Origin of the sequence: Pseudofrankia coriaricola (assembly GCF_001854805.1) — a bacterium.
In the GTDB taxonomy this organism is placed as follows: Bacteria; Actinomycetota; Actinomycetes; order Frankiales; family Frankiaceae; genus Pseudofrankia.
This window is the reverse complement of sequence record NZ_MBLO01000221.1, coordinates 1-57,671: the sequence shown is the minus strand read 5'-3', so window position 1 is coordinate 57,671 and position 57,671 is coordinate 1. Positions and strand designations below refer to the sequence as shown.

Here is a 57,671-nt window from a genome sequence, read left to right as displayed (position 1 = left end):
GCGAGGTAGACCGACGCCTCGACATCCGGGGGCAGCGACTCGACGATGGCCGCCACGGCGGGCAGCGCGCTCGAGTCCGCGACGATCAGATGGCGGGTCACCCCCTGCGCGGCGTAGAAATCACGCCGCATCCCGACGAGGCCGAAGGCGTCGCCCGGGCAAACGCGGTCCAGCCAGGACCGGACCAGCCCGCCGGCGTGGAGCATGGTGTCGAACTCGAGGCTGCGCGCCGCCGGGTCAAAACGACGGACGGTGAACGCCCGGTACTGCGGTGCGCGGCCCGCGGACCGCCAGCGAGGCAGGCCGTACGCGTCCCATTCGACGTCGTCGGCCGTCGAGGGACCGTCCGGAGGAAGCATGGCCTTGAACGCGTCAGCGGCCATGACCTCGCGGTACGCGTCGAGACCGTCGCCGTGGACCGTGACCCTGGCGAAACCGGGAGACAGCGCGACCACCGACTCGACCCGGACGACACAGGCGATCCGCGAGGATCCGTCCCGAGTGATGCGCCGGATCTCCTGTCGGATCCCCGCCACGATGCCCCACCCCCTACCCAACCGGATAATAAGGGAAGCCTAACCTAAGTTGTCCGCCGCGCGGAAGTCCTGGTCCGCGCATCGTCGAGCCGGTCGGCGGCCCGACGGTGACGGTTGGTATACGCCGCACGAGCTGCCCACGGACGCCGGCGTGCTGGCCGCGCGGACGCGCCCGTTCGTCCGCTTGTTCCGGACGCTGTCCGTTGCCGTCAGCTGATAGCGGCGGAGAACGCCCGATAACCCTCGACGTCCGGCTTCATCGCCGCCGCGACGAGCTCCCAGAGGACTTCGTCGGTGCCTCCGCCGACGCGGGCGAGCTTCATGTCACGCCACCAGCGCGCCAACGGCGTCTCGTCGGTGAGGAACGCCGAGCCACCGAAGATATGCATGCATTCACCGATGACCTCCTCGCCAAGGCGGGCCGCTGACACCTTCATCGCCGCCGCGGTGCGGAGGTCCAGCTGCCCGCCGGCGGCGATCCCGGTCAGCGCGTACCGAAGCATGTCCACCCGCGCCTGCAGGTCCGCCACCCGCAGCCGCAACGCCTGGTGGTCGATCAGCTTCTTGCCGAACTGGGTACGCTCCTGCATTCTGGCCAGCGTGATGCCCAGCACCTGATCGCAGGATGCGGCGACCTGCCCGGCGACGGAAAGACGCTCGTGGGCCAGCCCCCAGCTCACCACTGCCAGGCCCGTCCCGGCCCGAGCGATCAGATGGTCGGCCGGCACCCAGGTGTCGATCTCCACGGCCGACGTCTCGAGCGGCCCGGCGCTCACCGTGGCGTAGGGCGGCATGATGGTGACCTTGCCGGTGGGTACCAGCACGAGGGCGACGCTGCCGTGCCGGCTCGATGGATCATGGTTCACGCTGCGGGCGACGACCAGGATGTAGTCGGCGAGTGGTGACAGCGAGACGAACTTCTTGCGGCCCTTCACCCGCAACCCGTCACCCTCGGTGCACACCTCCGTTTCGACGATCTGCAGGTCGGATCCACCGGACGACTCGGAGGCGGCCAGGCAGAGCACTGCTTCACCGCGGATCGCCTGTTCTGCCACCGACTTCAGCATCGCGGATCGGCCGAAGCGGCGCATGATCGAGATCGCCGAGTCGTGCAGGCTGACGCCGACACTGACCCCTGCCGATCCCAGCCGGCCGAGTGTGTAGGACAACTCGTTGAGCTTGGCGAGGTCGGGAGTGGTGCGATCACCCCATTTCTCGGCGAAGACCCCGGCGGCCCCCATCCGTCGCAGCAACAGGCGCGGGAACCGCCGGGTGGCCTCCGCCTCGGCCACCCACTCTCGCACCTGGTCGTCGAATACGGACTTCAGCAGGTCCCGGTAGCCTTCGACCGACGCGTCAACGGTCATTCCAACATCCCGACTCGAGTAGTTTCCTGGTCTCCAGGCGGCGCAGCTTGCCGGAGGTGGTCAGCGGCAGCGCACTGGGTCTCACGAACACCACGTCGGCCGGGACGACACCGCACTCGGAGGCCACCGCGGCGATCACCTCGCGGCGGGCGGACTCGGGGTCGCCGCCGCGGAACTCGGCTACGATCACCAACCCGGGGCGGGCTGACGCCCCGTCAAGCGCCACCGCCACCACACGGCCGCCGCGGACACCGCGCACACTCGCCACGCACCGCTCGATCTCCACGGGAAACAGGTTGCGACCAGCGACGACGACGATTTCCTTGGCCCGGCCACAGATCACCGGACGGTCGCCGACGAGGTAGCCAAGGTCGCCGGTGGGAAACCATTCACCGTCGCCGAGCGGCGCGTGCCCCAGATAGCCCGTCATCATCGACGTGCCGCGGATCTCGACGTGTCCTACATCCCGATTGTCGATCCGGGGGATGTCGACACCATTCGCCTCGACGATGCGGACCTGCATCCCGCCCAGCGGCCCGCCGAGTATCGCGTATCGACGGCGGACGGGGTGACCACCATCCTCGGGTGAGGTGACGGTCACCTCGTCGTACTGCGCGCCCTCGCCGGGCGCGGGCATGGTGACCGCGCATGTCGATTCGGCCATGCCGTAGGCCGGCGCGGCCGCGTCGCGGTCGAGCCCGAACTTGGCCGCCACGTCGAGGAAGGCGTCGAACGCGTCCGCGTCAATCGGTTCGCCACCGCTGATCACGTATCGCAGGTGCGACAGGTCGGCGTTCTCGACCCGGCGCCCGTACCTACCCACGATGTCGTAGGCGAAGTTGGGCGCCGCGGTGATGGTGGCCCGGGACTCGGTGAGCCACTGCAGCCACTTGAAAGGTGCCGTCACGAAGGCGGAACTGGGCGCGATCCACAGTGGAGTACCGGTGGCCATGGCGACGATCACGACGATCAGCCCCATGTCGTGGTACATGGGCAGCCAGCTCAGTTCGACGTCGTGGGTGGGACGCAGTTCGAGACGCGCGACCAGCTCCGCGATGTTGCTGCGGACGGCCGCGGCCGACATGACCGCCGTCTTGGGTTCGCCGGTCGAGCCGGCGGTGCCCTGCAGCACGGCCGCGGCGTCGGGACCGACGTGACGCCCGACGAAGCCAGTGATGTCGGCGTCTCGCCCGTACTGTTCGACCCGCGCGATCCGCAGCCGCCCGTCGACCTTCGACAGCGGCGTGAGCTGCTTGCCGGAACCGAGCACGGTGCCCACACCGATGCCGACGAACCGTGCGTAGGTGCTTTGGGCCCAACGCTGCTCGTCGGCGCCCCGGATCGGACCGGGGAGAATGGACACCGCGACCCCGGCCAACCAGGCGCCCTGAATGGCCGCGATCAGATCCACGGTCGGGGCCCCGATCAGGCCGACGGCGCTCGGTTCGCGGCCTTCGCTCTCGGTGAGGATCTGCGTGGCGATCTGTTCGGCGCGGGCATGGACCTCTCGCCACGGGCGGGTTTCCCATGCGCCGGACGCCGCGTCGAGCACCGACAGCGTCCCGTCTCCGGCGCGCATCGCTCGGCTGACCGTCGTGGCCAGATCACTCGACCTGGCGATCTCGTCCAGATTGCCGTTCGCCTGCGCCACGCTCGCCTGCGCCACGCTTAGACTCGCTTCGCGAGGACGGCGTCCTCCAGGTCGGCCACCGTCTCGCAGTTCAGCATCTCCTCCTCGGACAACACCACGCCGAACGTGTCCTCGATCGCTACCATCCCCACGGCGAAGGCGACCGAGTCGAGGCCGACCTCGTCGATAAGGTGCGACTCCCGGGTGATGCGCGAGGTGTCCACCTGCAGGTCGATCCGCAGGATCTGCTCCATCTCCGGACTCAACGCATCGGACATTCCGGCTCCTTGTCGTTCGTTGCGAAATTGCCGTTCATCGAGTCTGGTATTCGCTGGCCCGTGTGCTGACTGCCGCAGGTGGGTGTCCGGCTGTTTCCAGAACGTCGCGCAGGGACGCGTCTCCCAGAAACCGAGACACCGGAATCCCCCCGGATAGCTGACCCAGATCTCTCTGGCGAGGCGGCCGGCGGCACGGGCCGTGCCGGCGAGCTCTAGCGTTACGAAGGTGAGGCTAACCTAACTTTCTCGCGAAGGCTAGCCCGAGCCCCCGTATTTGCGCGTAACCTCGCCCCTTCCGACCATGATCGGAAATCCGGCTCACACGGCCCGGCCTGCGCCGATGCGCGACCAGGAGATTTCGGTCATGATGGGAAGCTCAGGCTGGCCGCAGCGTTGCGTCCGCCGGCCGAAAACACGTGTCGCGTCGTTTCACCCCGCTGCCGCAAGCCGCCATCCCCGTGCACGGTCTCGCTGTCGACAGAACTGTGCGTAGCGCCCTTCGCGCCTGATGAGCTCGGTGTGGGTGCCACGGTCGACAATCTGGCCATCCTCGACCACCAGGATCTGGTCGGCGTGCGCGACGGTGGACAGTTTGTGCGCGACGACCACCACGGTCTTGCCCTCGATGAGTTCTCGAATCCCACGGACCACGACTGCCTCGTTGTACGGGTCCAGCGCACTGGTCGCCTCGTCGAGCAGCACGATCGGGGCGTTCTTGAGCAGCGCCCGCGCGATCGAGATCCGTTGCCGTTCGCCACCCGAAACGTTCGCCCCGCGCTCACCGACCACGGTCGACCAGCCGTCGGGCAGCCGCTCGACGATCTCGTCTACCGCGGCGATCCGCGCGGCCTCGCGGACCTCGGCGTCGGTGGCGTCCGGCCGGCCGATCCGGATGTTGTCCTCGATCGTCTGGTTGAACAGGTAGACGTCCTGGAACACCGGCGAGATCTGCGCCATGAGGGTCTCCAACGACATCTCGCGCACATCCTGACCGCCGATCCGGATGACCCCGGTGTCGACGTCGTAGAACCGGGCGGCCAGGCGGAGCATCGTCGTCTTGCCCGAGCCACTGGGCCCCACGATGGCTGTCGTCGTGCCGGCCGGAACGACGAAGGACTGGTCGCGGGCCACCCGGGTACCCGGCTCGTAGCCGAACCCGACGTTGTCGAAGGTGATCGAGTTGTCCGCGGGTCGCGCGTCGATCTCCGGGTCGCGGAGCTCCTCGGCTTCCAGCAGATCGTGCACTCGATCCACCGCGGCGGAGGCGACCCGGACGGCGGTCCCGACGTGGGCGAGGTGGGTCGGCGGATCGATGAAACGCGCGGTCACCACGATGAGCGCGATCGCCGACGCCGCGGAGACATCGCCCGCCGTGGCCCAGGAGACCACCAGGTAGACCAGGATGAGGAAGACCAGCTGCACGACCAGCGTGAAGGCCACAAGGCCCGGCACGGCCGCCGCGGTCAGCGCCTTCGAAGCGCGTCGCTGCTTGACCAGGGCGATGTCCAGAGCGCGGGTGCCGCTGCCGACCGCGCCGAACGCGCGAAGCGCCGACTGGGCGACGGCGAACTCCAGCACACGTGCGTTGGCCTCGGCCGCGGCGCGATGCATCCGGTCGTCCGCGCCGCGGTAGGAGCGCCCGGCGAGGGCATTGACCACGGCCATCACCGGCAGCCCGAGGAGCATGGCCGCACCGAGGCGCCAGTCGACGAACAGCAGTCCAACCGCGATGCCCAGGGGGACCGCGATGCTGGTGATCAGAACGGCGAGCAGGTGGGCGAAGATGCCGAGGACCTCGCGGACCTCGCCCACCACGACCCGCGCGACGGCGGCGGAGTCGCGACCGGTGAACCAGCCCAGCGGAAGCGTGCTCAGGTGGTCGCCGAGGCGGGTGGAGACACCGCGCAGCATGCCGACACCGATGCGCAGGCCCTGCATGAACTGCAGGTAGGCACCGATCGCGGCGATGGCGACCGCGCCCGCCATCACCGCCAGCCAGATCGACGCCGTGCCCCAATCGCGGTCCAGGAACCCCTCGAGCAGCGGGACCAGCACCACGTACGCCGCGGCCTGGGCGACGCTGTAGACGCCGAGCGCGCTCAGATACGCCGGCAACGGCCGGCGGGCGTCAGCAGGCACCAGGGCCATGGCCTTGCGGATCATCTCAGACCAGCTCCTCGTGCGTGCCCCGCTCGGCGAGGAGCGCCATCGCCTCCTCGTTCGCCTGCCACAGCCGCTGGTACAGCCCGCCGGACTGTCGCAATGTCGTGTGGTCACCGCGTTCGACGATCCGCCCGTCGGACAGGACCAGGATCTGGTCGACCTCGGTGATGGTGTGCAGCCGATGGGCGATCACCAGCACCGTGCGGTCGGCGATCAGCGAGGCGAGGGCATCCTGGACGGCCGCCTCGGCCTCCGGGTCGGCGTAGGCAGTGGCCTCGTCCAGTACCAGCACCCGGCTGTCGGCGAGCAGCGTGCGGGCGACCGACAGACGTTGTGCCTCGCCACCGGAGAGGATCGCGTCCACCCCGATCTCCGAGTCGTACCCTCGGGGGAGCGCCACGATGCGGTCGTGGATCTGTGCGGTGCGGGCCGCGTCCTCGAGCTCGGCCGGTGTGGCAGCAGGCCGTGCCAGTCGAAGGTTGTCGGCCACCGTGCCGCGGATGAGGTGCACCTCCTGCAGGACGAACCCGACAGTGCGGTAGAGCTCCTCCAGGGGCAGCTCCCGGACGTCGCGCCCGTCGATCAGGATCGCGCCGTCGGTCACGTCGTAGAACCGGGCGAGCAGGCGCGCCAAGGTGGACTTGCCCGACCCGCTCGGGCCGACCAGGGCGGTCACGGTACCCGGGGCGAGCTCGACGTTCACATCGCGCAGCACCGGCTGGCCCTTCCGGTATCCGAAACCGACGTCGCGGAACTGGACATGCCCCGGACCGGGTGCCACCGCTTCGCGCCCATCCTCGTCACGCTCCACCGGCGTGGCGAGTTCGGGCAGGCGCTGCAGCTCGCGTAGGCGGGTCGCCGCGGAGGCCCCTTCACGTAGCGCCTGGGCGCCATACGCCAACCCGAGCAGGCTCGCGCCGAGCCCGACGCCGACGAGCAGGAACGGAACCAGATCCATCGGCTCGACCCAGCCGGCAGCGGCCATCCCGACCGCCGCGGCCGTGACCACAAGGGTCAGGAACACCGGCGCCAGCAGGATGTCCGCCGAAGACTGGATGCGGGTCATCGGCAGCTTCCAGGCGCTCAGCGCATCGGCGTACCGGTCGACGGCATCCTGAAAGCCCTTGTGCGCCTTGCGGGTCTGGCCGAAGGCACGGACCACCGAGATGCCGTCGACGAACTCGACCGTGGTGACCTCCACGGCCTGTTCACCGCGGTTGAACAGGCCCAGGCGCGCGTTGTGGGCCGGACTCATCATGGCGTTCAGCGCGAACAGGTAGGCGATCACCGGGACCAGGAGAACCAGGGTCAGCTTCCAGTCGACGACGAACAGGTAGACGACGGTGACCAGGGGCGTCACCGTCGCGTTCACGTACTCGAGGCGCGCATGGGCGATGAGATAGTGCAGCGCCTCGACGTCGTCGGCCAGCAGCCGCTTGACCCGCACGGAACTGCGTTCGGTGAACCACCCCAGGGGCACCCGGGAAAGCTTGGCGGCCAACTGCCGGCGCAGCGACAGCTGGAAGCCCGCGTCGATCTGGTGCGCCCAGACCAGTCCGATCACCTGCAGTAGCCCACGAAACGCCAGGACGAGAAAGGCCGCGACCACCAGACCGGTCACCGTGCCGGTGTCCACCGGCTCCCGCGAGAGCCGCCGACACGCCTCGACGATCAGGACGAGGGGCACCACCGCGCAGACCGCCGCCACGGCGACCAGCAGTCCAGCCAGGGAGATCGAACGGCTGACCGGCGCCAGCAGCTGCTTGGCCGCCGCCTTGTCCCGTCGGGCCTGTTGCTTGAGGGCCGCCCGGTCCGGCGGCGGATTCGCGGACGGCGGCGACAGCGCCCATCCGCCGGAGGACGGCCGCACCGCCGCCGACGCAGTCCGAGGCCGCGCCCCGGCTTCGACCTCGGCGCTCAGCGAACTCCGCGCCATCACCAGCCCCCCATTTCTCGGCCAGTGCCCTGACCGTGTCACGTGCCGTCTCGCCGTGGCGGATCCCCGCGAAGCGGGGCGGTCGCGTCACGCGTCAGCCGGGCGGCCGCGAGGACGGCTCCTGGAGCAGCAGGACGGGACGGCACGCGGCCCCATCCATCGACACTCAACCCAAAATTAGCTTAACCTAACCTAACTTGCCCGCTCGCCCGCCTGCTCGGGACCGACGTTCGCCTGGTCGTCGGCGTCGCGCCGACGAGCGTCGGGGGTCTTCGCCGCCGTAGGTCTGGCATCGTGGGCCCGGCCTCGCCGAGGAACGCCGGCGAGGCCGTTCAGTCCGTCGTCGTCGCGAGGGCTCGACGCTGGTCCCGCCCGGTGCTCTCGTGTTCGGCGCGATGCTTCCTGCTGCCGCCGTCCCCGCGAACGGACCGCCCGGCAACCCCGGCGTTCGGGGCACGAGTTGGGGCAACCCCCACATCTTCCAGACGCAAGTTAGGTCAGGTTACCCTAAGCGCCATGAGCAAAGGCTTCAACGGTCTGGTCCTCAAGGCGTTCGGTGGTAGCGACTACCGGCTCACGGTGACCTCCAGCCGGCAGATCACCGACTCCTACCTCCGGCTGGGCTTCACCGGTGGCGGCCTGCTCGCCGATCACCCCATCCATCCCACGCAGTGGATCCGCCTGTGGTTCGCAGACGACACCGGGGCCCTGCAACAGCGCGGTTACACGCTGGTGGACCCGGACGCCGACAACGACACCTTCGACATCGAGTTCGCGATCCACGAGGGACCCGCGGCCCGATGGGCGCGACAGGCCCAGCCCGGTACCGAGATCGAGGCGACCGTGATGGGCTCGAAGTTCAGACTCCCTGATCCGCTCCCGTCGGAGTTCATCATCTTCGGCGACACCGCGTCGCTGCCGGCAATCAACTCACTGCTCGACGCGATCGGCGACACGCCGGCCCGAGTCTGGCTGGAGTGGCAACACGAATCCGACAAGGACATCCCGGTGCGTGCGAGCGACACGGCCACCGTCACCTGGCTCGAACGGATCAACGACGGCCAGCTCCTGCGCGAGGCCGCCGAACAGATCACCTGTCCACCCGACGCCTTCGCGTGGATCGGCTGCGACGGCCTGACCACACGATCGATCACGCAGACAATCCGCGGCCAGCACGCGCTGCCGAAGCACTCCGTCAAGGCGCAGGCGTACTGGAAGTAACGCAATGCACGTCCCCGGATGGTGGCCGTTCCGCATCCTGGTTGGCCATCTCCTCGGCGGGACCGCGTGGGCGACCTGGCTCAGCCATCCGGACGGCCCGCTCCGCCCGTCCCACCGCGCCCGCCCGCCCGCGGACAGCCGGATGGCGGCCAGGCCCAGCCCGGGTCGCCCCATGACGCGTCCAGGCCCGGCGCGGGTCGCCAGACGCGTTCACGAGGTCAGGAATCGTCGGCGGGATTCGCGGCCTGGCCGGGCCGGATGAGGCCACATTCGTATACGTAGACGACGGCCTGCACGCGGTCTCGCAGCCGCAGCTTGGCCAGGACGCGGGCGACGTGTGTCTTGACGGTGCCCTCGCCGATGTACAGCGTTCCTGCTATCTCCTGGTTGGACAGCCCTCGGGCGACCAGTCCGAGAACTTCCCGCTCGCGGCCGGTCAGCGTCGCCAGCTCGGGCGGGACCTGCGCGTCGGGTGGGGGGCCGGAGAGAAAACGTTCGATGAGTCGACGGGTGGTCTCCGGCCCGAGCAGCGCGTCGCCGCCGGCCACGACCCGGACCGCTTCCACCAGCCGGATCGGCGGGTCGGTCTTGAGCAGGAAACCGGCGGCTCCGGCGCGCAGCGCCGCGTACACATATTCGTCGAGCCCGTAGGTGGTGAGCATGACGATCCTGCCGCGGGCTCCGGCGCGGACCAGCCGGCGGGTCGTTTCGATGCCGTCCAGGACCGGCATCCGGATGTCCATGATGACGACGTCGGGATCGAGCGCGGCGGTCAGCGTGATGGCTTCCCGACCGTCGGCCGCCTCGCCGACGACCTCGATGTCGTCATGGCATTCCAGAATCGTACGCAGGCCGGTACGGACGACGGCCTGGTCGTCGACGAGAAGCACCCGGGTCATCGGGCGGTGGGGAACGACGCTCGCACCGTCCAGCCCCCGGACTCGCCGCGGCCGGCCTCGAACCGCCCGCCGAAGACCGCCACCCGTTCCTTCAGCCCGGTGAGGCCGTGCCTGCCGCCCGTGCCCTGCCGGCCGTCGGCGCCGTCGTCGGAGACCTCGACCTCCAGGTCGTGCGGCCGATATCGCAACACGACGTCCACCTGGGCTTTCCCGGCGTGCTTGAGCGCGTTGGTCAGGCTCTCCTGAACGACCCGGTACGCCGACAGCTCGACCGCGGCGGGCAGCCTGTCGGGCGGCCCCTCGGTCACGACCCGGACCGGCAGCCCGAGCGCCCGGGTGGTCGCGACCAGCCGGTCGAGGTCGGCCAGCGTGGGCTGGGGGTCCAGCGGGGCCCGCGTGTCGTCGCGGATGAGGCCGACGAGCGTCCCCATCTCCCCGATCGCCTCCTGCCCGGTAGCGCGAATCAACGCCAGTGCCGCCCGTGCCTTGGCGGGATCACGTTCGAGGACCTGCTCGACGACGCCGGCCTGGAGCACCACGATGCCCAGGCTGTGGGAGATGATGTCGTGCAGCTCGCGGGCGATCCGGCGGCGTTCCGCGGCGACCGCCGTGGCAGCACGCTGCTCCTGCTCCCGTTCCAGCGCCTGCGCCCGCTGTTCCAGCAGGCGGCCGCGCCCGCGCAGCGCCCGGACGGTCAGCCCGACGGCAAACGGCAGTCCAAGCGCCACCGCGGTAAACACCATGTCCGGGTACGCGTCGCCGGAAGGCTGACGCAGGCCCATCGCGGCGGCGAAGCACACCATGACGGCGCCGGCATACGGCGGATTCGTGCCGTGCACCCCGACCGAATAGGCCGCGACGAGCGCGACAAGCAGCGACCAGCCATTCTCGTAATGGCCGAAGACCACGAGGATGGCCGTCAACGGGGCCATGATCCCGGTAAATGCCAGCAGCGGCCGGCGCCGTCGCAAGGCCAGACATGCGGCCGAGATCAGCGCCAGGACCGCGATTGCCGGACGGGACGCGTCCGGCGGCCAGTCTGGTCCCTTGAGCGCGTCGAACAGGCCATTGCCGGCCACCGCGGCGGCCAGGACGACGTCCGCCGCGGGCGCCCGCACGAAACGGCGGACGGTTCGAACGACCCAGGCTCCCCGCATACCCGCACCTTAGCGAGATCGACCAGGCAGGACGTCTGCCTTGCGGCAGACCCCGCCTCCCCCGCCCGGGCGCACAAGACCCGCCTTGATGCTGACGACGGCGAACCAATCCTTTCCTAGCGTGCACGGTGTCGCCTGGCCAACCCAGGCGGCGCGTGGTCCGCCGAATCCGGCCAGGTTTTCGACCGGCCAGGGATTTCAACCGTCCTGAGTTTTCGACCGGCCGGGGGTTTCGGCCGGCCGAGCGCCGGCTTCGCGATGACCGACCGGCCTGGGCCACACCCGGCCATCCGGCTGCTCCAGCCCACCCGCACGCGTCGAAAGGTAGTCACATCATGGAACTGTTCGCCCGCGCCGGCTCGTGGGCCACGATCGTCGGCGGCGTATTGCTCGCGATCGGCGCGTTTCTCCACCTTCTGCCGCCCGACTACGCCTCGAACGAGTTTTCCCAGGAGGTCACGACCGGCGCCTTCGCGCTGACCGCCGCGCTGCGCCTGCTCGGGATCGTGCTCCTCACCTGGGGCGTCGTCGCGCTCTACGCGCGACAGGCTGACCGGCTCCGGGCCTTCGGCCTCGTCGCCGTCGCGCTGACGATGGCCGCCCTCGTCCTCAACGGTGGCATCGTGTTCGCTGATCTGTTCATCGCGCCCTCCATCGCCGAGCAGGCGCCCGCGATCCTCGACGGCAACGCAGGTGGCCGGCTCGGGCTCGGCTTCCTGCTGGCCTGGGTCAGCAACCTGGCCTTCCTACTACTCGGGATCGCCACCCTGCGCGCGAAGGTCCTCGCTCGCTGGGCCGGCTGGGCACTGGTCGTCGTCGGCCTGTGCCCCGCGCTTCCGCTTTCCGGCACGGAGACGGTCATCGGACTCGGCCTGGCCGCCGCCGGGCTCGCCACCCTGCGGCCTCGGACCGCGCCCGTGGCGGCGGCCGTCCCCACAGCCTGACGGGCCTTGCCCGGCGACCTCCCTCGGCTGGTGAGGCGCGGCACGCATGGTCCACCGGCGCTTGCTGGTGTCCGCCCGGGGGGACGGACACCGGCAGGCGCCTCGGCGTCTAGGCCGACGCCTGGGCGCTGACCGGCTGGTCGCCGGCGGCCCGGTCGCGGGGGCGGGACGGCAGTAGCGTGAAGGCGGCCAGCGCGGCGACGCCGATGAGGATGCCGGCGATGAGGAAGGCGCGGTCGTAGCCGGTGGTGACGGCGGCCGGGCTGGCCGGGTCGGCCTGGTGGCGGGTGACGGTGGCCGCGACGGTGACGAGCACCGCCAGGCCGATGCTTCCCCCGCACTGCCGGGCCGCGTTCAGCAGGCCCGAGGCCAGCCCGGCCTCCTCGCGCGCGACGCCGGTGGTGCCGGCGGCCGTGTTAGTGACCATGCACAGCCCGAGGCCCACCGAGGTGACCAGGGAGGGGCCGAGCAGGTCCGCGGCGAAGCTGCCGTCCGGGCTGACCCAGCCGAACCAGCCCATCCCGACCGCGCCCAGCGCCAGCCCGCTGACCAGCAGCGGGCGCGGACCGACCCGGGACATCAGGCGCCCGGCCACGATCGTGCCGGCGATCACGCCCAGGGCGAAGGGCACGAACGCCAGCCCCGTCCGCAGCGGGCTGTATTCGAGCACGCCCTGCAGGTACAGCGAGGCGAAGTAGAACGCGCCGAACTGGCCGCAGGCGACGAGAAAGATGACGACACAGGCCACCGACAGCGACCGGGTCCGCAGGATCCCCAACCGGACCAGCGGCGCGGCGACCCGACGCTCGACGAGCACGAACGCCACCGCGAGCACCGCCGCGACCCCGAGCGTGCCGAGCGTCCGCGACGAGCCCCACGCGTAGGTGTCTGTGCGCACCACCCCGTAGACCAGCACCACCATCGCGGCCGTGGCCAGCACCGCGCCGGCGACGTCCAGGCGGGGCCGACGGGCCGTGCGCAGGTTGCCGATGCAGGTCGCGGCGAGCGGGATGGCGACCGCGGCGATCGGGACGTTGACGAACAGGACCCACCGCCAGTTCAGGTACTCGGTGAGCACGCCGCCCAGCAGGACGCCGACCGCGCTGCCGGCGCCCGCCACGGCGCCCCAGACCGCGAGCGCCCGGTGCCGCGCCGCCCCCTCGGCGAAGGTGGTGGTGATGACGGTGAGGCTGACCGGCAGCAGCACCGCGCCGGCCACACCCTGCGCGGCCCGCGCCGCGATCAGTTCCCCCGGGTTCTGGGCGAGCCCGCCGAGCAGTGACGTGATCCCGAACAGGCCCAGCCCGGCGACGGCCGCGCGGCGCTGGCCGGCCAGGTCGGCGAGCCGGCCGCCGAGCAGCAGCAGCCCGCCGAAGGTGAGCGTGTAGGCGTTCACCACCCATTGCAGGCCGCTCTCACTGAACCCCAGGTCGGCGCGGATGGACGGCAGCGCGACGTTCACCACCGAGATGTCGAGCACCACCATCAGCTGACAGAGGCAGACGACCGCGAGCACGAGCCCGGCCCGCGCGGGTACGGGCGCGGGCGCGGCCTCGCTGGCGCCGGGCCCGGACTCGGGCTCAACGGCGTGCTGGCTCGCCACGGCGGTGTCGGGTGGCTCCGAGATGGACATGGCGCCTCTCTTCGGGCGGAGTGCGGCGGAAGAAAACCGGTCTCAGGTCTATTGGACAGCGTCCAGTTAGGCTAACCTAACCTGAAACTTGTTGATCGACAAGGGCGGGCGTTCACCCGGGCACCCGCGAGACGAAGGGGGAAACCGATGGCCGAGACGCCACCGGCGACGGCCGGGCCGCGGGCCGCTGCCGCCGGGCGGGCCGACGCCGACGCCGACGCGGCCGCCGAGACCGAGGCCCCGACAGGGCCGTCGACACCGTCCGGCGGGCAGGACCCTCCGCCCGCGGCTCTGGGCACCCTGCTCGGACCGGTACGCGGGCGGCTGGTCGTCGCGGCGGTGTGCCAGGCCGCCGGCTCCGTGGCGGCGGTCGTTCCGTACGTGTGCATCGGCGAGCTGGCCAGCACCCTGCTGCGCGCCCCGGTCGACCACGGCCGGGCGTGGACGATCGTGCTCGTGGCGGTCGCCGCGTTCGTGGCGCGCTTCGCGCTGGTCGGCGCGGCCGGGGCGATCAGCCACCACGCCGACAACGACCTGACGTTCGACCTGCGCACGCGCCTGGCGCGACGGCTGGGACGGGCCCAGCTGGGCTGGTTCGACCAGCGCTCCAGCGGCGTCGTGAAGACGGCGGTGCAGGACCAGGTGTCGGCCCTGCACACGCTCGTGGCCCACGCCGCGAACGACTTCGTCGGCGCCGCCGTCACGCCGCTGGTGGTGCTCGGCTACCTGTTCTGGGCGGACTGGCGGCTCGCGCTGGTCACGCTGGTGCCGCTGGTGTTCTTCGCGTTCTCCTACGGGCGGATGACGAAGGGCTACGGCGAGCAGATGGCCACCTACGTCGCGGCGCTCGGGCGGATCAACGCCGCCGCGGTGGAGTTCGTACGCGGCATCGCCGTGGTGAAGGCCTTCGGGCAGGCGCGGCGGGCGCACGCCCGGTTCCTGCGCGAGACAGACGCGTTCGCCGACGCCTTCGAGGGCTGGACGAAGCCCATGCTGCGGCCGTTCGCGATCACGATGGCCGCGGTCTCCGGGCCGACGATGCTGCTGGTGATCCTCGGTGCCGGCATCGGGTTCACCCAGGCCGGCTGGTGCGCGCCCGCCGACGTGGTGCCCTTCGTCGTTCTGGGCATCGGGCTCGCCGGGCCGCTGCTGAACCTGGAGCACTCCGCCACGGCGCTGCAGCTTGCCCGCGGCGCCGCCACCGCCATCGCCTCCCTGTTGGCGACCCCGGTCGTCACCGAGCCGGAACGGCCGCGCGAGCCGGCGGGACACCGGGTCGAGCTGCGGGACGTGTCGTTCGGTTACGACGACCGCGTCCGCGTCCTCGACGGCGTCGACGCGGTGCTCGAGCCGGGCACGGTGACGGCGCTCGTCGGCCCGTCCGGCGCGGGCAAGTCGACGCTGGCCAGCCTGCTGCCCCGCTTCGCCGACCCGGACCGCGGCGCCGTCCTGCTGGGCGGCGTGGACGTGCGGGACGTCGGCACCGAGCGGCTGTACCGGCAGGTCGGGTTCGTGACGCAGGACGTCGGGCTGCTGCGGGTCAGCGTGCGCGACAACATCGCGCTGGCCCGGCCGGGAACGACCCGCGAACGGGTCGTCGAGGCCGCCATCGCGGCCCAGGTCCACGACGTGATCAGCGTGCTGCCCCGCGGCTACGACTCGGTGATAGGCGAGGACGCCCATCTCTCGGGCGGCGAGGCACAGCGGGTCACGATCGCCCGTGCCCTGGTGGCCGACACCCCCGTCCTCGTCCTCGACGAGGCGACCTCGTGGGCGGACCCGGAGTCGGAGGCCGCGATCCAGGACGCGCTGTCCGCCGTGGCCGCCGGGCGCACGGTGCTGGTGATCGCGCACCGCCTGGCCAGCATCACCGCCGCCGACCAGATCCTGGTCCTCGACACGGGACGGGTCGTCGAGCGCGGCCGGCACCCGGAGCTGGTCGCGGCCGGCGGCCGCTACGCCCAGCTGTGGGCGGCCCAGACGACAGGCACCACGACGACGGACACGCCGAACGACGGCGGCAGGACCGACACGGACAGGACCGACACGGACAGGACCGACACGGAGGTGGCGCGGTGATCCGGCAGCTGGGCAGGGTGCTCGGTTCCGAGCACCGCGGCGACTACCTGCGCTACCTCGCCGCCCTCGTCCTCTACAACGTGCTGCAGGGCGTGGCCTACGTGCTGCTGGTGCCGGTGCTGCGCGACCTGCTACGCGGCGACACCGGCGGCGCCGCGCGCTGGTTCGCGGTGCTCGCCTCGGTGGTGGTGGTCGGCTGGCTGGCGTCCTACGTCCAGCAGCAGCTGGGGTTCCGGCTCGGGCACCTGCTCGCGCGCACCCTGCACCACCGGCTGGGCGACCACCTGACCGACCTGCCGATCGGCTGGTTCAGCGGCAACCGCGTCGGCGCCATCGGGCAGCTGACCTGCAAGGGCATCGTCGACATCATGGGACTGCCCGCGCACATGTTCCAGCCGATCGTCTCGGCCGCGGTCACCCCGCTCACCGTCGTCGCCGGCGTCCTGATCCTCGACTGGCGGCTCGGGCTGGGCGCGCTGGCCGCCGTCCCGCTGGTGTTCGCGGTGTTCTCGTGGGCCGCGCGGCGCGCCGCCAGCGTCGACGAGCAGCTGCACGCCACCGGCGTCGAGGCCGCCGACCGCGTCGTCGAGTTCGCCCGCCTGCAGCCGGTGCTGCGCGGCGCCGGGCGGTCCGGCGACGGCTACGCCCAGCTCGACGACGCGCTGCGCGCGCAGCACGCCGCCGGTCGCCGCCAGCTCGGCCGCACCCTGCCAGCGCTTGGCGCGAACGCCCTCACCGTCCAGCTCGTGTTCACCGCGCTCATCCTGCTCGGCACGGCCCTCGCCCTACGTGACAGCGACCGGACGGCCGAGCTGGTCGCCCTGCTGGTGCTGCTGGCCCGGTTCGCCGAGCCGCTGGCCGCCGCGGCCGAGTACGGCGCCACGCTGCGCGCGGCCAGGGCAAGCCTCACCCGCATCGACGAGGTCCTGGCGACCGCTCCCCTGCCCGAGCCCGACCGCCCCACCCCGGTCGACGGGCACCGCGTCGATGTCGACGACGTCAGCTTCGGGTATGACCACGACCGCCCGGTCCTGTCCGGGATCAGCTTCACCGCCGAGGCCGGCACCACGACGGCCATCGTGGGATCGTCCGGGGCCGGCAAGACCACCCTGCTGTGGCTGCTCGCCCGCTTCCTCGACGTCGACGCCGGCGGCATCGGCGTCGGCGGCGTCGACCTGCGGGCGCTGACCGCGGAGCAGCGCGGCGCCCTGGTCGCGCCGGTCTTCCAGGACGTCTACCTCTTCGAGGGCAGCATCGCCGACAACATCCGGCTGGCCCGCCCCGACGCCACCGACGCCGAGCTGCGCGAGGCGGCCCGGCTCGCCCGCGTCGACGAGATCGTCGACCGGCTGCCGGACGGCTGGGAGACCCAGGTCGGCGAGGGCGGCGCCTCGCTGTCCGGAGGGGAGCGCCAGCGGGTCTCGATCGCCCGCGCCCTGCTCAAGGACGCCCCGATCGTGCTGCTCGACGAGGCCACCGCCGCCGTCGACCCGGAGAACGAGGCCGCGATCACCTCCGCGTTGGCCGCCCTCACGCTGGCCCGCACGGTGTTCGTCGTCGCCCACCGGCTCACCACCGTCGCCCACGCCGACCAGATCCTCGTCCTGGACGGCGGCCGCATCGCCGAGCGCGGCACCCACGCCGAGCTGCTGGCGAACGACGGCCGCTACGCCGCGTTCTGGCGGCAACGCCAGCGCGCGGCGGGTTGGCACCTCGGCACCCGTGTCGCCGCCGGAGCGGCCACCGGCGGGGACTGAGCCGTCGCCACAACCGAGCCGACGGCCGGGACCGACCGGCCCGGCGGTCGGTCTCCCCGCGGCCGGTCTCCAGCAGTCGGTGCCGACGGTCGGTCCATCGGCCGGCCCCCGCGGCCGGTCTCGGGTCCGGCCTCGGCCGGGTGTGGGAACGTGACATCTGTGGCGGAGCGCGGTCGAGGAACGGACGTCGGTACCAGGGTCAGGCTCACCCCGGACCGGGTGATCGACGCCGCGCTGGAACTGACCCGGGAGCGCGGCCTGGACGGCTGGAGCATCCGCGACCTCGCCCACGCCCTCGAGGTCTGGCCGAACACGATCGCCTACCACGTCGGCGACCGGGAGGCGATTCTGGACGCCGTCGTGGAGCGGGTCGTGGCGATGATGCCGAACCCGCCCGCCGACCTCGGCTGGCAGGACTGGTTCCGCGCGTTCCTCTACCCCAGCCGGGGCATCGTCGGCCGCTACGTCGGGGTCGCCCGCCGGCTGTGCCGGGACGGTGCCACCGTCCCGTCCGCCCTACCGATCATGGATCGGGGCATCGGTCTGCTTGCCGCCGCGGGGTTCGGCGACCGTGCGCCGCTCGCCTACGCCACGCTGCTCAACAGCGCCATCCTGCTCGTCGCCCTCGACGACGACCGCGCTCTCGCCGGGCACGGTCGTGCCGCCGCCGCGACCACTCTCCAGACCATGGCCGCGCCGCCGGGCGCCGGCGCGGGCTGGGCCACGATGCAGCCCTGGCTGCGGTCCTGGGCGCAGGATCCGGACGCCAGCCGCGCCACGCTCTACCGGTACACCATCGAATGCCTGCTCTCCGGCCTCGAGGCCGACCTGCGCGCGGGCGCGGGACAGGCGAGTGGCACGGACCCACGAGAAGGCTCGGCGGACTCCGTCATGACGGAGTCACCCGGATCGTGACGTAGGCCGCGACACCGCCCCCGGGCGAGCGCGGGAGCAGCCGGCGCCCACAGCGGCGAGCAGAGCCGCGCCCACGGCGACGAACGGGACGGGCCTGGTGGCGCGCGACGAGGACGGGGCCTCGTCGCGCGCCTCTGGGCACAGCCGCTGTCAGTCCGCGATCGGGGTGTTGCCGAGGACCTTGTACGCGGCGGGCTGGCCCTTGTCGTCGAGGGTGGTGGTCAGGCCGCCGAGGACGCAGACGGCCGGGTTGGCCGGGTCCGCCTTGCCGTTGCAGCGGAACTTCAGTCCGGCGCCGCCGGGCAGCTCGGTCTCCTTCATCGCCTTGATCGTCGAGGTGACGGTCGCCGGCGTGATGTCCCCGGAGATGCCGTCGAGCGCCGTCTGGAGGCCGGCCGTCAGCATGAACGCGATCATGCTGTCCTGGACGCTGGTGTCGATGTCCGTGCCGTAGGTGTCGACGACCTTCTGGTAAAGGCGCATCGACGGGCTGTCCGGGCCGACCGGCGCCGTGGCGCTGACAACCATGCCCTTCAGCGTGGCTCCCGGGACCGACTTGCGGGTCGCGTCGGTGACGCACTGGGAGATGGCGCTGATCGTGCCGGTGAAGCCGACGGCCTTGAGGCCGTTCATGGCGCTGATGCAGAACGAGTCGTTCCCGATGATGAAGACCTCGTCCGAGCCGTTCGAGACGACCTGCTGCATCTGGGGCGTCATGTCAGCGGTGCCCGGCGCCACGCGGATCAGGTCGTAGCCGATGCCGGCCTTCGCGAACAGCGGCGGCGCGACCTCCTGCGCGGAGTGGAGCGCGGCCGGGACGTCGATCACGATGGCGGTGACCTTCTTGTTGCCCTCGTCCTTCGCGACCTGGATCGGCAGGTCGATCACGGGGAAGGTCGGGTTGCCCAGCGAGAACGTCGTCTGGCTCGACAGCAGCGCCGGGTCACTCGAACCGTAGAGCATGACGGGGATCTTCGCCTCGCCCAGCGGCTTCCAGGCGTCATCGACGACACCGGACGTGCCGATGAGGACGGCGACGACACCCTTCTCGATCATCTGGTTGCCGCAGTCGGCGGCCTTGGACGGGTCGCCCTGGGTCTCGCAGATCGTCAGCTCGATGGGCCGGCCGCCGATCCCGGCCTTGTGCTCGTTGAGGTACTTGACGGTCGCCTCGGCCACCTGGTCCGCGGGCCGTGCGTCCAGTACCGGGGTGGCGCCCTCCCCGATCAGACCGATCTTGACGGGCGCGCCGGTCGCCTTGTCGACCGGACCGAGGGGGTCCGCGGCACCCGCGGAGCCATTTGCCGTCGGCGTCGCGGGGGCCCCCGCGTCGTCGGAGCCGCCACCGCAGGCCGACATGAAGGCCAGGCCCGCGGCGAGGACGGTGATGCCGGCGAGCCGTAACCGTAAGCGGCCCCCGGGGCGGGCGGCCGCCGGCTCGGCCGCGGCGGTCGAGCGCGGCCGTCCAGATGTCGGCTGACCGGTCGGTCCATTGATGAGCATCATGGTTCCCCTGCCTTTGCTGATGGGCGCTGCGCGGATACAAAAAACACGCCGCCCCGTCAAAGCGGCGCAGCGGTCATGCAGGCCGGGACCATAGGTCGTCAGGCTGGAACGCCGGCGACGGATTCCCGGGTCTACTGGCCGGGGTCGAGGTGGTCCGGCAGGTGGTCATCCGCGGGTGCGGGGCCGCGCGGTCCGCCACGCATTAGGACGCGCGCAAGGGGAGCGTGGCGAAGATGTGGTTCCGCCACAGCCGCCGGGAGGTTTCCTCCGGGTAGGCGGTGACGGTCGGATTGGCGTCGAAGATCTGCGTGAGTCGTCGCTCGGGGTCGTAGGTGGGCCAGCCCGGGTCGCCGGTGGTGGCGAAGGCGGTCCAGGCGCCACGAATGCGGGCCGCGAGCGTCCTGGCTTCATCGGACGGCTCGGGACCGAGGAGCAGCGGGCCGAGGTGTGCGTCGAAGGTGCCGAACACCAGCGGGCCGTCGAGGCCGTGGCAGGCGCCCAGGGCACCCCCGCTGCCTGGCGCGGCCCAGGCCAGTTCGTAGAGGTGGGCACGGCCGCCGGCGGCGGTCTGCGCGTCGGCGAGGTGGAGAGCGGGCATGCGGAACAGCCAGTCCGACTGGACGAGCTCGTGCAGGTTCTCGGCCGATGCCTCCGGGAAGGCCGCGCGATATGCGCGCTCGCCGTCGGGCTGCGGGCCAAAGGTGCGTAGCGCCAGTGAGGCGTCCTCGTCCTCGATACGGCCACGCTGCCCGCCGAGAACGGTGAACAGCCGATACTCGTCGCGGTTGTGCCCGATGATCAGAGCGACCTCCCGCGCCGCGCCGGCCCGCAGCGCCTGCCACGGTGCGGTGGGCAGCACGTCGCCGTCGACGACCGGGGCGTAGGGCGTGACGGTGTGGGCGACCGCTCCCCACCGGTCCTCGCGCTCGCGCATCTTGGTCGTCACCACGGCGCCCGCGTCCACCAGCCTGTAGGGGTCCACGGCGGAAAGATCCTCGATGGTCGCTCGCCGTCCCGCCTCCGTCGCGATCGCGGCGGCGATGTCGATGCCCAGCGCGTCGGAGAAGAAGACGCCGGACGGGCTCTGCAGGATCGCCCGCTGAAACAGGCCGTCGGACCGTGGCATCGCCAGCAGGGCGGCGATGGACCCGGCGCCCGCCGACTCACCGAACACCGTGACCCGGTCAGGGTCACCGCCGAATGCCGTGATGCTGTCGCGCACCCATTCCAGCGCTGACACCTGGTCGAGCAGCCCGCGGTTGGCCGGTGCCCCGGCGATCCGCGCGAACCCTTCGAAGCCCACGCGATAGTTGAAGGAGACCACGACGACATCGCCCTCCTGGGCGATGTGGCTGGCGTCGTAGCCGGGGCTTCCCGCCTGACCGAGCTTGAACGCCCCACCATAGATCCACACCAGTACCGGGCGGCGGGCCGCCGGATCCGGGTCCGGCGACCAGACGTTGACTGTCAGCCAGTCCTCGCCCGCCGACGTGTCCACGGCACCGCTTCTCCCGGGAATCCCCGCGTCCTGCGGAGGCGGCGGGCCGAAGACAAACGCCTCCCGCGCCCCTTCCCATGCGTGCGCTGGGACTGGTGCCGCAAACCGCTCGTCGCCGACGGGTGGCCGCGCGAACGGGATGCCGCGGAAGACGGCTAACCCGTCCTCCCAACGGCCGCGTACCCTCCCGCGAGCGGTACGTACTTCGGGCTCGCCGGAGCGCCGGGACGCGTCGGTCCTGCCTGCGGTCATCGGATGGTCCTCTCCCGTGGTTGGCCGGATGCGAGAACGCCCGGCTCGCGGCTGGGGGCGTGCACCGTGAGAAGCGCGTTGACGAGGAAGGTCACCATCCGCGTGATCCGGTCGGCGAACTCCTCCGGGTCGAGAGGATCCTCACCGCCGATCAGCCAGGCGCAGACGAGAGCGTGCCCACCGCCGGCGAGACCCGTCGCGAGATCATCCATCGTCCGCGCGTCGAGTGTCCCGCCCAACGCCTCCTGGAAGAGCTGCCGGTTGAAAGGCACGAGGAGGCCCGTCAGCACCTTGCCCAGGGCGAACGCGGTCGAGCCCGTCATCAGCGCCCGGTAGAACCCGCGGTGCTCCGCGAAGTGGCTGGCCACCGCCAGCGACCGGGCACGGCCGGGGACCGCGGCGGCCGGATCCCCCAGCCCCGGCATCAGGTCCCGTCGAGCAAGATCCAGCGCGGCCTCGAGAAGGAGCGCGTCACGGTCGCCGAAATGCTGGTACAGCACCTGCCGGCTCACGTCCGCCGCGTCCGCGAGATCGGAGATTGGCACGGCCGCCGTGCCGCGCTCTCCCACCAGGTCAACCGCCGCCCGGAGCAGCGCGGAACGCGACCGGCGCGACCGGCGGTCCCGCACGGGAACCGCCGGCGGCAGGCTGAACGTCACACGCGTGATAATGGACACATGTGCCGTAACTGGCAAGTGTCCGGCCACCGAGACCGGCCGACCCGCCGATCATGAGATCGGCAGTGCTCTGTCGGCGGGCGTCCGCCAGCGTCCGCCGGTGCTGGCCATGGGCCAGACGATGGCCTGGGCATCCACGCTCGTCCGCCGCCGCCGCCCGCCCGCCGGCCGGGCACAAACGGGTGATCAGCGGCGTTAGATCCGCTAGGTATGCCACCGTCGGGAGGACGAGATGCCAGAGACCTACAGCAAGGACGAGGCAGCCATCTCGCGGCTTACGCCGGAGCAGTACCGGGTGACCCAGGAGAGCGGCACCGAGCCCGCGTTCACCGGTGAGTACTGCGACAACAAGGAGCCGGGGATCTACGTCGACATCGTTTCCGGTGAGCCTTTGTTCGCGTCGGTGCACAAGTTCGAGAGCGGCACCGGCTGGCCGAGTTTCACGGTGCCGATCGAGCCGGGCAACGTGGTCGAGAAGAGCGACACCAGCTACGGGATGCGGCGGACCGAGGTCCGGTCGGCCCACGGCGACAGCCACCTCGGCCACCTGTTCGACGACGGCCCGGCGGCCGCCGGCGGCCTGCGGTACTGCCTGAACTCGGCGGCCCTCCGCTTCGTCCCGGCCGACGAGCTGGACAGTGCGGGCTACGGCGCCTACCGGCACCTTTTTGAGGACATAGAGGGGAAGACCGAGTAAATGAGCACCGCGACAGAGAAGGCCATCCTGGCTGGCGGCTGTTTCTGGGGGGTCGAGGATCTCGTCCGCAAGCTCCCCGGCGTGCTGGACACCGAGGTGGGTTACACCGGCGGCGACGTGCCCAACGCGACGTATCGCAACCATGGCACCCATGCCGAGGCGCTGGAGATCACCTTTGACCCGGCCAGGATCTCCTACCGGGACCTGCTGGAGTTCTTCTTCCAGATCCACGACCCGTCGACGAAGAACCGGCAGGGCAACGACATCGGCCTCAGCTACCGGTCGGCGATCTTCTACACCGACGAGGAGCAGAAGCGGGTCGCCGAGGACACCATCGCGGACGTCGACGCCTCCGGCCTCTGGCCGGGGAAGGTCGTCACCGAGGTCGTTCCGGCCGGTCCGTTCTGGCAGGCGGAGCCGGAGCACCAGGACTACCTGCAGAACTACCCGGAGGGCTACACCTGTCACTACGTGCGGCCGGGATGGAAGCTCCCCCACCGGGCGGAGTCCGCGGCGCACTGACCATCCCTGACCGAGGGGACGCCCCACGCGGGCGTCCCCGCCTGGCCACCCGACTCCTTCGAACTGGAAGCAGAACGAGGTCGGCTTTGCCGCCGAAGTGGCGGGCGATGAGGGCGGCGTCGGCCCCGGCCTGCTCGGCGAGGAACGCGTCGAACGCCGCACCGTCACCGCGGCGGGCCACACCTCGGCCGTCGACCATCCCGGGCCCGTTCGAGGGCCACGCCCAGATGAGGCGCTGACCGTGCCGATCCGCCTTCGTCGGAAGGGTCAGGATGACGGCGCGGGTCGTTCGCCAGAGCGTCGATTTCCGGCGCATGGCGCGACACCGGACTGCGCGGCCGCGAGGTATTCGAGCACCGCGTCGCGGTTGCGCGTCAGGCAGTCGATCCGCTGCTGGATACGCGCGACCTCGTGGTGAAGCAGTTCGAGCGTCCGCGGGTTGAGGTTTTCCGGCAGCAGGTAGATGTGTTCGGGCTGGTCCAGGCACGGCAGGATGGCGCGGATGATCTCGGTGGTAAGGCCGCAGTCGAGCAGACCTCGAATCTGGCGCACGCGGTCGACCGTCGACTCGGGATAGGCGCGGTACCCGTTGTCGGCCCGCTCCGGGCTCAGCAGGCCCTGCTCCTCGTAGTACCGAAGCATCCGGGCGGGCACGCCGGTGCGCCGCGACAGCTCACCGATTTTCATCGTGCCGTGACCACCTCGGACGCGTTACCTGAGTGACCGGGACCACAGTTGCCATCACATTGATGTGAACGTCTGAGCATCGTCGCATGTCCAGATTTCAGACGCGCCAGACGTTCCCGGCCGGCGAGGCATCCCCGCCAGGGCCCGCGTCCCCGGCGGGTGAACCCACGTCCTCACCGGCGGCGCTTCCGTGGTCCGGGCTGCTGACGCTCACGACGGCGGCGTTCACCGCGGTGCTGACTGAGCAACTGCCCACGGGGCTGCTTCTCCGGATGAGTGCGGACCTGGACGTCTCGCGAGCCAGCGTCGGGTTCCTGGTCAGCGGCTACGCGGTCGCGTCCTGCCTGGCCGCCGTGCCGCTCACCGCGCTCCTGCGCCGCTACCACCGCCGTCCGGTGCTGGTGGGCGTACTCATCGTCCTCGGGCTGTGCAACGCTGTCGCCGCCCTGTCCGACAGTTATCCGCTGACGTTCGCCGTTCGGTTGCTGGCCGGCGCGGCGGGCGGGGTGGGCTGGTCGATGTTCGCCGGCTACGCCGCTCGGATGGTTCCGGTCGAACGCCAGGGCCGGGCGATCGCGATCGCCCTCGCCGGGATCACGGTCGCGTTCGCGGCGGGCGTTCCGGCGGGCACCGCCCTGGCCGCCGCCGTCGGTTGGCGCGCCGGCTTCGCCACGCTGGCCGCGCTGGCGCTGATCCTGGCGGCCTGGGTGATCCAGCGCCTCCCGGACTTCCCAGGCGAACCGGGCACGGCACGTCTCCCCGTGCGGCGGGTCATCGTCAGGCCGGGCCTGCGTTCCGTGTTCGCCATGACCCTCTTCCTGTTGCTGGGCCACCAGGCCATGTACACCTACACGGCCCCGTTCGTCGAAAGATCACGATTCGGGAACGCCGGCCTTGTGCTGTTCGTGTTCGGCGGCACGACCGTCGTGGGGGTTTGGGTCGCCGGCCTGGTGGTGGACCGGCACCCCCGGACGACCCTGCGGGCGGCGCTCGGCCTCGTCGCGGTCGCGATGCTCGCGCTCGGGCTGTTCGGGCGCGTGCCGCCGGTTCTGCTCGTCTCGTTCGTCGCCTGGGGCGCGGCATACGGCGCGATACCGACACTGCTGCAGGCCGCCGTGGTCGGCGCCTGCGGTCCCGACCAGGCCGACGTCGCCACGTCCATACAGACCACCGTGTTCAACCTCGGCATCGCGGGCGGTTCGCTGGCTGGCGGTGTCGCGCTTGAACGCGCCGGGGTGGGAAGTCTGCCATGGCTCGCGCTCGTCCTGGTCATCGCGGCCGCGGCGACCGCGCCGGCCGTGCGCGAATCATGACCGGCCGCCCAGCCACGTCCGGCAGGCCGGACGGACCGTGCGCGGACGCGTACCGGCTCATCTGGCGGCCGGCGCGGTCAGCCGCGTCCTGACTTCCGCCAAGTTAGTGCACAGTCGCGGCGCTTGGTGGAACTGACGATCACGCTCCGTAGCTTGGGTAGGGGTCGGAACCGCGGGATCCTTGCTTGCCAGCTGATCGAGGTCTGCGGCGAGAGATCCCGGCGGGATGGCGGAGAGGCGGGTTGGCAAGCGAGAGTGTTCGGATTGGGCAGCCTGGCCGTGCCCAGGGCTCCCGATTAGTGCACAAAAACGGCGCTCCCGATCGATGAACCCGCAGATCAGCGACCTGTCGGTGCGATCAAGCCGTGATCTTGGCGGAAGTCAGGAGCCACGTCCGGCAGGCCGGACGGACCGGGCGCGGACGCGTACCGGCTCATCTGGCGGCCGGCGCGGTCAGCCGCGTCGGCCGCCGGACCCGCCTCGCGCCCGCGCGGCGTCCCGGGCCGAGCAGAACTTCGCGGCGGACATGCGCCGGGGAGGATATTCGGGGCCCGTCACCGTCGGCCGGGATCTGATGAAGTTCTCAATCGGCGAGATCGCGCCATAAGAGCGCATTTGCGCCACTCCGCGGAAGCGCGTTCAAGCCCAACTCCGCTGAAATCATCCGGCCGATTGTCGGCCTGACGGCGGCGAAGTACTCGCGGTACGCGAAGCCGGTCCTCGAATGGTCCGACTATAGGCGCCGAGCGCCGAGCTCGTCGTTGACCTGACATCCCGACTCTTACCTGATCATGATCGCTTCATGATCAGGTGGGATGTTTGGGGTCCTGACCCTGGACATCCACCAGATCATGAATCGGTTCTTGATCTGATGTGGGTTCAGAAGTCCGTGGCTGGCTATCTGCCGGCAACCGGAGAGCCCGACCGGGGCTCGGGTTGGATGCCGTGTCCTGCCGCTGTGATGGCTCGCTCGCAATGGTGTGTCCATGGTCAATGTCCCTTCGGGGCGCGCGCTGTGCCGTCCGTCGCACCGCGGGGCATGGCATCGTCGCACTCGGCCAGCGCACCCCGCCGCGTCGGGTGGTCCGGCATGCTTCGCGAGTGGACACTCTCGCGGTCCGGGTGGCTCGACCCGATGACTACGGCGCCATCGCGGCGGTCGCGGATGACTGGTGGGGCCGGCCTGTCAGCAGGGCACTACCCCGACTCTTCCTCGACCACTTCCATGGTTCGAGCCGGGTCGTCGAAGACGACCATGGTCTGGCGGCCTTCCTTATCGCCTTCCGCTCGCCGTCGCGGCCGGACGTCGGCTACATCCATTTCGTCGGCGTACGACCTGACCACCGCGGCACCGGACTCGCCCGGTCCCTCTACCAGGACTTCTTCCGGCGCGCATTGACGGAAGGCTGCCGGGAGGTCGAGGCGATCACCGCGCCGAGCAACGCCGGATCGATCGCCTTCCACCGCAGCCTCGGCTTCACCGTCAATGGCCCGGTCCCGGATTACGACGGCCCCGGAAGGCCCATGATGACGTTTCGACGCGCCTTGGCGAACTCGACCTGACACCATCGCGCGGAGGGCTACTGCTGTGGGAATCTCCGCAACGAAATGGCGAACTGTATAGCGGATGGTGGGATGGGCCACAGGATTCTGCGGTGAGAGCTGGTGGCCGGTTCTCACCCCGTATCTGTGGTGACGCGCCGGCCCGATCGTGCTGGTCGGTGACTGAGTATCGCCGCGCGCCGACCGCTCTAGCCTTGCTCCTCGGATCCCTGCGGGGGAAGGTCGACTTCGAGGGCCTCCACACTCAGGGCATAGTCGTCGGGCTCGCGCGCGAGCTGGTCAGCGGCCTCATAGAGGATCGGTAGCAGAATGAGGTCCTTCGTGCGGCCCGCGGTCTCCTTGGAGCGGATGATGTCCTCGAGGCTGGCGACGTAGATGCTGAGGCCGTAGCCGGCGAGGTCATAGCGCCGCGCGCTGCGCATGATCGCGTCGAAGGGTCCCACGCCCGGCAGCTCGATGAGGACGTCGAGCGGGCCGTGGGGGGTCTGGTACATCGCGAAATACTCCGCGAAGAACTCCTCGCGACGGACCACAGGATGCGGCAGGTAGTCCGTGGAGTCTGCGTGCTTCTTCATGGTCACCTCGCTGGACAGGGCTCTGGCCAGCCGGTCCAGGTTCGCCGGGTCCGGGTCGGGCACTATGTCCAGGTCACCGGTGACGTAGGGAGTCCCCTGCAGGCGGGCGCCGACTCCTCCGACGATCGCGTAGCGGACCTCATGCTCGGCGAGCATGCCGAGCATCCCCGAGAGCCGTAGTCGCGGAGCCGGCTGGCCCCTGCGCGTCACTCGGTGACCATGCGGGCACTGGCGAAGACCGCGAGTTCATCCATGAGCATCTCCAAGCGCTCAGTGGGTGGCATCGCGAGGATCGCCTTGACCTGGCCGAGGATCGCCGGATCCGACTGGTAGGTCGCGCGGCTGATCGTCGTCATCAGCTTCTGCGCGCGCACACGCGCGAGTTCGGCTCGACGCCGCAGGTAGGCCGAGCGCGCGGCGGGATCGGTCGGCGGATCGAACAGGTCATCCATGTTCACGGCAGACCTCCCCGCGCACAGCCCCAAACGGCCGGGGACCACACTACGCACCGGTCACCGAGCCTCGGATCCGAAATCGCAGGTCAAGCCTAGCAGCCATCGTCTCGTCTGGATCTCCGGCGACCTGCCGGCCGAAGACCGAGTCCAGGTAGGCGGCGGCCACCATGGTGATCATCCGCCCGGCACGCTGGACACCTTCGCCCATCCGGAACCACGAGCTCGCGCCCGGGACAAAGCCAGGCCGGGATTCACACGCGGTACCCGGCATCCTCTGACTGCCCGAACGCCATCTCGACACAGTCAAGATCAACATTTGGTGGCGGGCGGAGAGGCCACTTTTAGGCCTCTGCGAAACCCCAGAACCGCAGCAGGTCCTCGCGCCACGCCCGGCGACCAGGCGCACAGTCAGTCAAGCGCCTCAGCAAAACGGCGAACTGCACACCAGACGGTGATGCGCGCCACGCGCCGGCTGGCTGCTCGCGAGCCTTCGCCGTGAGGACCTGCTCCGGTCGCCGCGCAACGCCGCGCCGGCGCCGGTGGCTGATCGTCGTTTGTACCCTCCGGTGATCCTGCTGGTTTATTCGGTCAGGCGGCTGCCAGTCGGGCGAAGTGGCTCGTGCGTGTGCGTTCGAGGGGCTGGTCGTTCCAGTAGTCGTCGAGGCGGAGGAAGTTGATCGCGATGGCGGTGTAGACGTGTTGGAGGTGGGTCTTGGCGAGGCCGCGGTAGCGGGAGCGACGCAGGCCGGTCGTGGCGGTGGCCTGGTGGATGGTGCCCTCGACTCCCGCGCGCAGGGCGTAGTCGGTCTTCCAGTCCGGGTCGTTCTGGAGGGTGCGGGCGGCCTGCTGTGCCTGGTAGATCTCGCGGGGCCGGATGGTCAGGCGCCGCCCCCCTGAGGAGGTGGTGCACTGGTCACGGGCGTGGCAGGGCCGGCAGGTCAGGACGGGGAAGCCGATCACGATCACATCCTGGCCCCTGTTGCGGGCGGGGCTCCACGAGGAACTGGTCTGTCCCTTCGGGCAGGTGGCCGTCCGGCGGTCGAAGTCGATGGTGAACCGGGAGCGGTCGTAGCCTGCCCCGGCTCTGGCCTGGGCGGAGCTGTCCTCGAGCAGGGGGGTGACCAGGGTGATCCCGTGGGCGCCGTGCGCGGCGAGTATCTGGTCTGGCGACGAGTAGCCGGAGTCGACGTAGTGGCGCTCAGGGGTCAGCCGACGGGCGGCGAGCTGGCCGTGTATGGGCTCGATCATGGCGATGTCGGACACGGTCGCGTCGGTGGTCACCACGTTCGTGATGAGGTTCGGGGTGCTCAGGCCGTCACCGGCGGGTTGGCAGGTCTCGGTCAGGTGGACCTTGTAGCCGTCCCAGACGGTGGCGTGCTTGGCGCCACTGCGGGTGTCGAGGTCGTAGGGAGAGGTCAGCCGGGTTCTGCCGGGCGGGAGACCATCCCTGTCCTCCCGCCGCCTGACCACCTCCCGCCCGTCCTCGCCCACGGCCCGGGTGTAGTGCTGCACCAGGATCTGGCGCAGCACGTCGAGGGCGGGCAGCTCGGCCAGCCAGCCCGGCGTGCCAGGCCCGTACACCGCCGTCAGCAGCGCGAACCCGTCCTGTCCGTAGGTCTGCGCAAGTTCCTCCCGTTCGGCCTTCGACGACGGCATCGCCCAGCTGTCGACCCGGCGGGCGTAGCGCCGCCCCCAACCCGCCACGTCGACCGCCCCGGCCAGCCAGCCCGGCGCCGCCACAGCCAGCGCCTCCAGAGCGGCCCGGACCGACTCCCCGGCCAGCTCCGTCCGGTTGAGGCCGCGCACCGCGGCCAGCACATGCGTCGAGTCGGTGCGCGCCCGGCCCCCCGACCCGACCAGCCCCCGCCCGGCCAGCGCGTCCAGCAGCAGGTCCAGCGCCTTCTCCTCCAGCCCGTGCTCGACCAGCCGGGACCGGAACTCCACCAGCACCGACGGGTCGAACCCCTCGTCGTCGAGTTCGAGGCCCAGCGCGTACTTCCAGTCCATCCCGAACCGCACCCGCGCCGCCGCACCCCGGTCGGTCAGGTTCTCCACCATCTGCAACACCGTCACCAACGCCAGCCGCCCCGGCGACCAGCCCGGCCGACCCCGCACCCCGAAGGCCCCCGCGAACTCGCCGTCCGCGAACAGCTCTCCCCGCTCGTCACGGACCCGCATCGCCACCGGATACGCCCCTCGCCGCGCCGCCGCCCGCGCTGCACGCACAGTCGCCTCCGGAATCTCAGGCCACGACTCCGACCGCATCGACACCACAACCCCCCACCACAGCCGGGAACAGGGACAGAGACAACAGACCAGCTGCCCCACCACCCTCCACCCCTAAGATCAACAGAGAGCCGCCACAGTCGATCAAGTAACCCAACCCGAATAAACCAGCAGGATCTCCGGTGGCTGTCTGCCGGGCAGGATCGCAGCCACCGGAGGGCATGAATGGCGATCAAGCCCGCGTCGACGGCCGGCGTGGTCACAGGATTGCGTAGGTCCGGCCAGTCGCCGCAGCGAAACGGCCGACTACATGACGGCCCGGACGGAGTTCCGGACCAGCCGCTTGCGCGGACTCGGCGTCCGGTCCCGATTACACTAATCTTTACCGGCGCCCCGGCTCGCCTACGACCAGGGGGCCCACGCGTGTTCCGGCGTCGGCGGCGAGCAACGTTCCCGCGTCACGCCCACCGTTAGGCCCCGCCCGTCCCACCAGCATAACCTTGGAGGCCGCATGAGACGCGTTAAGGTATCAGCGTTGGCGACCGGCGCCCTGCTCGTCGGCCTTATTGTTGTTGCCTGGGCGGCGCACAACCTGGCGACCGGCAGTACCGACTGCGGCGGCCAGCAGATGTCCGACGGTGACCGGTGCGTCAACTGGAGCCAGGGAACACGAAACTCCGCCGACGAACAGCGCCGCGTGAATCGGTTCGGCGACGGGTTTATAATCGGCCTCGTCGGCGCTCCTCTGATCGTCGGCGGCGCCATCGGATTTTTAAACGGGCTCTCGGTCGACCCGGCCTATTCGGCATGGCGGCGGCTGGCGCGCCGGGAGGGCTGGGACTTCATCGAACCGGTCGACAGCGAGCGATACGGCAGGCGCGGTATCCTCAGGGGGAAGATTGGCGCCGTGCAGTTCAAGGTCTTCGACGAGGTCCGGGAACAAGATAAGTTGATCTTCAAGCTCAGAAAAAGAAGGACCGTCTGGGTCGTATACCTTCCCGAGTCGACCGCGCCCGCGTTCGCGGAATGGTACAAGAAATCCGACTACCGGATCGCACCGGAGCTACTCCCTGCGGGGATGGCAGTCTCTGCCACCGGACTGCAGAGTTGTGACGACCACAGAAAGTCGAGGACGCCGGCCAGACTGGTCCAGCGAGTCCAGGCGATGGCCACCATCGTCAACCGGTTCGTGGCGGAGACGGCCACGCCGCCCAAACACCAGTCTGAGGGCTCGCGATGAGCGGCCCCGTGTTTGGCGAGCATGCCAGGCCAAGTGTCCCCGAGAGCTGTAGCCATGGTGCAGCCTGGGCTGTGTTTGTCACTCCGTGACCAGGCTGCGTTGGCGAAGACCGCGAGCTCATCCATGAGCATCTCGAGGCGCTCGGTGGGTGGCATCGCGAAGATCCACAGTCGGGGCCTGTAGCTGCCGGGTCAGAAAAGATCACAGACACCCACGAGGCCATGCCTGCCTTCAGGCCGCGCACCCAAGGCAGAAGTCGCGGGCTCGGCTAATCACCGCCCTGACTGGCCAGGTGCAGCGTACCGAGCGCGACCTTGCCCAGGCCCGCCGAGACCGTGACGACGCCATCCGTGAAGTCAGGGCATCCGGCGGCCGCACCCTCCCGGAGATCGCCAAGGCCGCCGGCCTCTCACTCGCGAGCGTCAAGATCGTCCTGCGCGGGACATACTGACCGGCGGACCCTTACGTGCCTGGCGCCACATGCCTCTTGGGCGAGAACCTGAGTAATTTCGTTTCCTCGCTCTAGCTCCGAACATCCCACCGGATCATCGGCGGCCTCCAGCGACTTCCCGCCACCCCACACGGTTGGGGCCGGCCGGACGGGTCACCGACGGCCAACGGCGATCTTCGAGATGCTGGCCGGGCGAACGCTATCGTGGACGACGGTAGCCTCCTCAGCCAGGGGATCAGCCCAGTAGCGGTTCGAGCCGGGCGCGGTCGGTGTCGTCGAGGGAGCGCAGCGGCTCGCCCTTGGCGGGGCGCCATACGACCGGTCCGGAACGCCAGGCCTCCCGACGGAGGCGGCGCTTGTCGATCTTCATGCTGGCCAGTTTCGGCAGCTCGCCGGTCACCCGGACGAAGGCCGGCACCCACTTGGGCCCAAGGTCAGGCTGCTCGGCGAGGAACGCGTCGAACGCCGCCGGGTCGAAGCCGGCGCCGTCCCGCAGCTCCAGCGCCGCCATCACCCGGTCCCCTACCGGGTCGTCGGGCACTGCGTAGACCGCGACCGAACGGACCTCGGGATGGCGGGCGAGAATCGCCTCCACCGGCGCCGCGGCGAAGTTCTCACCGTCGACGCGCAGCCACTCGTTCGACCGCCCGGCGAAGTACAGCCAGCCGTCCGCGTCGCGGTAGGCGAGGTCACCGGACCAGTAGGCACCGTCCCGGAACCGGGCCCGGGTCGCGTCCTCGTTGTTGTAATAGCCCTCGAACCCCGACACGGGCGAGGTCTCGACGATCTCACCGACCGCCTCGTCCAGATTCGCCGGTCGACCGGCCGCGTCAAGGACCACCGCCGGGCATTCCGCGCCCGTCTCCGGGTCGAGGACCTTGACCGTCTGGTCGGCGGTGCCGAGAGCGTTCTCGGGCATCGAGGGGTCGCGCCGGATGATGATGATGCCCTCGGTGGAGCCGTAGCTGTCCCGGACGGAGCAGCCGAACCGGCGGGCGAACTCGCGGATGTCCCGCGTCGACGCCTCGTTGCCGATCGCGAGCCGCAACGGGCTGTCCGCGTCGTCGTCACGCTCGGGGGTGGCGAGGATGTAGTTCAGGACCTTGCCGGTATAGGTGAGCATCGTCGCGCTGTGGCGGCGGATGTCCGGCAGCGTGCCCGAGGCGGAGAACTTCGCCCGAGTCGCGATCGGAATACCGGCGTTGAGGGCCGACGACCAGCCCGTGAACAGCGAGCTGGAATGGAAGAACGGCAACGGCGCGTACACCACGTCACCCACGGCCCCGCCGTCCCCGCCGCCGACACCAGCACCGCCACCGACACCAAGCCCGGCGATCCGCGCCACGTGGGCGCCGGTGCGGGCGAACCGGCCCTGCGTGCAGCGCACCGCCTTCGGCAGCCCGGTCGAACCGGACGTGAAAATCAACAGGAACAGGTCATCGGCGGCGACCGGCCGCGCGCGCGGCGCGGAAGGCGCGGCGGTGAGCTGGGAGGCGTACTCATCGCTGTCGACGAGCAGCGTCCGCTCCGCGGCGACTCCGGTATCCGTGCCTTCCAGCATGGGCTGGTAACCCGCGGAGGTCACCAGGACCTGGCAGTCGGTGTGCCGCACCAGCTGCGCCAGCGCCTCGCCCCGGTAGGTCGCGTTGATGCCGACGACCACCGAGCCCGACAACGCCGCCGCGCCCAGCCAGAACAGATAGTCGGGCACGTTGTCGAGCAGAACGCCGATGTGCGGCGGGCGGCCGTCGTCGCGTAACGACTCGAACACCGACGCGCGGCGGGACGCCTCTTCGACCAGCTGCCGGTAGGTCCAGCGCTCGTCTCCGAACAACAGCGCGACGGCATCACTGCCCGCCCGCCCGAGCAGCAGCTCGCCCACGGTCGTCACGGCCGCCTCACCTCCGCAATCCGCCGACAGCCGCACCGAACGCCGCCGTTCATAGTCCCGCATTGTCCGCGCGCGATTCGGCGCACGCGACGGCCGCCGCCTCCGCCGATGTCAGCTCGCACCAGCGGGCCAGTCTCGGCCGAGGTTTATGTCGACATCGACTTCGACCTCGTGACCCTAGCCGCGGCGGACGGGCACTCGCAACGGACCAGCCGGTCCGGGTACGCACTGTGCGAAGCCATGGGCGCACCATGCGAACCGGCAGCCGGCTGAGCTACGGTCGCCGCATCATGAGCAGCAGACCATCACCGCAGACAGATCGGCTACTCGACCTGGTGGACCTCCTCGCGGCCCGCCCCGTCGACGGCGCCACCCTGGCCGAGATCGCGCGAGCGCTCGGCCTCAGCAAGACGACGATCCACCCGATGGTCGTGACGCTGGCCCGGCGTGGCTGGCTGCTGCGCCACCCGGAGCGGCACACGTACCGGCTCGGCCCGGCGCTGGTCGCGGCCGGGCGGGCCGCGGGCCGCAGCCACGCCGTCATCGACGCCGCCCGCCCGGTGGTCCACGACCTCGCCGCGGTGACCGAGCTGACCTGTCTCGCGCTGGTCACGGGCGCGATTCCCGGTGAGCGGGACGAGCTGCTCATCGGCGAGATCGGGCAGCCGCCCCAGCCGGCGCTGAACGGCGCCGGCGGCGCGGCGGTCGGCACGGGCGCGGCCTACCGCTACCTGCGCCTGGGCGACCGGTTTCCGCGGCAGCCGCCGATCGGAGCGGTCTGCGTCGCCTGGTCGGACGACCCCACCGCCGTCGAGCAGTGGCTTGACCGGCTGGGCCCGGACCGGCCGCGCGACGCGCTGGCACAGATCACCCCGAGCCTCGCCGGGCTGCGGGCGCGCGGCTGGGGCGTCGAGGTGGACAGGCACCTGCGCGAGCGCCTCGACCTGCTGGCCGCGGAGCTCGGCGAGGACCAGCGAGGCGCCGAGCACGCCGCGGCGCTGCGCCGGATCCTGAGCGAGGTCCACCGGATGTTCGGCCTCGCCGACGCGCTGCCCGCGACGATCGAGCCGGGCGGCACCTACCGCGCGACCACGGTCAGCGCCCCCGTGTTCGACGCCCGCGGTGACGTCGTCGTCGTGCTGGCGGCGATCTGCGCCTCCGACCAGCACTACGCGCCCGTTCGGACCGGCGCCGAGGTCATCGACCTCGGCGAGCGCGTGCGCGCGGCCGCCGAGACCCTGACAGCTCTCACCCAGGGACACCCGCCCGCCCTGTGGCAGGACGCGAAACCCAGCCACAACAAGTAACGCCGCACCAGCAGCGACACCGACCCACCCCTGTGGCAAAACACGAAACCCAGCCACAACAAGTGACGGCGCACCAGCGCAGTACCAACCCAGCCACCTCGTCGAGCGGGATCAGCCGGACCACCGTCATATGCGTCAGCCCGGAATCCACGCAGGGAGGGCGCTCAGCGCCCGACAGGCGGCGCCCGGGTGCGGGCGCGGAGCGTCCGGCACCGGGACCGCCGTTCGCATAATGCGACTGTTGCTTCGCGCAGTGCGCCATGAAACGCTGCGAATTCGACTCGTAGCCAAGGCGGAAACGAGCGGCGTCAGGTGGTTGCTCACCCGGCGCCGGACTCCCGGCACCGCCACCGCGACCGCGAGCCGGCCCAGCGCCAGTCGGGCTTGGATTCATGCCGCCGGGGCGGCGCCCGCTGGCGAAGTCGTGTGACGTACCTACCCGCCGGAGCCGCCTTATGTCCTTACTGCCCGCGGAAAGCACGTCGCCGGTCACCTCGCCGGTCGTCAAGGATCGGTTGTTCATCGGCGGCACCTGGGTAGCGCCAGCGAGCGGCCGCACTATCGACGTGACCTCGCCGCACACGGAGGAGGTCATCGCGACCGTCCCCGAAGCGGACGGGACCGACATCGACCGCGCGGTCGCCGCGGCACGGTCGGCATTCGAGGACGGCCCCTGGCCGCGCACCTCCCCCGCCCAGCGGGCCACGACGATCCGGGCGATCAGCGCCGCGATCCAGGCACGCGCGCAGGAGTTCTCCGACACCGTGACCGCGGAGATGGGGGCGCCTTCCACCTTCGCGCTGCTGGGCAACACGCTGGCCGCCGCCATGGTCCTCGACGGCTACGCCGACCTGCTCGGTACCTTCCCGTTCGAACAGGAGCGCCCCGGCCTCCTCGCCCCGGCGACCGTGGTCAAGGCCCCGGTCGGCGTGTGCGCGGGCATCGTGCCGTGGAACGTGCCCCTGTTCCTGATCGCGATGAAGATCGGCGCGAGCCTGGCCTCCGGGTCGACGATGGTCATCAAGTCGGCGCCGGAGACGCCGCTGACCGGCTACCTGCTCGCCGAGGTCCTCGAGTCCGTCGACCTGCCTCCGGGCGTCATCAACATCATCACCGCGGACCGGGAGATGAGCGAGCTCCTGGTGCGCCACCCGGGGCTGGACAAGGTCTCGTTCACGGGCAGCACCGCGGTCGGCCGCAGGATCGGCGCGATCTGCGGCGAGCAGCTCAAGCGCTGCACCCTCGAGCTCGGCGGCAAGTCCGCCGCGATCATCCTCGACGACGCCGACCTGACCGCCGCCCTGCCGGCGCTGCTGCCCGCGGCGTTCATGAACACCGGCCAGGTGTGCGCCGCCCAGACCCGCGTGCTCGCGCCCCGGACCCGCTACCGCGAGATCGTCGACGGCCTCGCCGACCTCGTCGCCACGGCCAAGGTCGGCGACCCGGCCGACCCGCAGACCCTCGTCGGCCCACTCGTGGCCGAACGGCAGCGCACCCGCGTCGAGGGCCTCATCGGCGCCGGCAAGGGCGAGGGCGCCCGTCTCGTCTCCGGCGGCGGCCGGCCCGCCGAGCTGGACCGGGGCTGGTACGTCGAGCCGACGCTGTTCGCCGACGTCGACAACCGGATGCGGATCGCCCAGGAGGAGATCTTCGGCCCGGTGCTGGCGGTGATCCCGTACGACAGCGAGGACGAGGCCGTCCGCATCGCCAACGACTCCCACTACGGCCTGTCCGGCTCGGTCTGGACCGGTGACCCCGCCCACGGAGCCGCCCTCGGCAGGCGCGTCCGCACCGGCGTCCTCGCGATCAACTCGGGCACCGTCGTCGAGCTCAGGAACCCGTTTGGCGGCTTCAAGCAGTCCGGCATCGGCCGCGAGATGGGCGTGGAAGGGCTAGAGGCCTACCTGGAGACGCAGACGCTCGTCCACCCCAGCGGCTGACCAGGCGGCCCCACTGGCCGGCGGTTCCGCGGGGGCGTCCCAGCCGGCCCCCGCGGAACCGCCGGCGGCGGAACTGGCGGCAGCCGGAGGTGAGACGACGGATGATTCTCCTCACGATCACGGCCGCGAGAAGGAGCCGAGCATGACGGTGACGAGCCCGGGCGACGTGTACTACGACCCCTACGACGCCCAGATAGACGCCGACCCGTACCCGACGTGGCGGCGGCTGCGCGACGAGGCACCGTTATACCGCAACGACAAGTTCGACTTCTTCGCGCTGAGCAGGTTCGCCGACGTCGAGCCGGCGCTCGCGGACTGGCACACCTACCGCTCGGGCCGCGGCTCGGTCCTGGAGCTCATCAAGGCCAACATCGAGCTCCCGCCGGGCAACATCCTGTTCGAGGACCCGCCGGTCCACACGGTTCACCGGGGCATCCTGGCCCGGGTCTTCACCCCGAAGAAGATGCTCGCGCTCGAGCCGAAGGTCCGGGAGTTCTGCGCGCGCAGCCTCGACCCGCTCGTCGGCGCGGGCCGGTTCGACTTCATCAGGGACCTGGGCGCGCAGATGCCGATGCGCACCATCGGCTACCTGCTCGGCATTCCCGAGGACGACCAGGAGTCGATCCGTGACCGGATCGACGAGGGCCTGCGGCTCACCGGTGACGGCACCGAACTCACGCCGAACGACGACTTCACAGCCAGCATGGAGCTGTATGGCGACTACATCGACTGGCGGGCCAAGCACCCGTCGGACGACCTGATGACCGAGATGCTGACCACCGAGTTCGAGGACGAGAACGGCACGACCCGCACACTGACCCGCGAGGAGATCGTCACCTACGTCATGCTGCTGGCCGGCGCGGGCAACGAGACGACGACCAGGCTGATCGGCTGGACCGGCAAGGTTCTCGCCGAGAACCCCGAGGCGCGCCGCGAGCTGGTCGCCGACCGCTCGCTCATCCCGGGCGCGATCGAGGAGCTGCTCCGCTACGAGGCCCCGTCGCCCGTCCAGGCCCGCTACGTCGCGCGCGACGTCGAGCACCACGGCCAGACGGTCCCCGAGGGCAGCATCATGCTGCTGCTGAACGGCTCGGCCAACCGCGACGAGCACCGGTTCCCCGAGCCCGACCGTTTCGACATCCACCGCGACATCGGCCGGCACGTCACCTTCGGCTACGGCATCCACCACTGCCTCGGCGCCGCGCTGGCCCGCCTCGAAGGCCGCGTCGCCCTCGACGAGGTCCTCAGCCGCTTCCCGGAATGGGAGATCGACTGGTCGAACGCCCGCCAGGCCCGCACGTCCACCGTCCGCGGCTGGGAGACGCTCCCCGCGGTCACCGGCTGACGCGGCCAGGCGCTCGGGCAGGTCCGCCTGCCCGAGCCGCCGGGCCGCCGGGTGGGCGCCCGCACGTCGGGCACGTGGCCGGTGCCTGCCCGCACGTCCGGCCCCGCCGTCGGCATCAAGGAACGTCGGCATCAAGGAAGGAGCCCCGTGGGGGACCCATTCAGCTACCAGGGCAAACGCGTCGTCGTGACCGGCGCCGCCTCCGGCGTGGGAGCGGCGCTCGTCGAGCTGCTCGACGAGCTCGGCGCGGCGCACGTCACGGCGATCGACCGTGACACCCCGGCCGGGCCGACGCACCGGTTCATCGAGGCGGACCTGTCCACCGAGGCCGGGGTGGAGGCCGCCGCCGCGGCGGTCGACGGCCCCGTCCACGTGCTGTTCGCCAATGCCGGTGTCGCCGCGACCCAGCCGACGCGGACCGTGCTGAGCGTCAACTTCCTCGCCACCCGCCGGCTGTCCCAGCGGCTCGCCGCGCGGATGACCGCGGGCGCCGCCATCGTGCTGACCTCGTCGATGGCGGGCACCGGCTGGCCCAGCCACCGCGACGACCTGCTGAAGCTCATGGCGATCGACGACTGGGACGAGTCGCTGGCCTGGTTCGACGGCCACCCGGAGCTGACCGCCGATCCCTACGGCCTGTCCAAGGAATGCGGCCAGCTCTACACCCTCTATGCCTCCCGGACGCTCGGCCGGTCGGGCATCCGCATCACCGGCGCCTGCCCCAACCCGATCAGCACGCCGCTGCTCGCGGACTTCCGGGCGACGATGACGGACGAGCTGCTCGACTGGGCGGTCCGCCAGGGCCATCAGGGGCGCCCGGCGACGGCGCGCGAGGTCGCCCAGGTGCTCGCGTTCCTCGGCTCTGACGCGGCCGCCTACCTCAACGGCGTCAACATCCCCGTCGACGCCGGCATGCAGGCCGCGCTGCTGACGGACCAGACCGACTAGGCAGCTCACGGATCGGGGCACGTGAACGCGGCTGAGAGGAGATCACCGTTGCCGTTCGACCCGCCCGCGGACCGCGAACAGCCGGGACCGCCGCTTTCGCCCGCGCTCCGGGAGTCCCGGGCGCGGATGCTCGCGGCGGCCAGGACTGTCTTCGAGCGAGATGGGTTCCACGCCGCCCGCGTCACGGACATCGTCCATCTCGGCGGGCTGGCCCACGGGGGGTTCTACCGCTACTTCGAATCAAAGGAGGCCGCCTTCCAGGAGCTCGCGCGCGAGGCCTCGGCCCGGCTGGGCACGCCTCTTGACGGCCTGCGCTTCGAGCCCGGTCGCCTGGACGGGCTGGACGAACTCATGCGGGCGAGCGTCCGCCGATACCTGGAGGCCTATCGGCTGGAGGCCCGGTTTCTGGGGCTCATCACCCAGATCAGCTGCCACGACGCGGAGGTCCGGGCCATCCGGGCCGATTCTCGGATGCGAGCCGTGGCCCGGCACGTCGAGCCGGTCCGCCAGCTGCAGCGCGCCGGGCTGGCGGAGTCCCAGGTCAGCCCGGAGCGCATGCTGCTCGGGCTCATCGGAATGGTGGAGGGATTCGCCGACCGGTCGTTCCCGTACGGAGCCCTCGACCGCGACCTGGCGACCGCCGTCGACCAGCTGAGCCGGCTCTGCCTGCGGGCCATGCGCCTGCCTCGCGGCGGCGACCTGCCCGTCGGGCCCCGGGTTTGACCGCGCCGCGGGTTGACCGCACCGCGGTTGTGACCGCACCGCGGTTGTGACCGCACCGCCAGCCCGGACGAGATGTTTCTCTCTGTGACCCGCGGCGTTCACGCCGCTATCCGCCGGTCTGTAATTCTTGGATGCGGCCACACGGCAGGGCCACCGTCCCAACGGCCGCCGGTGCCAGGGCGACAGCCGCTCGACGGGAGACCGGCGCGGCGTCGACCGACCGGGTAAGGGATCTCGTGGGCACACCCGGACCGAAAGCCGGTACGGCCGGTCGAGGTCCCGCCCGTTTGTCGCCCAGACAGTCCCCTTACTATGGGCCGCGCACCTCAAGGTCGACGTCAATCTTGACTGTGGATCAGCGAGCCGGCGCGGCGCGCAAACGCGCGACCGGCAGCGGACATCGCCGCATTCAAGATCAGCCGGCGACCGGCCGCCTGCCCGTAGTGGCGCCCCCACTACCGCCCTGCCCGACGCGCCGGCCGCGCAGTGCTGGCTGATCGCGCGCGCCGAGCCGGGCACACCGAACCGAGGGGACGATGACAGGGAACGAGGTGGGGACGGCGCACGAGCGGTCATCGGAAGGCGCGGTCGGCCGCGCCCCAGGCAGCGACGGCACACCGGGCGGCGACGACGTCGCGGTCATCGCGGACGGGCCGGTGCTGCTGCACGTCGGCACGGACGGGGTCGGCCTCGTCACGCTGAACCGCCCGGAACGGCGCAACGGCTGGAACCCGGACATGGAACTGCGCTACTTCGAGGCGCTCGAGCATGTCGACCGTGACCCGCGGATCCGGGTCGCGGTCGTGACCGGCGCGGGCAAGACCTTCTGCCCGGGAGTCGACAGCGGCCGTCTCGACGGGATCGCCACCGGCGGCCTGGACCTGTCCGGACGCCGCTCGCCGGTACGGGCCTGGGCGTTGCGCAAGCCTCTGATCGCGGCCGTCAACGGCGCGTGCGCCGGCATGGGCCTCGTCCAGGCGCTGCTGTGCGACGTGCGGTTCGCCGCTCGCGGCGCCCGGTTCACCACCGCCTTCGCCCGGCGCGGCCTGGCCGGGGAGTTCGGCGCCACCTGGCTGCTGCCCAGGCTGGTGGGGGCGGAGCGGGCGGCGGACCTGTTGCTGTCCGCGCGGGTCTTCGACGCGGACGAGGCCCTCGCGCTCGGGCTGGTGAGCCGGGTCGTCGAGCCGGCGGACCTCGTGGCGGCGGCCCGCGCCTACGCCGCCGACATCGCCGAGAACTGCTCGCCGGCCTCCCTGGCGCTCATCCGCCACCAGTTGCACGCCGACCAGCAGAGCGACCTGGACACGGCACTGCGGCGCTCCTACCGGGCGATGGCGGTGGCCGTCACCAGCCCCGACTTCCGGGAGGGCCTGGACAGCTTCACGCAGAAGAGGCGCCCAGCGTTCCTGCCACTGGCCGACGACCTCGACCCGGCGGCGGTGACCGGTGCCGGCCTGCCCGAGCTCGACGTCGTCCCGCAGCAGGCCCTGGAATCCTGACGGACCGGAAGAAAACTACGTGGAGACCATCTTGGCTTCTCAGTGCCTGAGAGTCCGTTCCTCGCGCGCCTTGTGCGGCCCGCGCGAGTCCCTGACCCTGGGCTGGGGGTGACCGGAGTGCTCAGCACGCCCAACGACTCCCAGAAGAGCGACGCGCCGGTACGGCGCCTCCGGCGACGGCCGCACCGTGACCGGTCGTTCTCCCGATCGTGGGACACCCCGCCCGGCTCGAAGGCCTGGCCCAGGTCCCGGCGCGGCGCGAGCCGGCCCACGGCACTGGCCACCGCCCTGGTCGCGGTGCTGGCCGCGGGCTGCGCGGCGGGCGGCGGTGACGCGGGCGGCAACGCGGTCGCCAGCTGCGGCACCCCCGGGTACACCAACGACTCGATCCAGCTGGGCTTCGTCTACCCCGACACCGGCGCGGGCGCTTCCTCGCTGACCGCCGCCAAGGGCGGGTTCACCGCGCGGATCGACGAGGCGAACGCGGCCGGCGGAATCCACGGCCGCAAGCTGGAGTACACCTGGCGCGACGACGGCAGCGTGCCCACCCAGAACCTCGAGTCCGTGCGCGAACTGGTGGAGAACCAGAAGGTCTTCGGGCTCGTCGAGGCGTCCATCGCCGCTAGCCAGGGCGCCGACTACCTGCGTGAGCACGGCGTCCCGGCGACGGGCGTCCCGGCGGAACCGTTCTGGACGGACCACAGGTACCGCAACATGTTCGCCTACGCGTACGTGTTCAACGACGGCCCGTCGGTCTCGACGTTCGGCGACTTCGCGAAGGCCCAGGGCGGCACCAGGGCGGCCGTCATCCAGAACGACGTCACCTCGTCCGGCAACGACATCGGGTCGAAGATCAGTGCCAGCTTCGTGTCGGCCGGCATCCCGATGGCGCCCGGCCATTTCATCTTCAACGGGAACATCACCAACCCCGTCCAGCTCGGCCAGCAGCTGAAGCAGGCCGGGGTCGACGTGGTGAGCGCCGCCTTCGCCGGCACCGACCTGGCCGAGGTCGTCCGCGGCATCCGGGAGGCCGGCGCGCCGGTCAAGGTCGTGCTCGCGCCCAGCGGCTACGACAAGTCGCTGGTCAACCAGTACGGCCAGACGCTCAGCGGCCTGACCGCCGCGGTCAACTACGTCCCGTTCGAGATCGGCGGGCCCGCCCATCAGAAGTACCTGCAGGCGATGAGCAACTACGCCCCCGAGCTCCAGCCGCCCGACCAGGAGCTCGCCCTCGTCACCTACATCCTCACCGACCTGTTCCTCTATGGCCTGGACAAGGCCGGGCCCTGCCCGACCCGCGCCCAGTTCATCGACACCCTGCGTGCCAGCAAGTACGACGCCGGCGGGCTCCTGCCCGCCCCAGTCGACATGACGAAGGACTGGGGCCAGACCGCCACCTGCTACACCTTCATGCGGGTCAACGACGCCGGCACCGGCTACGAGGTCGTCCCCGACGACAAGAACCCCGACCCCGCCAGCCGCAACCGCTGGTGTGGCCGCCGGCTGGAGCAGTAGCCACAGAAGCCTGGGCCGGCCGCGGGAGGCAACGCAACGCCCCGCGGCCGGTCCAGCCGTCGGGCCGTCAGGCCCACGGCGCTCCCGGCAGGCGAGGGAGCGCCGCTCCCCCGCCCCAGCGGGTCAGCTCATCGTGTAGCGGATAGGCAGGCGCTTGGGGCCGCCGACGAACAGGGTCTCCGTGTACTCGGCGGGGCCGGCGAGCTCGATCGAGCGGATCCGGGGCATGAGCTCGGCGTACAGCGCCCGGCCCTCCAACCGGGCCAGGTGGGTACCGAGGCAGTAGTGCGCGCCGAAGCCGAAGGCGACGTGCCGGTTGGGGGCGCGGCCGACGTCGAACCGCTCCGGATGGTCGAAGACGTCCTCGTCGCGGTTCGCCGACGGGTAGGACAGCAGGACCGACTCGCCCTTCGCGACCGGCACGCCGCGCACCTCGGTATCCGCGGTCGCGGTGCGCATGAACTGCTTGACCGGCGAGACCCAGCGGATCATCTCCTCCACGGCGGTCGGCACCAGGCTCGGGTCGTCGGACAGCCGCCGCCACTGGTCGGGGTGCTCCAGCAGCGCGTGCAGCCCACCGGACAGCGCCGAGCTGGTCGTGTCGTGGCCGGCGGTCGCGATCAGGACGTAGTAGCCGATCGCCTCCAGGTCACCGATCGGCTCGTCGCGGATGGTCGCGTTCGCGATCACCGACGCGAGGTCGTCGGTGGGATTGGCCCTGCGGTCGGCGGTCAGCGCCTGGAAGTAGTTGAAGAAGTCCAGCATCGTCGCCATGAACGCGTCGTCGGTGTCGCGGGCCAGGTCGGCGTCGTTGGCCCCGAACAGCTCCTGGGTAAGCTTGAAGATCCGCGGGAAGTCGTCCTCGGGCAGCCCGAGCAGCGACAGGATCACATAGAGCGGATAGTTCGCGGCCACATCGGTGAAGAAGTCGCACTCGCCGCCGAGCTCGGCCATATGGTCCACGTGGCGTTTCGCGAGCTCCGCGATCCGGTCGGACAGCTGGCGGATGCCGGCCGGCTTGAACCAGTCCGCGGAGACGTGCCGGTAGACCGGGTGGTCGGGCGCGTCCATCTGCACCAGCGCCCGGATGGGAATGTCCTCGGGCGCGCCGTCCCGCTGCGACCGGGGGCCGAGCGCGGGGCGCGGGGCGTTGATCCACAGCTGGGAGTCCCGGGCGATCGCCATGACGTCGTCGTGTTTCGTGATGGCCCAGAACGGCAGGAATTTCGGGTGGTCGACGCGGTGCACCGGTGACTCGCGGCGCAGCAGCGCCGTGGCCGTGTGGAAACGCTTGTCGTCGGCATACGCCCCCGGATCCGTGAAGACGCCGGCCGCCTCATCGATGTTCATGATCACTCTCCGCTGATCCAGGCTGACCGTAGTAGTGACCGTCGAAGTCAAAGATCCATGCGTCCTGCCCCACGCCACCCATGAGACCGCCTTCACACCCGGTTGTCAATATTGACGTCGATATAGGCAGGCGGGCGCCCGTCAGGCACCCGCGGACCGGACGTGGGTGGTGCCTCACCACTGCCCATCACGCCGAAGGCTGTGCGACCAGATTCCGGTCGCACAGCCTTCGGCGGGTGCCAGGAGTGGTTACGCGGCCGCGAACAGGTATTCGTGGCCGAAGGTCTGGAGGTCCTTGATGGGGACGATGGCCTTCTTCGCTCCGTCGAACTTGACGAGTGCGGCGCAGTCGTTGCCCAGGACCCTTCCGGCCGGCCAGGTCGAGCCGCACATGGCGTTGCCCAGCGCCGGGTAGTCGAACCCGGAGTTGAGCACCTTGACGAGCGCCTCGGTGGTCACCGGACCACTGATCTTCGCGAACGCCTTGAGGAACAGGTCCGCGGCACCATACGAGGTCAGCGTTCCGGAGGCGCCGGCGTCCGCCTGCGAGCCGACGGCCTTCAGGTCGGCGTCGATCTGCTTGAACGTGGCGCTCGGGAAGACGTCCGAGCCGAAGTTCGGCGTCATCGCGTACACCTTGTCGAGCTGGTCGGCCAGCGGAGCGAGGCGCGGGTCGGCGAAGTAGATCAGAATGTCACCGGTGTAGCCCGAGGAGCGCAGCGCGGCCACCAGCGGGAAGATCGTGGCCGGAGTCGTCGTCGACGCGACCAGGTTCGCGCCACTGGCGATGATGTCCCGGGCGATCGGGGTGTAGTCGGACAGCGGCGGCGCCCCGGGGCCCGGGATCGGGGACTTGGCATAGGGGGCCTTCATGCCCAGCCCGACGGCCATCTTCGCGAAACTCTTCACGGAGTTCTCCGACGCGGCAGCGCCCAGCCCGACGAACGCGGCGCTCACGTCGGCTGGCTTCTTGCCGGTGCCCGCCAGGTAGCTTTCCAGGCCGGCGGACGAGTAGAACGTCTGACCGGGCAGCACGGCCGTGCAGGCGACCGATTGGGTGATGGAGAAGCCGAACTGCCGGTTGTTCCAGCCGCAGTAGTCGGTCGAGATGCCCCAGCCGAAGTAGGGCACGTGCTCGTCGTTGAGGTAGTCGCCGACGGTGGAGACCGACGCGCTGAAGGGCACCAGGCCGAAGACCTTCTTGTCCTCGACCATCTCGGTCACGGCGTCCTTGGACTTGGTGGGGTCGCCGCCGCTGTCGGTGCAGCCCGCGTAGGAGAACGTGTAGCCGTTCACCCCGCCCTCGCGGTTGGCGCGTTCGAACCGCGCCTTCGCGCCGTCACACACGCCCGGGAAGTTCTCGATACCGGTCGAGTCCTTGACGTCGGCGACACCGCCGATCGTGATGACCTTGCCGTTCACGCCGCGGACCGTGCTGCCGGTCGCGAACTGGATCGGCCCCGCCTTCTCGATCGCCAGCTTGCTGGCGGCGGCGGCGTCCATCGGCTTACCCAGGTCCACGGGTGCCGAGGAGGTGCCGTTGTCGGTGGTGGAACTGCACGAGGCGAACGTGGCCGCGGCCACCAGCGCCGCGACGCCGGCCAGCCCGGCCCGCGCCCGGCGCGAACGCAAGAAGATCACAGGTCTCTCCCAGTCAGAGATTTCAGGACCCGACGGGCGCCGCCTCAGACGGTGGCCGCGCCGCCGAGATATGCGGAAGTGAGCTCGTCGGGATCAAGGTCCGCGGCGGCGCGCAGCCACTGCAGCCGGCCGAGCGAAAGGGCACCGACCTGGTCGGCGAGGGTCAGCACCTCCTGCGCCTTCTCCTCGACCAGGATCAGGGTCGTCCCCTCGTCCCGCAGGACCCGCAGCGCGGCCAGCACCTCGCCGGCGACCTTCACCGACAGCCCCAGCGTCGGCTCGTCGGCGAGCAGCAACGCGGGCGGCCGCGCGATGAAGGGCGCCAGGCTGAGCATCTGCTGCTCACCGCCGGAAAGGTTGCCCGCCTCGACCCCGCGCCGGGCGGCCAGGTTCGGGAACCGGTCGTAGACGCCGTCCCGCAGGGCCTGGTCACGCAGCCACAGCTGAAGGTTCTCCTCGACCGTCAGGCTGGGGAAGATGCCCCGGGACTCCGGAACCAGCACGATGCCCATCCGGGAACGCTCATGCGCCGGCGCGGCCGTCACATCCTCGCCCCGGAACAGCACCCGCCCGGCGCCGCACGAGGTCAGCCCGGCGACCGTCCGGCACAGCGTGCTCTTGCCCGCGCCGTTGGCCCCCAGCAACGTCAGCACACCGCCCGGCGCCACCGCTAGGTCCAGGCCGTGCAGAACCTCGACCTCCCCGTACCCGGCCCGCACCCCCCGCAGCTCGAGCAGCGGCGAGCCCGCCGGCGATGCCGACGAGCCTGCCGGTGCCGACGCCGGCCCGCCCGCGGGGGCGGCGAGCGCTGGCGAGGTCACGCCGAGCGGGAGGGTGCCCGGCATCACCGCCGTGGCCGTGTCCGTCACCCCGGCAGGGCGGGCGGCCAGCCGCCGGCGGTGCCGCAGCGCGGACACCGACGCCAGCGTGCCCTCGGGCTGCTGGGCCAGGCCGATCGCGCCGAGCCCGAACAGAATCTGCGCGACCACAGGCGAGCTCGTCCCGCTCCAGCCCACCGACCCCAGGTGAAGGCCGTGGCTGATGACCCGCGGCAGTGCCACCGACACCAGGCCGGCCACGATGGCGCCCTGCGGGCGGCGAACCCCGAAGATCACCACCGTGGCGAGCCAGAGAAATCCCATGATCGGCGGCCAGGAGAACCCCCGCGCGGTGCCCTGGACACAGGCGAGCAGCACCCCGCCGAACCCCGCCAACGCCGCGGACACGCCGAAGATCGTGAGCTTGGTGAGCCCGAGCGGCACACCGCTGGCGGCCGCTCCCGGCGCGCTGGACCGCACCGCCGCCATCGCCCGCCCGGCCGCCGAGCGTTCCAGGTTCCCGACGATGCCCGCGACCGCCAGCACCAGCACGAACAGCACGACGACCATCACCCGGTCATCCGCGAAGTCCAGCGAGCCGACCGCGGGGAACGCGAGCCGCCACCCCTCCGTGCCATTGGTGAAGCCGGCGATGTTGAACAGCACCGAGAATCCCAGCAGCGCCAAGGCGAGGGTGGCGAGGGTGAGGGCGACTCCCCCGAGGCGCAGCGCCGGAAGCGCCACCACCACCCCGATCGCCGTCGCCGCGACGACGCCGAGCAGCAGCGCCAGCAGGAACGGCCAGCCGTGCCCCACCGCCCAGCCGGCGCTGAGGGCGGCGACCGTGACGAACGTCGACTGCGCCAGGCTGACCATTCCCCCGAGGCCGGTCACCACGGTGAACGACATGAACACGATCGCCAGCGCCAGCCCGCTCAGCACGATCGTCCGCCACGTGCTGTCCGCCAGGAAGAGCCCGTAGATCAGCAGCAGGGCGCCGGCGACGACCCACGGCAGATGCCGGCGCCACCGCGGCAGGTCCGCGAGGTAGTCCGGCGGCGGGGTCGCCTCGCTGCTGGTCCCCGCCACCCGACGGCGCCGCTCCATGCCGACCACGACCAGGGCGACGATCAGCACCCAGTACGGCAGCGACGACCTCAGCCCGTAGACACCCTCGATCCACGAACCCACCGGGCCCAGGTACTGGCCGCTGACATACCCCTCGGCGAGGTTGCGGGCGGCGCCGATGAGCAGCCCCGCCAGAAACGCGACCGGGAACGACCGCAGACCCGCGATCACCGCCGCGGTCGCGGCCACGAACAACGCCAGCGTGTAGTTGTCCCCCGTCAGGCCGAACGTGCCGGGCAGCGGCGCCGCGAGCACACCGGCCAGCCCGGCGAGAAAGAAGCTCAGCACCCAGGCCACGCCGGAGGTCGTGTTCGTGTTCGTCCCGCGCAGCCGCACCAGCTCCGGTTTGTCGACCGCCGCCCGCATCCGCAGCCCCAGCGCCGTGAAGCGCAGCAGCAGCCACAGACCCAGGAAGGCGACCAGCGCGACCACCAGCGCGATGAGCTGGTTCGAGCTGATCACCAGCCCGGACGTCACCCGGAAGTTCCGCGGCGGGTTCGGCCCTATCCCCGGAACCACATACGCCGTCGAGGTGTCCACGAACCCGACGCCGAACGTCCCGCGCAGCACGTCACAGAACCACTGCACGAGCGCCGGCATCGTGATCAGAATCCCGACGCTCGCGACCGTCGCCGCCGCCTCGCCCGCGCCGGCCAGCCGGCGGAAGACCAGCCGGTCCCACAGCAGCCCGGCCAGCGGCGCGAACAGGAACACCGTCACGACGAGGGCGGCCCACTTCGACCAGCCCAGCCCGGTGTTCAACTGGTAGAAGAGGAACGCGGCCGAGAACGCCGTCGCGCCGTGGCCGAAGTTGAATATCCGGGCCGTCTGGTAGTTCAGCACCAGACCGATCGCGAGCAGCGAGTAGACCGCGCCCGACACACCGCCGCTCAGAACCAGGCTGAAGAACTTGTCCATCTACGCCGTCCCGATGTAGGCGGAGACAACCCGGGGGTCCCGGCAGACCTCGGCCGGGTCACCACTGGTGAGGATCTGGCCGGACGTGAGCACCATCAGCCGGTCGCACATCCCGACGACGAAGTCGAGATCGTGCTCGACGAGAATCGCCGCGCACTCACCCTTCGACGTCAGCTCCGAGACCACGGAACCGAGCCGCTCGGTGTCCGCCGGCCCCAGGCCCGACGTCGGCTCGTCCAGCAGCAACAGCCGCGGCTCGTCCACGATCGCCCGGGCGAACTCCATCAGCCGCACCTGCCCGATCGGCAGCGTCGCCGCCCGCTGGTCACGAACCGACAGGAGCCCGCACAGCTCCAGGACATGCTCGATACGCTCCAGGTGCGCCTCCCTGCGGCGACGCGACGAGCGGGCCGCCAGCAGATCGGCCAGGATCCTCCGACCTCGGCCCCGCCACTCGCACGCCACCAGGAGGTTCTCCTCGACGGTCAGCCAGCCGAAGGCCTGGTGACGCTGGAAGGTCCGGCGGATGCCATGCTGTGCGCGCCAGGCCGACGATCTCCTGGTCAGGTCCTGGCCATCGAGCAGGATCCGTCCCGCTCGGGGGACGAGGACACCGGCCAGGGCGTCCAGCAGCGTCGTCTTGCCCGCGCCATTGGGCCCGATGATCCCGCAGCAGCCGCGGTCCAGGGTGAACGACACCTGATCGACGGCCTTGATACCTCCGAAGCTGATCGAGACATCCTCTACCCGCAGCAACGCGGGGAGGTGCTCCGAGGGGGTCAACTCGCGGCTCCCGTCTGTAGGCGCGGATCTGGACGCAACATCTCGCATGGGCATCTCGCCTGGACTCCGATGTTGACGTCGACCTCAAAGTTCCCGCACCATGGGAGCGTACAACCCCTGCTGATGGTGGTTTTGTCCGGGTACCTCCCAGCGGGAGTCGGCGCGAGAGGTGGGCCGGTTCCCGTCGTCGAGACGACGAGGAAGGGCGGACCGGCGGCTCCCGCGGCCCAGGCGACCTGGCTCGGGCTCTCGGATCGTTGAGCCCACGGGCCCTCGGGCCACGTCAGCGTCGAGCGGACCGGAGGTGTGCGACGGGCGAGATGGAGAGTCACGCCGTGAGAGGCCGCGAGCGAGGCACAGCGCCAGCTCGTCCGCCCAGCCCCGCGACTGGCACCTTCGGCGAGGTGCGGGGGAAGCACGGTTCCGCCAGGCTGTCAGAGCATGTTGCCGCTGCTACGCTCGACGCTGCCCGGCAGCACCTGGTCACCGACCGTCGGCCATCTCCCCGGAGAACCGTGGCACCCGCCCAAAAGGCAGCGCATCGAGCGCCAGCATCACTACTATGCACACGATCCTGTCCCTGGACGACAGGTAGCCGTACTCAGCCGTGCCACGGTTTATGTCGTCGGAGAGGACTGCAATGTCTGAAGGAACGAGACCTGTCGAGCAAATAGCCTCCATTCCCAACGCCAGCCGCGGCTGGCAGGGAGAGGCCAGAGCCAAACGACGTGGCACCGGCCGCACCAGCCGCGGCCGGCAAACCCGCGACCAGCTCCTCGACGCGGCGCGGGTGGTGTTCGAGCGCGACGGCTTCCTCCACGCACGGGTAGCAGACATCTGCGACGAGGCCGGCACCTCACACGGCTCCTTCTATACCTATTTCATCTCCAAAGAGGAAATCTTCCGCAAGGTCGTCGACTCCGTCGAGCTCGACCTGCTCGCCGTCGGCGTCGGCGGTGGCGGCGCGGGGGCAACTGGTGCCGGTGCGACTGGTGCGGGTGCGGCTGGCACCACCGGCGCCGACGCCATCGAGCGCATTCGCGCGGCCAACGAGCACTACCTGCGCACCTACGCGGCCAACGCCGGCATCATGCGCGTCATCCACCAGGTCGCCACCATCGACGTCGACGTCTGGCGCATCCGCTTCCAACGCCAGGACGCCTTCGCCCACAGCATCGAACGCCGCATCCGCCAACTCCAGGCCGACGGCCTCGCCGACCCCGACGTCGAACCCGCCTACGCCGCCCAGGCACTCGGCGGCATGGTCGCCTACTTCGCTGAGCTCCTTTTCAACTCCCACGACCCCGTCGACTTCGACGCCGACAAGGCCGTCGACGAGCTCACCCGTATCTGGCTCAACGCCCTCGGCATCAAACACCCCGCCAAGCCCGCGTCATAACCGGGCCGGAAGCCCCGTGGATGCCGGCCGCCGGCCCCGGCATTCATCCGAACCAAGAGAGCGGACGAGACCCGGGACCCTCGCCGACCACCGCGAAAGCATTGACGACCCAGGACGCTACGGAATGGCGCCTGCGTCCTTCAGGGCGATGATCCGCGGCACCCCAGTCGAGCAGGATCCCGGCGCATGCCGGGCCGGCCACCACGACCCCCAGCTCAACCACCTTCACCCCGTCCAGCGGCCCGCCCATCCAGGCACTCCCTTCCTAGGCCAGCGCCGCCCGTCGGACGAGGACGCGCTAACGACAGGGGTCTGACGGTAACGGCAGATCCCGCTCCCCCACACCCGATCCCGACACCCGATCCCGCGCGCGTCCCAGTTCTGGTCCGACCGGCCGCGGCCAGGCATCCCCAACATGGCCAAGCCCCCCCGTTGCCCCAGGAGTAGCGGCAATGCTTGAAACCCGCCGCACAGCGGTCTGGCGTTCACGCGCTGGCGCTGGACGGGTCGACGTCGGCGCCGCACGTGGGTGGCACACACGGTGGTGCTTCTCGGTGATCGGCATGAGGGATCGGTCGTGTCACGCCTCCGGGATTACCCGGCCGTGAGGGTGAGCGTGCTGATGCTGTCAGGCACAACTGCGTCCCTTCGTCGAGGTCAGTTCTGTGGGTCGAGTCGCAGGGTGACGGGGGCGGCGTGGGCGCCGACGACGCTGCCGACGATCTGCGGCCCGTACTGGTCGTACTTGGCGTGGTAGGCCGCGTCGATGCCGCGGTGCACATCCTTGGGCGGGACGGAGAACATGACGTCGCGTTCGATCCCGCCTGCGCAGACGCGGCCCTGGCCGCTGGCCCTGGCGCGGCGGAACCACGGGTTGTCGCTGCCGTAGGCCGAGCGGACGTAGAGATCCGCGTCGCGGCGGACCACCCAGATGGTCACGTAGGGCCGCAACGACCCGTCCGTGCGGCGCGAGGCGACCTGCAGCTCGGTCGCGTCACCGATGCGCCCCAGTTCGTCGTCGTTCCATGTGCTGATCACTGGCCTGTCCCTTCTCGGTGAGGACGTCTCCGTCGCTGTGGGCCGCGCGGATCAGTCGCGCACGGCAGCCGCCGCGAGCAGGGACGAGAGGGCGAACACTCCCAGACCGGCCACGAACACCCGCCGGCGGCCCAGCAGGTCACCAGCCCGGGCGCCGAGCAGCAGCAGACCACCGAACACCAGGGTGTAGGCGTCCTGCACCCATGCCAACCCCGTCGATGAGTAGTGCATCGCGGCGCGGATCGTGGGCAGCGCGGTGAAGATGATCGAGCTATCCAGGAGGATCATGAAGTAGCTGACCAGGATGATCGCGAGGATCGCCGTCGTGCGCCGACTGTCAGTCGGCTCCCCCGATGTCGACGGGCTGGGTGCTGTGCTACTCGCTCGGTCCACGCCGTCCAGTCAAGGCGCCACCGCCTGCCGCGGGGAGTGCCTGGTCTTCCAGGTAACGCCAGTACCTGCCTCACGCCGCGGGCCATACCTACCGCCGAGTTCATGGGCGCCCGAGCGCAGGTCCGCAATGCCCGCCACGACATGCTTGCCGCCAACCGCCTGGCCTCGCCCTCTACGCGCCCGTCCTCGCCGACCCCCGCCGACCGGCCAACAACGCCGCGCCCGTTCCCGATGCGACCACCGGTCAGAAGCTCCCCGAGCAGGCGTGGAGGTTGACGAGCTTCCAGCGGCCGTCCTTCTTCGTGTACACCTCGGTGTTGACACTCCCGTTTGAACACGCTGCCGCCGTTGACGACGAAGCGGGTCTTGCCGACGAGCACGGCGGTGTCGCCGTGGGCGCGGACGGGATCAGCTGGTAGGTGGGCTGATGATGGCTTGGAGGACGACGAACGTCGCGATGGCGAGGACGAGGTAGGCGAAGGCGCGGCTGAGTCGCTGGGCGGGCAGGCGGGTCGCGAACCGTCCCGCGGTCAGCGAGCCGATGACCGCGGCGGCGGTGAACGCGCCGGCGATGCGGTAGTCGAGGGCGGCGTCGCCGGCGTGGGCAGCAAACCCGGCACCCGAGTTGATCACGATGATGACCAGTGAGGTGCCGATCGCGGCGGGTGCGGGCAGGCCGAGGAGCAGGACGAGGGCGGGGATGATGAGGAAGCCGCCGCCGACGCCGAACAGGCCGGTGAGGAACCCGACCACGATTCCGGTGCCGATGGATTTGGGCAGGCAGCCGCGCCAGTTGACGCCGCCGTCGGGTAGGGCGCAGTCGCCACCGGCTTCGCTGTCACCGCGCAGCATCCGGACCGCGGCGAGAACCATGAGGCCGGCGAAGCCGATCAGCACGATGCGGGGGTCGAGCAGCCGGTTGACGGCTGCGCCACCGAATGCGGCCACCGCCCCGGCGGCGCCGACGATCGCGGCGATGCGCCAGCGGATCTGCCGGGCGCGTAGCCGGGGCAGCAGAGCGGCGGCCGAGGAGATCCCCACGACCAGCAGCGATGTCGGCACCGCGGCTTTCAGTGGGATCCCGGCGCCGTAGACCAGGGCGGGGACGGCCAGGATGGAGCCGCCGCCGCCGAGCAGGCCGAGCAGGATCCCGATCAGCGCGCCGAGGCCAAGGGCGGCGATCACGCCCGGGGGGCAGCCAGGGCGGCGATCACGCCGTCAACGTCGAGGCGGGGGCCGCGGTTGTAGGGCAGTTTGGCCAGCAGCATCCCCATCACGCAGGTGTTGGACAGGGCTGCGAACGTCAGCCCGGCACCGATGACCGCCGCGGCCCATTTCGCTGGCGGGACTGCCACGCTGGCCAGGACCGCGGTCAGCACGATGGATCCGGCGACAAGGCGGACCTGCCGTTCCAGGTCCCAGCGACGCTTGCCTCCGTGCACGGGGGCGCCGGCGGCCTGCCAGGCGCTGATGCCCCCGTCCAGGATCCGCAGGTTCGACAGGCCCGCCGCCGCGAGGGCCTGTTCGGCCGCGGTGGCGCGTTGCCCGGAGCGGCAGACAAGCACGACCTCCTCGTCGAGATGTGCCCGCAGTTCGTCGCGGTGCTCGCGCAGCACATCGAGTGGCACGTTGTAGGAGCCGGGGATGTGCGCGGCCTCGAACTCGCCCGGGGTACGCACGTCGATCAGTCGTGGTGCGTTGGCCGTGGCGATGAGGTGTTGCAGTGCGGTGGCCGCGAGGGCGGCCGGGGTTCGGCTGGTCACAAGGTCTCCTTGCCGTTGACGATGGTCAGGCCCGCGTCGACGGCCTTGGCGTAGGCGTCGTCGAGGTGCACCACCCGGCGGCCGGCGCGTTGCAGCAGGCTGCTCGCGGCGGCGGCGCGGTAGCCGGAGCCGCAGTGCACCCAGACGGTGCCGGCGGGCACGTCGTCGAGCCGGGTGGGCAGTTCGGGCAGGGGGATGTGCACGGCGCCGTCGAGGTGGCCGGTGCGCCACTCGTTGCCCATCCGCACATCGAGCACGACGTCCGGCACGGGCAGGCCGTGCGGGACGGTGCCGACGCGGGCGGCGGCGAGGTCGACGAATGTGGCGGTGGTGAGCTCGGCGAGGCGGTGCTCGTCCTGGCCGGCCCAGGCGTCGGGGTGGCCGGTTGCCGCGGCGGCGGGCCGGTCGATGCCGATGCGGGCGAGTTCGCGCTGGGCATCGGCGACCTGCTGCTCGCTCTCCCCGAGCAGGGTGATCGGCGCGCCCCACGGGGCCATCCAGCCCAGCCAGGTGGACATCGGCCCGTCCAGGCCGAAGCTCAGCGTGCCCGCCAGGTGCCGTTGCGCGAATGCTTTGCGTGAGCGCAGGTCGATCACCCACTCGCCGGCGGCGATCCGCTCGCGTAGCTCGGCCGCGTCGGCCCGGTGCGCCGGCGTGAGGTCGATCGGGGCGGCGCCGTCGGCGTTGCGGGCGCCCATGTGCGCGTAGTAGGCGGGGTAGGCGTCGAGCCCGGCCAGGGTTTCGCTGACGAACGTGTCGGTCTCCAGCCGCAGCGCCGGATTGACCCGCCGCTCCCGGCCGACCGTGGAGGCGGTGGCGTCGGACTGGGTAGCTGAGCAGAAGCTGCCGAACCCGTGGGTTGGCCACACCTGCGCGCCGTCGGGCAGCAGGTCGGCCAGCCGGCGCACCGAGTCGTGCTGGTACCCGGCCAGGGTGTGGGCGTGCCGCTGGCCGAGCAGGTCGGTACGGCCGGTAGTCCCGAACAGCAGCGACCCGCCGGTGAACACCCCCACCGGCCCGTCGGGACCGCCGAGGACGTAGGACAGGTGGTGGAACGTGTGCCCGGGGGCAGCCACCACGCGCAGCCGCATCGGGTCCGACACCACCACCTCGTCGCCGTCGGCGACCGGCAGCCGGTCGAAGCCCACCTCGTCGGCAGCGGCGACCAGATACCGGGCGCCGGTCACCCGCGCCAAGGCGAGCCCGCCCGACACATAGTCGTTATGCAGATGCGTTTCAGCCACATGCGTGACCCGCACCCCGAGCCGGCCTGCCAAGGCAAGGACCCGGTCGATGTCACGCTGCGGATCGACCACGAGCGCGACCAGCCCGTCATGAGCCAGGTAGCTGCGGTCACCCAACGACGAGGTCTCCACGACCTGGACCTCAACACCACTCACCTTCTGCTCCCTTCTCCTTCTGATCGCGCGCGTCAACCGGCGTTCCGCTCAACCGGGTAGCCCGCCTTCGCCCAGACCCGCGTACCGCCGGACAACGCCCACGACCGCGCGCCAGTGGTCTCGACTACCTCCGCGGCCATCGCGCCACCCGCTCCGGAGCGGCGCCCCGTCACCACGTCCTGGCCGGCCCACCGGCCGGCGCACACGTTCAATCCCCACAGCGGGACGTTCACCGCGTCGGGCGCCTGCCCCTCGGCGGACTCCTGAGCACCGCACGGCCAGCAGCACTCTGCCGATGCCGTGGCGCGGCTCCACCACACCGATCTCACCAACCGTCATCGTCCAACTCCTCGACACTTATACCCGGGGGGGTATATTACGGACACAGATCGGCGCGGGACAACCACGACAGGACCAGAGGGGGTGCCGGTCGAGCCAGGTCAGGACAGGGCCATGAACAGCTTCTCCAACTGCTCCTCGGTCAGGGGCGGCTGCTCCCCACGCTCCCGAGCGGCCTGACACTGACGCATACCCGTGGAGATGATCTTGAAGCCGGCCTTGTCCAGCGCCCGCGACACCGCTGCGAGCTGCGTCAGCACCCGCTCACAGTCGTCGCCGTTCTCGATCATGCCGATCACGGCGCCCAGCTGACCATGTGCACGCTTCAACCGCGTCACCGCGTCCGACAAAACCTTGGCGTCCATCTCCACGTCACCCACCTCCACTGGCAGCATACCCCCCGGGGTACACAACGACGCCCGTCGGCACCAGCCGCACCGCCCCCGACCCGTCCCCGGTGACCTGACCAACTAGCAAACGGCGTGCGCCGCGCCGGACGACGCCGCGTAGACCGTCACGCGTCGAGCGTCGGGCCGTGCAGCTTCGGGCCGTGCGGTGACCAGAAGGACATCAGCACGGACCCGAGGTCCAGCGACTCGTGCATCTGGATCGCTCCGGCCTCGACCGCCTCCCGGACCTTGCCCATGACGACGTCCGGGTCGTCGTCCATCTCGTAGACGAGGAGGTACCGGTGCGTCGGCTGGGTACCGACCATCCGGCTCATCTCCGTGTCACGCAGGGTGTAGCGCTGCGCCGAGACCATCCCCGGCGTCGCCATCACCTCACGCACGTGGACGTTGTCGTACCACTCGTTGAACTCGTCTTCCTTGCCTTCGACGGCATGGCGGTGGGCGCTGGTCTCGCCCCTGGTGGGGACGGTGGTCGTTGAAGTGGCGGGCGAACTCGTCGAACACGGTGGTGGTGTGGTGTTCGCCGTAGAGGAGGATCTTGTCGGTGCACTCCTGGCGTGCCGAGCGGACATTCGCTGCCGGTGTCTCCGAGGTGTTTCCGCCGACCCGTGCCTGAGCGCAGGCTTCCTCCGCGGCAAGGACGACGCCTCACGGCCGGTGTTCCTTCGCCGTCGCCAAAAGCTTCTGTACAGGCCATACCACACCAAGACGGACGGCCAAGGATGCTACGGGTTTTTCTGCAAGCCCTTGGCCGTTCTGGATCTTGATGGGGATTTGAGGGCGGGATTGTTGTGGAACTCGATCGGCCGAGGGAAGCCGAGGGCTTCGCGCGGCCGGATCTGGTTGAGGATCTAGAGGGAAATAGAACGTGACCGATCAGCGCAACGCGGCCCAGGGCGAGGCGACCACGCTGGGACAGGCGCCTTCCGGTGGGCGCCCACGCTGG

48 protein-coding genes (1 of these 48 running past the window's edge) are annotated in these 57,671 nt (G+C 70.7%); 19 read left to right on the top strand and 29 right to left on the bottom strand.

Translation table 11 applies throughout. The features are described from left to right. The 6 genes from BCD48_RS26540 to BCD48_RS26515 form a co-directional block, all read right to left on the bottom strand. Window positions 1–536, bottom strand: partial view of a siderophore-interacting protein gene (locus BCD48_RS26540; protein WP_071051096.1) — the 5' portion only. It extends 370 nt beyond the left edge of the window; the window shows 536 of its 906 coding nt (coding positions 1–536); it begins with the start codon at window positions 534–536; the stop codon falls past the left edge of the window. 209 nt (window positions 537–745) lie between these two features. Further along, window positions 746–1,903, bottom strand: coding sequence for an acyl-CoA dehydrogenase family protein (locus BCD48_RS26535; protein WP_071051095.1), 1,158 nt, complete (start codon window positions 1,901–1,903; stop codon window positions 746–748). Continuing rightward, window positions 1,893–3,569, bottom strand: coding sequence for a long-chain-fatty acid--ACP ligase MbtM (gene mbtM / locus BCD48_RS26530; RefSeq protein WP_241842003.1), 1,677 nt, complete (start codon window positions 3,567–3,569; stop codon window positions 1,893–1,895). The genes BCD48_RS26535 and mbtM overlap by 11 nt, the downstream gene beginning before the upstream one ends. 2 nt (window positions 3,570–3,571) lie before the next feature. After that, window positions 3,572–3,811, bottom strand: a complete 240-nt coding sequence (locus BCD48_RS26525) for an acyl carrier protein (RefSeq protein WP_071051094.1) — start codon at window positions 3,809–3,811, stop codon at window positions 3,572–3,574. A 429-nt stretch (window positions 3,812–4,240) separates the two neighbouring features. Further along, window positions 4,241–5,974 (bottom strand): ABC transporter ATP-binding protein, encoded by a 1,734-nt coding sequence (locus BCD48_RS26520; protein ID WP_071051093.1) that lies wholly within the window; start codon window positions 5,972–5,974, stop codon window positions 4,241–4,243. 1 nt (window position 5,975) lies between these two features. Next, window positions 5,976–7,910, bottom strand: a complete 1,935-nt coding sequence (locus tag BCD48_RS26515; RefSeq protein ID WP_083419231.1) for an ABC transporter ATP-binding protein — start codon at window positions 7,908–7,910, stop codon at window positions 5,976–5,978. A gap of 516 nt (window positions 7,911–8,426) precedes the next feature. On the opposite strand from BCD48_RS26515, the gene BCD48_RS26510 reads away from it, so the two are divergent. Then, the gene (locus tag BCD48_RS26510) at window positions 8,427–9,131 is read left to right on the top strand and encodes a siderophore-interacting protein (RefSeq protein ID WP_071051092.1); all 705 of its coding nucleotides are present in this window, start codon (window positions 8,427–8,429) and stop codon (window positions 9,129–9,131) included. Window positions 9,132–9,349: 218 nt separating this feature from the next. On the opposite strand, the gene BCD48_RS26505 is transcribed toward BCD48_RS26510, so the two are convergent. Beyond that, window positions 9,350–10,030 carry a response regulator gene (locus tag BCD48_RS26505; protein ID WP_071051091.1) on the bottom strand — a complete coding sequence of 227 codons (681 nt, stop codon included), beginning with the start codon at window positions 10,028–10,030 and terminating at the stop codon, window positions 9,350–9,352. After that, complete coding sequence (locus BCD48_RS26500; RefSeq protein WP_071051090.1) at window positions 10,027–11,187, bottom strand: sensor histidine kinase; 1,161 nt, start codon at window positions 11,185–11,187, stop codon at window positions 10,027–10,029. The genes BCD48_RS26505 and BCD48_RS26500 overlap by 4 nt, the downstream gene beginning before the upstream one ends. Window positions 11,188–11,522: 335 nt before the next feature. On the opposite strand from BCD48_RS26500, the gene BCD48_RS26495 reads away from it, so the two are divergent. Then, complete coding sequence (locus BCD48_RS26495; RefSeq protein ID WP_071051089.1) at window positions 11,523–12,131, top strand: hypothetical protein; 609 nt, start codon at window positions 11,523–11,525, stop codon at window positions 12,129–12,131. A 109-nt stretch (window positions 12,132–12,240) separates the two neighbouring features. On the opposite strand, the gene BCD48_RS26490 is transcribed toward BCD48_RS26495, so the two are convergent. Further along, a complete protein-coding gene (locus BCD48_RS26490) occupies window positions 12,241–13,764 on the bottom strand; it encodes an MFS transporter (protein ID WP_083419230.1) in 1,524 nt (507 codons plus the stop codon). 147 nt (window positions 13,765–13,911) lie between these two features. On the opposite strand from BCD48_RS26490, the gene BCD48_RS26485 reads away from it, so the two are divergent. The 3 genes from BCD48_RS26485 to BCD48_RS26475 all read left to right on the top strand — a co-directional run bounded on the left by BCD48_RS26485 (window position 13,912) and on the right by BCD48_RS26475 (window position 18,515). Then, window positions 13,912–15,843 (top strand): ABC transporter ATP-binding protein, encoded by a 1,932-nt coding sequence (locus BCD48_RS26485; RefSeq protein WP_083419229.1) that lies wholly within the window; start codon window positions 13,912–13,914, stop codon window positions 15,841–15,843. Continuing rightward, window positions 15,840–17,600, top strand: coding sequence for an ABC transporter ATP-binding protein (locus BCD48_RS26480; protein ID WP_071051088.1), 1,761 nt, complete (start codon window positions 15,840–15,842; stop codon window positions 17,598–17,600). Before BCD48_RS26485 ends, BCD48_RS26480 begins: the two co-directional genes overlap by 4 nt. A gap of 159 nt (window positions 17,601–17,759) precedes the next feature. Further along, window positions 17,760–18,515 (top strand): TetR family transcriptional regulator, encoded by a 756-nt coding sequence (locus tag BCD48_RS26475; RefSeq protein ID WP_083419228.1) that lies wholly within the window; start codon window positions 17,760–17,762, stop codon window positions 18,513–18,515. 150 nt (window positions 18,516–18,665) lie between these two features. On the opposite strand, the gene BCD48_RS26470 is transcribed toward BCD48_RS26475, so the two are convergent. From BCD48_RS26470 to BCD48_RS26460, 3 genes are all read right to left on the bottom strand, one after another. Then, a complete protein-coding gene (locus BCD48_RS26470; protein WP_071051087.1) occupies window positions 18,666–20,021 on the bottom strand; it encodes an ABC transporter substrate-binding protein in 1,356 nt (451 codons plus the stop codon). Between the two features lie 202 nt (window positions 20,022–20,223). Next, the gene (locus tag BCD48_RS26465; RefSeq protein ID WP_071051086.1) at window positions 20,224–21,771 is read right to left on the bottom strand and encodes a carboxylesterase/lipase family protein; all 1,548 of its coding nucleotides are present in this window, start codon (window positions 21,769–21,771) and stop codon (window positions 20,224–20,226) included. After that, on the bottom strand, window positions 21,768–22,340 hold the full coding sequence (locus tag BCD48_RS26460) for a TetR/AcrR family transcriptional regulator (protein ID WP_241842002.1): 573 nt from the start codon (window positions 22,338–22,340) through the stop codon (window positions 21,768–21,770). Before BCD48_RS26460 ends, BCD48_RS26465 begins: the two co-directional genes overlap by 4 nt. Before the next feature lie 340 nt (window positions 22,341–22,680). Here BCD48_RS26460 and msrB point away from each other — a divergent pair, with 340 nt between their 5' ends. Continuing rightward, entirely contained in the window at window positions 22,681–23,145 is a 465-nt protein-coding gene (gene msrB, locus BCD48_RS26455; RefSeq protein ID WP_071051084.1) for a peptide-methionine (R)-S-oxide reductase MsrB, read from the top strand. After that, window positions 23,146–23,667, top strand: a complete 522-nt coding sequence (gene msrA / locus BCD48_RS26450; RefSeq protein ID WP_071051083.1) for a peptide-methionine (S)-S-oxide reductase MsrA — start codon at window positions 23,146–23,148, stop codon at window positions 23,665–23,667. It begins immediately after the preceding gene. Window positions 23,668–23,934: 267 nt separating this feature from the next. Here msrA and BCD48_RS26445 read toward each other — a convergent pair whose 3' ends face one another. Beyond that, entirely contained in the window at window positions 23,935–24,354 is a 420-nt protein-coding gene (locus tag BCD48_RS26445) for a MerR family transcriptional regulator (protein ID WP_071051082.1), read from the bottom strand. An 86-nt stretch (window positions 24,355–24,440) separates the two neighbouring features. Between BCD48_RS26445 and BCD48_RS26440 the strand changes: the two genes are divergently transcribed. Both BCD48_RS26440 and BCD48_RS26435 read left to right on the top strand, forming a co-directional pair. Beyond that, complete coding sequence (locus BCD48_RS26440) at window positions 24,441–25,667, top strand: MFS transporter (protein ID WP_083419227.1); 1,227 nt, start codon at window positions 24,441–24,443, stop codon at window positions 25,665–25,667. A 975-nt stretch (window positions 25,668–26,642) separates the two neighbouring features. Next, window positions 26,643–27,230, top strand: coding sequence for a GNAT family N-acetyltransferase (locus BCD48_RS26435; RefSeq protein ID WP_312623361.1), 588 nt, complete (start codon window positions 26,643–26,645; stop codon window positions 27,228–27,230). A 188-nt stretch (window positions 27,231–27,418) separates the two neighbouring features. On the opposite strand, the gene BCD48_RS26430 is transcribed toward BCD48_RS26435, so the two are convergent. The 4 genes from BCD48_RS26430 to BCD48_RS26420 form a co-directional block, all read right to left on the bottom strand. After that, window positions 27,419–28,015, bottom strand: coding sequence for a hypothetical protein (locus BCD48_RS26430; protein WP_241842001.1), 597 nt, complete (start codon window positions 28,013–28,015; stop codon window positions 27,419–27,421). Further along, window positions 28,012–28,257: a hypothetical protein gene (locus BCD48_RS26425; protein ID WP_241842000.1), complete on the bottom strand. Its 246-nt coding sequence runs from the start codon at window positions 28,255–28,257 to the stop codon at window positions 28,012–28,014. Before BCD48_RS26425 ends, BCD48_RS26430 begins: the two co-directional genes overlap by 4 nt. A 49-nt stretch (window positions 28,258–28,306) precedes the next feature. Next, window positions 28,307–28,468 (bottom strand): hypothetical protein, encoded by a 162-nt coding sequence (locus BCD48_RS51570; protein ID WP_157910566.1) that lies wholly within the window; start codon window positions 28,466–28,468, stop codon window positions 28,307–28,309. A gap of 380 nt (window positions 28,469–28,848) precedes the next feature. Continuing rightward, on the bottom strand, window positions 28,849–30,486 hold the full coding sequence (locus tag BCD48_RS26420; protein WP_274536578.1) for an IS1182 family transposase: 1,638 nt from the start codon (window positions 30,484–30,486) through the stop codon (window positions 28,849–28,851). 511 nt (window positions 30,487–30,997) lie between these two features. Here BCD48_RS26420 and BCD48_RS50815 point away from each other — a divergent pair. After that, complete coding sequence (locus BCD48_RS50815; protein WP_131804108.1) at window positions 30,998–31,726, top strand: hypothetical protein; 729 nt, start codon at window positions 30,998–31,000, stop codon at window positions 31,724–31,726. Between the two features lie 292 nt (window positions 31,727–32,018). Next, window positions 32,019–32,177, top strand: coding sequence for a hypothetical protein (locus BCD48_RS51565; RefSeq protein ID WP_157910565.1), 159 nt, complete (start codon window positions 32,019–32,021; stop codon window positions 32,175–32,177). Between the two features lie 235 nt (window positions 32,178–32,412). Here BCD48_RS51565 and BCD48_RS26410 read toward each other — a convergent pair whose 3' ends face one another. Then, a complete protein-coding gene (locus tag BCD48_RS26410; protein WP_071051077.1) occupies window positions 32,413–34,068 on the bottom strand; it encodes an AMP-binding protein in 1,656 nt (551 codons plus the stop codon). Between the two features lie 290 nt (window positions 34,069–34,358). Here BCD48_RS26410 and BCD48_RS26405 point away from each other — a divergent pair, with 290 nt between their 5' ends. From BCD48_RS26405 to BCD48_RS26375, 7 genes are all read left to right on the top strand, one after another. After that, window positions 34,359–35,375 carry a helix-turn-helix domain-containing protein gene (locus BCD48_RS26405; protein ID WP_083419234.1) on the top strand — a complete coding sequence of 339 codons (1,017 nt, stop codon included), beginning with the start codon at window positions 34,359–34,361 and terminating at the stop codon, window positions 35,373–35,375. A 455-nt stretch (window positions 35,376–35,830) separates the two neighbouring features. Then, entirely contained in the window at window positions 35,831–37,315 is a 1,485-nt protein-coding gene (locus tag BCD48_RS26400; protein WP_071051075.1) for an aldehyde dehydrogenase, read from the top strand. Window positions 37,316–37,457: 142 nt separating this feature from the next. Next, window positions 37,458–38,660: a cytochrome P450 gene (locus BCD48_RS26395; protein WP_071051074.1), complete on the top strand. Its 1,203-nt coding sequence runs from the start codon at window positions 37,458–37,460 to the stop codon at window positions 38,658–38,660. A 147-nt stretch (window positions 38,661–38,807) separates the two neighbouring features. Beyond that, window positions 38,808–39,608, top strand: coding sequence for a coniferyl-alcohol dehydrogenase (locus tag BCD48_RS26390; protein ID WP_071051073.1), 801 nt, complete (start codon window positions 38,808–38,810; stop codon window positions 39,606–39,608). 48 nt (window positions 39,609–39,656) lie between these two features. After that, window positions 39,657–40,331: a TetR/AcrR family transcriptional regulator gene (locus tag BCD48_RS26385; RefSeq protein ID WP_071051072.1), complete on the top strand. Its 675-nt coding sequence runs from the start codon at window positions 39,657–39,659 to the stop codon at window positions 40,329–40,331. Between the two features lie 536 nt (window positions 40,332–40,867). Next, window positions 40,868–41,830, top strand: coding sequence for an enoyl-CoA hydratase-related protein (locus tag BCD48_RS26380; protein WP_083419225.1), 963 nt, complete (start codon window positions 40,868–40,870; stop codon window positions 41,828–41,830). Between the two features lie 117 nt (window positions 41,831–41,947). Further along, entirely contained in the window at window positions 41,948–43,345 is a 1,398-nt protein-coding gene (locus BCD48_RS26375) for an ABC transporter substrate-binding protein (protein ID WP_083419224.1), read from the top strand. 123 nt (window positions 43,346–43,468) lie between these two features. Here the strand turns inward: BCD48_RS26375 and BCD48_RS26370 are convergent, their stop codons facing one another. From BCD48_RS26370 to BCD48_RS26355, 4 genes are all read right to left on the bottom strand, one after another. Then, window positions 43,469–44,695 carry a cytochrome P450 gene (locus tag BCD48_RS26370; protein WP_071051108.1) on the bottom strand — a complete coding sequence of 409 codons (1,227 nt, stop codon included), beginning with the start codon at window positions 44,693–44,695 and terminating at the stop codon, window positions 43,469–43,471. Between the two features lie 249 nt (window positions 44,696–44,944). Then, complete coding sequence (locus tag BCD48_RS26365; protein WP_071051071.1) at window positions 44,945–46,336, bottom strand: ABC transporter substrate-binding protein; 1,392 nt, start codon at window positions 46,334–46,336, stop codon at window positions 44,945–44,947. 44 nt (window positions 46,337–46,380) lie between these two features. Beyond that, entirely contained in the window at window positions 46,381–49,200 is a 2,820-nt protein-coding gene (locus tag BCD48_RS26360; protein WP_071051070.1) for an ABC transporter permease subunit, read from the bottom strand. Further along, window positions 49,201–49,983 (bottom strand): ABC transporter ATP-binding protein, encoded by a 783-nt coding sequence (locus BCD48_RS26355; RefSeq protein WP_083419223.1) that lies wholly within the window; start codon window positions 49,981–49,983, stop codon window positions 49,201–49,203. It lies immediately after the preceding gene. A gap of 640 nt (window positions 49,984–50,623) precedes the next feature. Here BCD48_RS26355 and BCD48_RS26350 point away from each other — a divergent pair. Further along, the gene (locus BCD48_RS26350; RefSeq protein ID WP_071051068.1) at window positions 50,624–51,382 is read left to right on the top strand and encodes a TetR/AcrR family transcriptional regulator; all 759 of its coding nucleotides are present in this window, start codon (window positions 50,624–50,626) and stop codon (window positions 51,380–51,382) included. Between the two features lie 657 nt (window positions 51,383–52,039). Here the strand turns inward: BCD48_RS26350 and BCD48_RS26345 are convergent. From BCD48_RS26345 to BCD48_RS26310, 7 genes are all read right to left on the bottom strand, one after another. Then, window positions 52,040–52,420: a DUF2255 family protein gene (locus BCD48_RS26345; RefSeq protein WP_116271669.1), complete on the bottom strand. Its 381-nt coding sequence runs from the start codon at window positions 52,418–52,420 to the stop codon at window positions 52,040–52,042. 51 nt (window positions 52,421–52,471) lie between these two features. After that, on the bottom strand, window positions 52,472–52,813 hold the full coding sequence (locus BCD48_RS26340; RefSeq protein WP_071051067.1) for an MFS transporter: 342 nt from the start codon (window positions 52,811–52,813) through the stop codon (window positions 52,472–52,474). A gap of 408 nt (window positions 52,814–53,221) precedes the next feature. Further along, complete coding sequence (locus BCD48_RS26335) at window positions 53,222–53,998, bottom strand: sulfite exporter TauE/SafE family protein (RefSeq protein ID WP_071051066.1); 777 nt, start codon at window positions 53,996–53,998, stop codon at window positions 53,222–53,224. Further along, on the bottom strand, window positions 53,995–54,576 hold the full coding sequence (locus BCD48_RS26330) for a rhodanese-like domain-containing protein (protein WP_071051065.1): 582 nt from the start codon (window positions 54,574–54,576) through the stop codon (window positions 53,995–53,997). Before BCD48_RS26330 ends, BCD48_RS26335 begins: the two co-directional genes overlap by 4 nt. Beyond that, complete coding sequence (locus tag BCD48_RS26325; RefSeq protein WP_071051064.1) at window positions 54,573–55,976, bottom strand: MBL fold metallo-hydrolase; 1,404 nt, start codon at window positions 55,974–55,976, stop codon at window positions 54,573–54,575. Before BCD48_RS26325 ends, BCD48_RS26330 begins: the two co-directional genes overlap by 4 nt. Window positions 55,977–56,416: 440 nt before the next feature. Beyond that, complete coding sequence (locus tag BCD48_RS26315) at window positions 56,417–56,680, bottom strand: metal-sensitive transcriptional regulator (protein WP_198543394.1); 264 nt, start codon at window positions 56,678–56,680, stop codon at window positions 56,417–56,419. 149 nt (window positions 56,681–56,829) lie between these two features. Next, window positions 56,830–57,105, bottom strand: coding sequence for a hypothetical protein (locus BCD48_RS26310; RefSeq protein WP_083419220.1), 276 nt, complete (start codon window positions 57,103–57,105; stop codon window positions 56,830–56,832). Window positions 57,106–57,671 lie beyond the last annotated feature (566 nt).

Bases quoted from the DNA above. Each gene is read 5' to 3' on its own strand.
- BCD48_RS26515 (WP_083419231.1), bottom strand. From the start codon at position 7,910: ATGGCGCGGAGTTCGCTGAGCGCCGAGGTCGAAGCCGGGGCGCGGCCT.
- BCD48_RS26440 (WP_083419227.1), top strand. From the start codon at position 24,441: ATGTCCAGATTTCAGACGCGCCAGACGTTCCCGGCCGGCGAGGCATCC.
- BCD48_RS26465 (WP_071051086.1), bottom strand. From the start codon at position 21,771: ATGACCGCAGGCAGGACCGACGCGTCCCGGCGCTCCGGCGAGCCCGAA.
- BCD48_RS26500 (WP_071051090.1), bottom strand. From the start codon at position 11,187: ATGCGGGGAGCCTGGGTCGTTCGAACCGTCCGCCGTTTCGTGCGGGCG.
- BCD48_RS26445 (WP_071051082.1), bottom strand. From the start codon at position 24,354: ATGAAAATCGGTGAGCTGTCGCGGCGCACCGGCGTGCCCGCCCGGATG.
- BCD48_RS51570 (WP_157910566.1), bottom strand. From the start codon at position 28,468: ATGGGCGAAGGTGTCCAGCGTGCCGGGCGGATGATCACCATGGTGGCC.
- BCD48_RS26425 (WP_241842000.1), bottom strand. From the start codon at position 28,257: ATGGATGACCTGTTCGATCCGCCGACCGATCCCGCCGCGCGCTCGGCC.
- BCD48_RS26435 (WP_312623361.1), top strand. From the start codon at position 26,643: ATGGTGTGTCCATGGTCAATGTCCCTTCGGGGCGCGCGCTGTGCCGTC.
- BCD48_RS26395 (WP_071051074.1), top strand. From the start codon at position 37,458: ATGACGGTGACGAGCCCGGGCGACGTGTACTACGACCCCTACGACGCC.
- BCD48_RS26485 (WP_083419229.1), top strand. From the start codon at position 13,912: ATGGCCGAGACGCCACCGGCGACGGCCGGGCCGCGGGCCGCTGCCGCC.
- BCD48_RS26350 (WP_071051068.1), top strand. From the start codon at position 50,624: ATGTCTGAAGGAACGAGACCTGTCGAGCAAATAGCCTCCATTCCCAAC.
- msrA (WP_071051083.1), top strand. From the start codon at position 23,146: ATGAGCACCGCGACAGAGAAGGCCATCCTGGCTGGCGGCTGTTTCTGG.
- BCD48_RS26510 (WP_071051092.1), top strand. From the start codon at position 8,427: ATGAGCAAAGGCTTCAACGGTCTGGTCCTCAAGGCGTTCGGTGGTAGC.
- BCD48_RS26370 (WP_071051108.1), bottom strand. From the start codon at position 44,695: ATGAACATCGATGAGGCGGCCGGCGTCTTCACGGATCCGGGGGCGTAT.
- BCD48_RS26315 (WP_198543394.1), bottom strand. From the start codon at position 56,680: ATGGACGCCAAGGTTTTGTCGGACGCGGTGACGCGGTTGAAGCGTGCA.
- BCD48_RS26535 (WP_071051095.1), bottom strand. From the start codon at position 1,903: ATGACCGTTGACGCGTCGGTCGAAGGCTACCGGGACCTGCTGAAGTCC.
- BCD48_RS26380 (WP_083419225.1), top strand. From the start codon at position 40,868: ATGACAGGGAACGAGGTGGGGACGGCGCACGAGCGGTCATCGGAAGGC.
- BCD48_RS26400 (WP_071051075.1), top strand. From the start codon at position 35,831: ATGTCCTTACTGCCCGCGGAAAGCACGTCGCCGGTCACCTCGCCGGTC.
- BCD48_RS26495 (WP_071051089.1), top strand. From the start codon at position 11,523: ATGGAACTGTTCGCCCGCGCCGGCTCGTGGGCCACGATCGTCGGCGGC.
- BCD48_RS50815 (WP_131804108.1), top strand. From the start codon at position 30,998: ATGAGACGCGTTAAGGTATCAGCGTTGGCGACCGGCGCCCTGCTCGTC.
- BCD48_RS26520 (WP_071051093.1), bottom strand. From the start codon at position 5,974: ATGATCCGCAAGGCCATGGCCCTGGTGCCTGCTGACGCCCGCCGGCCG.
- BCD48_RS26505 (WP_071051091.1), bottom strand. From the start codon at position 10,030: ATGACCCGGGTGCTTCTCGTCGACGACCAGGCCGTCGTCCGTACCGGC.
- msrB (WP_071051084.1), top strand. From the start codon at position 22,681: ATGCCAGAGACCTACAGCAAGGACGAGGCAGCCATCTCGCGGCTTACG.
- BCD48_RS26405 (WP_083419234.1), top strand. From the start codon at position 34,359: ATGAGCAGCAGACCATCACCGCAGACAGATCGGCTACTCGACCTGGTG.
- BCD48_RS26360 (WP_071051070.1), bottom strand. From the start codon at position 49,200: ATGGACAAGTTCTTCAGCCTGGTTCTGAGCGGCGGTGTGTCGGGCGCG.
- BCD48_RS26490 (WP_083419230.1), bottom strand. From the start codon at position 13,764: ATGTCCATCTCGGAGCCACCCGACACCGCCGTGGCGAGCCAGCACGCC.
- BCD48_RS26525 (WP_071051094.1), bottom strand. From the start codon at position 3,811: ATGTCCGATGCGTTGAGTCCGGAGATGGAGCAGATCCTGCGGATCGAC.
- BCD48_RS26470 (WP_071051087.1), bottom strand. From the start codon at position 20,021: ATGATGCTCATCAATGGACCGACCGGTCAGCCGACATCTGGACGGCCG.